We start from the raw sequence: 55127 nt of genomic DNA on the forward strand, positions 1-55127 counted from the left end.
TTTCGACCTCGTAGCTGTTCTCAGCGGTCCGGGTGACGTTCAGCGCGTAGACCGTGCCGCCCTGCGTCGAGACGTAGACCCGGCCGTCGGGCCCGAACTCGATGGCCGTCGGGTTGCCCGCGCTGAAGCCCTCCAGCTTGCTCTTCTGGAAGCTCGGGTCGACCGCGCTCGCGCCCTCGCCCGAGAGGTCCACCGTCAGCGGGGAGTTGGACCCGGAGTGGCTGATCTCGAGCGTCGCGCTCATCGGGTCGACGCTGGACGGCGAGAAGGTCACCGGGACGTCGGCGGACTCGCCGGGCGCGAGCGACGTATCGGACGCCGCTCCAGCCGTGAACTCGTCCGCGTCTGACCCGGTGACCGAGACGTCTGTGATGTCGATGCTCGGGTCGCCGTCACCGCCTAGATTCGTCACGGTGACCGTCTCCTGCTCGGAGTTGTCGACCAGTACCTGACCGAAGTCGACCGAGCCCGGTCCACCGAGCGTATCGGACTGTGGTTCGGCCGAGACAATCTCGATCGCGTTGACCTGGGGATTCTGCGTCACGTGACCGAAGTCAACGTCGATCGTGCCGTCGCTCGTGACGGTGAAGGATTCCATCGCACCCGTGTCGTCGCCGTACGTCTCGATAATGTCGAAGTCGTCGAGGACCGTCTGTCCCTCGACGGCCACGTCGAATACCCGGTCACCGACGCTGCTGGTGCCCGAGTAGCCGTCGTAGAAGTACAGTCGGACCTCGACCTGCTGGCCGCTCGCGACATCGAACTCGTACTGCATCTCTTCTCCGTCGCTCGGGTCCCAGCGTTCGGTCTCCCAGATCTGACTGGGTGTCCCCGCGGGGACCGAACTGTGGATCGTGCTGGGCTGGCCGTGAGAAGAGGTCTCGTCTTCCCCGGCGACCTGGTAGTCCACGAGCGGGTCCCACTGGTTACCGTCCGCAGTGAAGCTTCCGCCCGCGTTCGCGCGGTACAGAACATCGCCAGCGGCTGCGGTCACCGCTGCCGGCTCACCCGAGCCGATACTCGCTGTCGGCTGCGATTCCACTTCCGCTACTGAGCTCGGACTCCCCGCAGCGAATCCTGTTCCGGCGACCGAGAACAGCATCAGCGCGACGAGTACGAGCGCTGTCGCTTGTCGTTGCCTGTTCATCGTCGATTCCTGTCTGGATCTCCCATCTGTTGCATATCGATCACGGGGGCTCTCGCGCCCGTTGGAGACAACCACATACGACAAAACAATAAGTAATCAGACGCTGAGCCAGCTAACGTTGTGTTTGTACAGCTAATACGGTAATAACAGACACAAGGGTCGCATAATAGCCGATCGGTCAGCGTCACTGATCCAAATCGATGGCCGGTCGAGTGTCTACCGCCTGACCCGAGATTATTTGCTGATGGTCGTCGTACTACCTCTTGGAGTGACTCACTATGAGCGCACGCGGTAACCCATTCGAAGAGCTCGAACGCCTGTTCGAGCGGATGAGTAGACAGTTCGACAACTCGTCTCGGATCTGGGAGTCCGAGGGACCGCTCAGCCGATGGTCCACGGAGTTCGAATCGATGGCGCTCGACCTCGTCGAGCACGACGACGAATTCCTCGTCACCGTCGATCTCCCAGGGTTCGAGCGAGACGACGTCAGCCTTCAGGTGACAGATCACACGCTCCGGATCGAAGCCGAGCGCGAATCTGACGTCGAGAAAGAAGAAGAGCAGTACCTCCGGCACGAGCGACGCCAGCAGTCGATGCACCGATCGATCCGACTACCCGACGATATCGACAAGGAGAACGTAAGCGCGCGGATGAAAAACGGCGTGCTGACGGTCACACTCCCGAAACTCGAAATCGAAGAAGCCCGCACGATAGACATCGAAGAAGAGTAGGGAGACGGACCGCAGTTCATAACAGCTTTAGTAGCATTTGCACGTCTTCACGCACCCGCTCGCACGACAGCGTGTGGTCCGGTGTGCAATCGGTTGCAAATGCTACTACAGGACGCCGCTCGTCAGAAACTGGACGCGGAGCCACTTTCTCGTCGAATACGTCGGACGTTTGCAACGGAGTACACAGGCGTCGCACACGCCGTGCAAGCGAGACGAACCGCAGTCGAGCAGTCCGTTATAGTAGCGTTTGCAACTGATTACACAGCCAATCGCACGACTGCGTGCGATTAGGTGAGTGAAGACGTGCAAACGCTACCATAGCCACCGGGCGGTGTCCCGGTGTATGAACACCTTCGAGGACCAAGCCGAAGCACTATAAACGCTTGTTGAACAGTATAACGCGGTACTATGGTTCCGAAGTCAGCGGAGTCGACGGTAGAATTTGGCGACGTCGACGAACAGACGCAGGAGGCACTCACCGCGCTGAGCGATCCGAAGTGTCGAGCGATACTCGCCTCGACGTCCGAGCAGTCGTTGACCGCACGTGAACTGTCCGAACGATTGAATCTTCCACTCTCGACCGTCTATCGCAAACTCGATCAGCTCAGCGCGGTGCCGCTCCTGGAGGAAGCAGTCCAATTTTCCACCGACGGCAAACACCCGCACCAGTACGCGTGTCCGATCGATCAGATACAGGTCACGATTTCCCCACAGGAGACGCGTGCGACCGACGTCGGGGTCTCGTTCAAATGAGTGGGTGAGCCTCGAATGTTCGAAGATCGAGCCGACGCCGGTCGACAGCTCGCCGACGTCCTCGAAACGCGAGGCGTCGATGCGGACATCGTCCTCGCGATCCCGCGCGGTGGCCTGCCCGTCGGACGCGCCGTCGCCGATGCGCTCGGCCTCCCGCTCGACATCGTCGCAGCCCGAAAGCTCGGTGCGCCGCAGAACCCGGAACTGGCGATCGGCGCCGTCGCCAGCGACGGCACCGTCTGGCTGAACGAGTCACTGATCGACGACCTGCGGGTCCCGGACCCCTACGTCGACGAGCGGATCGAACGCGAGCGCGAGGCGGCACAGGAGAAGGTCGAACGCTACCGCGGCGATCGGTCGGCACCCGATCTTCGGGGGAAGACGGTGCTGGTCGTCGACGACGGCGTCGCGACCGGCGCCACGACGACCGCCTGCATCCGGCAAGTCGAGCAGTCGGGGGCCGAACGCGTGATTTTGGCGGTCCCGGTCGCACCGCCCGACACGGCCGAGCGGTTGCGTTCGGAAGCCGACGAAGTGATCTGCGTCGCCGAGCCGTCACACTTCGGGGCCGTCGGGCAGTTCTACGACTCGTTCGTGCAGGTCACCGACGACGAAGCGAGATCGTACCTGTAGTCGAAGCACACAGGGGGCGCCGAGGCGCCCGGCAGTCACTGGATCTCGACGTGCGTCGGTTGGTCCCGTTTCTGCAGCGTGACCCACAGAATCCCGTCGTTGTAGGACGCGGAGACGTGTTTCTCGTCGACCGCTTCGGGGAGATGAATTACGCGCCGGAGCGTCCCCGAGTCACGCTCACGCCGGCGGTACGTGCCGTCCGTCTCCGTCGTGGGTTCGGCGACGATCTGGAGTTTGTTCTTACGGACCGTGACGTCGATCTCTTGAGTTCGTAGGCCCGGGAGTTCGGCCGACACGAGAAAGCGGTCACCGCGGTCGGCCACGTCGACGGGGAACGATCGCGATCGGTCGGTCGCAGGACGACCGCGAGGCTGTGCGCTGGCGAGTGTGGATCGAGTGCGGTCTGGCATACTTCCACCACGTGTACACTCGCCTGCAGGAACTATAAATTCGGACGGTACGAGCAGCTGCGGAGGGACAGCGGCGACGAATCGGGGATCGATGCGAGAACGGCTATTCGTCGTCTGCGAGTTCGGCTTCGGCCTCCTCCGCTTCGTGTTCCTCGCGCCGTTCCTCGGCGGCTTCTTCGTACTCGCGTTCGGTTTCGAGTTCGTGCTCGCGTTGGCGCTGTTCCTCGTCGAGACCTTGTTTATCGCGGCCCTCTTTCGTGTCTCCCATAGTGTGTTCCACGCACCGGTACGTCGAGTCTGGACTCGTCTAGGCGAGCACGACTGCGTGGATACGTCCCGGTGCTGTCGGATGTTTCGTGGGCCGAAACTAAGCTATTGCGCTCGGCAAACGTTTGTTATCCTCCATTGTGAACCGAAGCAGTAGTATGACCCAAGAATCGACGACGGAGAAAGGTGGATCCGGTTTCGAGGGCGTCAGACTCCTGCTCTGTGAGAATCCGCCGCCACCGATCGACGAAGCGATCGACGCCGCGCGTGCAGAACTGCCGCGGAGTAATCACTACACAGAGGCGTACTCGGAACCGCTCCGGGATCGCCTCGCCGACCGCGCGGGCGTTTCGGCGGATCACATCCACGTCAACGCCGGCTCAGAGCTGATTCTGCGACAGTTGTTCGATCGGTTCGGCGAGCAGGTGCACCTGTTGACGCCGACGTACCCGCTGTTTCCCGAAATCGCCGACAGATACACCGAAACGCGACTGCGCCCCGAAGACGACTTTCAGTTCGATCTCCGGGACCTCGAGATCCCAGAGGAAACGACGCTCGCGGTGATCGTCAATCCGAACAATCCGAACGGGAGCGGCTTCGATATGGAAGCCCTCCCCGGGCTACTGGAGCAATACCCCGAGACACGGTTTCTCGTCGACGAGGCGTTCGTCGATTTCGTCGAGAATCCGGTCGCGAATCTCGTCCCGGAGTACGACAATCTGTTCGTGACGCGGACGCTCTCGAAAGCCCACAGCCTGGCGGGATTCCGGATCGGGTACGCGGTGCTCCCCGAGTCAGTCGCCGCCGAGTTGAACGCGAGCAACGACGCCTACCCGCTGGCGCGGCCGAGCCAGGCGGCCGCGATTGCAACGCTCGATCACCACCAGAAGATCGAGCGACGGATCGATCGCCTGCGCTCGTGGGCCGACCAGTTGGCGTCGGAGTTAGAGTCGGTGGGCGTCACGACGTTCCCGAGTCAGACGTACTTCTTCCTCGCCGACGTGAGCCCGCACGACGCAGACGAGGTCGCTGCGAAACTCCGAGAGCGGAAGATCTTCATCAAACCACTCGGCGACGACCGACTCGGCGCTGGATACCTACGCGTGACGACGGCGCGGCCAGAGGACAACGAGCGCGTCGTGGAGGCGTTCCGCGAGATTCTGCAATGTGCTCGGGCCGCTATCCAGTCGCCGTTCGGAGGTGATCCTCGCTCTGGTGGTCCTCGCTCGCTTCAGGTTATTGCTCTTCGTCCATCATTTCGTAGTCCCCGCCGTACTTCAGGAAGAAGTACGCGAGAGCGAGGACGGCGACGAACGCGCCGGTGACCGTCACGAGAAGCGTCTTGGCAGCGTCCGGGACAGTCGGGGCAGCCGGTCCACTCGGGGTGGGAGTGGCACCGCCGGGGACGACGTCGACGGCCGCAATCATCCCGACACTCTCGTGTGGGACACAGAAGTAATCGTAGGTGCCCTCTACCTCGAAGGTGTGCTGATACGACTCGCCGCCGGCGACATCGCCGCTGTCAGGGTCGCCCGCCGAATAGGCCCCTCGGGCGGGTTCCTCCGCGTCGAATCCCCCCGAAGCGAAGTATTCGGCCTCGTCTGGGATGTCGTCCTCGTAGGCGGTGATCGAGTGGCCGATCGTCCCGACGTTCTCCCAGACGATGGTGTCGCCGGGAGCGATCGTTATCGAATCGGGAGCGAAGACCAACTCGTCGGTCATATCTACGGTGTGAGTAGTGCCTTCCTGCGCCGCTGCCCCCCCAGTCGCACCGGCGGCGGCACCGGCCCCGACGGCCGCCCGGAGGAGTCCGCGTCGCGAAATTCCGTTCGCAGTCCGATCCATAGTCGCGCTAGACCCCCTCACAAGATAGTAAGTCGGAGACTTCCACGCCCGGTGCTGTCCGTAATCAGCCATTTCCACCACGGAAAGGGTCTGCGCAGTCGGTCGGTTTAGGCCCCTTCCTGCAGGAACCGGCCCTCCTGTTCGTAGATCGAGACCAGTTCCTCGATGAATTCGGGAATCGTTTCGTCCTCTTCGAGATGGCCGTCGATGCGCTCGGCGAGGTCGTCGCTGATCTCGATTGTTTCGGTCATCGTCCGCACAGACGCACGTCAGGTCAATAAATCCACCCGTGGATCGATCGCACCGAGCGACCGATCACAAGAGATGCGAGCACGTGAACACAAGTAAACTCATCAGCCTCTCGGTCCTACGAGCACCTATGTCGATCCAAGTCAGCACGAGTGAGCGCGTCGCGGTCGTCGACGTGACGGCGAAAGTCGCCCAAGCAGTCCCCGACGACGTGGATCGTGGCGTGTGCACGGCCTTCGTTCCGCACACGACGGCGGGCGTCGTCGTCAACGAAAACGAGACGCGACTTCTGGGCGACGTCGAACGCGCGCTCGACCGAATCGTCCCCCGGGAGGGTGGCTACGAGCACGATACGATCGACGACAACGCCGACGCACACCTCCGGGCGATGCTCCTCGGAGAGAGCGTCTCCGTCCCCGTCGTCGACGGCGAGCTCGACCTCGGCACGTGGCAGTCGGTCCTCTTCGTCGAGTGCGACGGGCCGCGAACGCGCTCGCTAGAGGTGACGACGACACCCGCCTGACCACCGCCTAGGCCTGACCACCGCCTAGTCGTCGGCCGCCGGTGCCATCGCCGAGAGCTCCTCGGGAAGCACCCCGAGCCCCTGTAGTAGACCGAGCGCGTCCCACGTCGACCAGCCCTCGACGACCTGCCCGTCTTCGATACGGTACGTGATGTGGCCGGGGGTCGGAGTGCCCGCTGGCTCACTCCCGCTCGGTGGGATCCCCATAAACTCTCCTTCGTGACTCCCGTCTCCGGTGAACCCGATGGTCACGAGGTCGTCTTCGGCGATCAGGAACTCGATGTCCATCTCGTAGTCCGGGAACCCCTCGAAGACGTCGCTCATAAATGCCTTGAGGGATTCGCGGTCGCTATCCTCACCACCGGGGAGGTACCAGTGCCCGGTGTAGTCTTCGCTGTAGAGTTCGTCGATGACGTCGAGGTCCTGTTCGTTCCACGCTTCGTCGATGATCCGCCGGACGATCACTTTGTTGTCTGTCGCTCCCATAGCGTTCGAACTGACACAACGGAGCTACATTGTTAGCAACGCTATAGTAGTATTTGCAAGTCTTCACGCATCCGAGCACACCCTGTCGTGCGATCGGGTGCGCAATCAGTTGCAAATGCTCTATAGAGTCGCCCAGACCGGGTTGAAAGCAACTGTTACTCACGAGCCCTGTAGAGTAAGCGTTGCTGACGCACCATAGCTGCCGTCGAAGGGAACAGTATATCCGACTTACACGGCAGCACAGATGCTCTCGGTGGTCGCTACTGCGACACACGCGTATCGGCCGCAACTGCGTATCGACCACAGATCACGGCGGCACGTCGCCGCCCATCTCGTGGTACTCCCAGACGTGATCTTTCAGTTCTTCACGGGTCGCGAAGCGTTCGTCGCACATATCGCACTCGAACGGGAGTTCCTCACCTTCGGCTTCGGAGTCGTGTTCACTCATAGCTGTCTGTTCGGCGACGTTCGTATTAATGCTGGCGCGGACCACGAGCGTCGGCCGATCGAACCCCTCCTCGCTATTCGGGCGGCGTCTGATCGCTGAACGTCTCCTCGCTCCAGTGGTCGATCGGCGACTCCTCGTCGCCCCAGTCGAGATACGCGTCCGCGAGGAGTTCGATCACGGTCTGCCCGAGATCGGTCAACTCCGTGGTGGCGTAGGTAGCGAGTTCCTCGTCGGCCAACTCCGGCGGAAGGCTCGGGACCTCGAATCGGAACGTGGCGTCGATCGGGTCCCAGTAGAAGTCCAGTTGTTCGAAGACGCCAGCATCCTGGAGGGACCGAACTTCCGAGTCACTCAGGTCCGTGTACTCGGCCCACTCCTCGAACGCCTCGTTCCACGCCCCGTCGCGGAGCACTTCTTCGAGTTCCGCCCGCCGGAGTTCTTCGGCGTCTTCGAGTTCCTCCGAGTCAAACGTGCTCGGCAGGGGACGGTTCGTCAGATCTGGTGGGGTAGGAGTGTCGATATCGAGCGCCATAGTCTGACGTTCGGCGACCAGTACTATAGTGGTTATCGTACCCGTGCATCGATGCGTGCCATATCGTTCGGCGAGACGCTACGAGGAGGTCCGATACTCACGATCCGTCGTCGGGGGAGGCCTGCTCGCCAGCGACGACTCCCCGGATCAACGGTTCGACGCGCACCGTCGCCGCGTCGCTCGCGATCGTATTGGTGAGGTAGAGCGCGTCGTAGGTGTCGTCCACCCGTTGGATGCCCTCGGGCAGAACGCCGTGAACGGCGGCCGCCTGGACCGTCTCGGCGCCCTGCTCTTTCAGCCGGTGGAACGCCTCGACCATCGTCGTGCCAGTCGCGATGAGGTCGTCGAAGACGAGCACGTTCTGTCCCGCGACGGCGAGTTCGCCGGAGAGTTCCACCTCGACGGCGCTCGCGCGTTCTTTCTCGAAGCCGGCGACGCCGAACCGCTCGACAGCGCCGAGATCCGGCCCGACGACGACGTAGTCGTCCATCTCGACGTGCTGTTCAACGAGCGGGAACGCCCGCAACACCTCCATAGGGACCGCCTGAACCCACTCGCGGTGGCTGAAGTGCGGATCGACCGCGTAGATCCGCTCGACGCCGTAGTGCTCGGTCAACACCCGGAAGATCGACCAGACGTAGTTGACCGTCCCCTCGTAGAACGCCTTGTCCTGCCGACTGTACGGCACGTACGGGAACAGGACCGAGATAGAACACTCGCGTTCTGCGAGCGCCGCGAGCGCACCGTAGAGGAACGCGAGCCCGCGGTTGGGATGAGGCTGGCCGCTGTGAACGAGAAGTACCTCCTCGACGTCGTCGAGATCCCCGAGTTGGACGTACACCTCCGAGTCGGGGAACTGTCGGGTCCGGTTCTGAGGATGCGCCACGAGGTGATGGGCGTCCAAGTCGAGATGCTCCGCGCTCGGCGTGGCGACTAGTTCCACGGCTAGTTCCCCCCGGCACAGGCGACGCGACCGCTGGATATCCGTGACATCGGCGGGGTCACGCGAGATGACTCTCGAACCACTCGGCCGCCAGTTCGGCGACCTCGTCGAGTTCGCCCGACCCCTCGAAGAGATGGCCGGCGCCCTCGACGACCTCTAGTTCTTTCTCGCAGGTGAGTTCGGCCAGCGCGTCGCGGTTGAGTCCGAGCACCTGCGTGTCCGCGCCGCCGACGATGAAGAGCGTCGGCGCCGTGACTGCCGGCAACTGCTCGGACGCGAGGTCGACGCGACCGCCGCGTGAAACGACGGCGTCGACGTCGTCGCCGCGACGAGCCGCCGCACGGAGCGCCGCTGCCGCCCCGGTGCTGGACCCGAAGTAGCCGAGATTCAAGTCTCGGGTCTCCTCGTGCTCCCGAATCCACTCCGTCGCGGCGATGAGGCGCGTCGTCAGGAGGTCGATGTCGAATCGCGTCTCGTACTCGCGGTCCTCTTCTGCGGTGAGCAGGTCGAATAGCAACGTGCCAACGCCGTGGCGGCGCAACACCTCCGCGACGAACGTGTTGCGCGGGCTGTGTCTGCTACTGCCGCTCCCGTGCGCGAACGCGACGAGTCCGGCAGCGTCCTCGGGGACGATCAGTTCTCCGGGGAGTTCGACCCCGTCGGCCGGGATCGACACGAGTGTCTCAGAGTGGTCGGGCATACGCTGACCAACGACGGCATCGACTGTTAACGTTCCCCCAGAAAAAGTCAGTGTCAGAGTTTACGGTGGTCGGCCACTTACTGCTAGATGCGACCGAGGCCAGCAGCGCGAGCCGCAATCCGGAACCGGGGTCGAAATGGGTATTGACGGCGGCGATGAACCAGATGCAGCGGGCGACACCGAACACCAACAGAAAGGAATGACAGAGCCAGAGCAAATCGAACTCGCGGAAGTTGCAACGAACATCTACGAGATACCACGAGACGGCGCGATGCGCGTGCCGGTGCGCGTGTACGGATCGGAGCAACTCGTCGAAGAACTGCAGCGGGGCGACAATCAGACGCTCACGCAGGGGCGGAACGTCGCGACCTTGCCGGGCATTCGGAAGTTCGCGGTCGTCCTCCCGGACGGCCATCAGGGGTACGGCTTCCCGATCGGTGGCGTCGCCGCCGTCAACACGGAAACGGGGGTGATCAGCCCTGGGGGCATCGGGTTTCGACATCAACTGCGGCGTCCGGCTCCTGCGGACCCCGCTGGAATACGACGACGTCGAGGGACGTGAAGAAGAGCTCGTCGAACGACTCTACGAGACGATTCCGTGCGGGCTCGGGAAGGGCGGCTATCTCGACACGGATATGGACGATCTCCGCGGCATCCTCACTCACGGGATGCAGTGGATGCTCGAACACGGGCACGCGGTTCCGGCCGACCTCGAACACTGCGAGGAGAACGGTCGACTGCCGGGGAGCCCGCGGAAGGTCCCTGCAGAGGCGATGAACCGCGGTCACAACCAGGTCGGATCGCTCGGATCGGGGAATCACTTCCTCGAAGTCCAGCGCGTCGCCGAGATCTACGACGACGAGACCGCAGCGGCGTTCGGCCTGCGCCCCGACAACGTCGTCGTGATGATCCACTCGGGGTCGCGCGGCCTCGGCCATCAGGTCTGTAGCGAGTACATCCGCCGGTTCGAGCGGGCGTTCCCCGAGATTGCCGACGAGTTGCCGGACCGCCAGCTGATCTACGCACCGTTGGAGGAGCGGATCGCCGAAGACTACAAGGCCGCGATGTACGCGGCCGCGAACTTCGCGTGGGCGAACCGACAGGCGATGACGCAGGGCGTTCGCGAGGTGTTCGACGACCTGTTCGACGTTACCGACGTCGAGCTCGTCTACGACGTGTGTCACAACATCGCCAAGGAGGAGCGACACCACGTCAACGGGAGCGAAGAAACGGTTCTCGTCCATCGGAAAGGGGCGACGCGCGCGTTCCCGGCAGGCCGGCCCGAGGTCCCGGAGGCGTATCGAGCGGTCGGACAGCCGGTGTTCATCCCCGGGAGTATGGGATCCTCGTCGTACGTGCTGTGCGGGGGCGAGCAGTCACTCGACCGGACGTTCGGGTCGACGGCACACGGTGCCGGTCGGGTGATGTCGCGGACGCAAGCCAAAGCGGAGTACTCCGCGAACGAACTCCAGCGACAGCTCCACGAGCAGGGCATCTACGTGCGAGCGCGGTCGGGCGGGACGCTTGTCGAGGAAGCACCGGGCGCGTACAAGGACGTCGACGAGGTCATCCGCGTCAGCGACGCCCTCGGGATCGGTACCAAGGTCGCCCGGACGTACCCCATCGCCAACATCAAGGGCTGATACGGCCGGACAGACGCCCGCCCGCGACGCCCTTCGGGCCCGGAGACGCACCGACACCGATAATTCGCTTCGGTCATAAGTGTGGTACTGTCACGCACAGGTACACAGATGTCCGCGAGGTATCGTCGTGCTGCACCGTCGCGGTTCGCGTGAGGACAGAAGAATGACAGATACGAACCGATGATAGACACGAGCGACTTCGTACTCCCCAAGAAGCGAGGCGGCGGCGAGACGCTCCGAGAGCGGCTCAGCGAGAACGTTTACGAACGGATTCTGCCGGCGCGGTACCTTCGGACGAACGCCGCCGGTGAGGTAATCGAGACGCCGGCGGAGATGTTCGAACGCGTCGCCGCGAACGTCGCGAGCGCCGAGCGCAAGTACGGGACGGACGCTGACGCGGCCACCTGGGAGCAGCGGTTCTACGAGGCGATGACTGGGCTCGCGTTTATGCCGAACTCGCCGACGCTGATGAACGCCGGAACCGAGATCCAACAGCTCGCGGCGTGTTTCGTGCTCTCGCCGGCGGACTCGCTGGATTCGATCTTCGGCACGCTCGGCCGCGCGGCGAAAGTGATGCAGAGCGGCGGCGGCGTCGGGTACTCCTTCTCGACGCTCAGACCGCGGGGAGACCGCATCAGATCGACGGGTGGCGCCGCCAGCGGCCCGGTCTCGTTTATGAACGTCTACGACACGATGTGCGAGCAGATCCGGCAGGGAGGTCGCCGGCGGGGAGCCCAGATGGGGATCCTTCATGTCACTCACCCCGACGTCGGTCGCTTCTGCACGGTGAAGCGGCAACGGGATCTCTTGACGAACTTCAATCTCTCCGTGGCGATCACTGACGGCTTCTACGACGCCGTCCAGGGGGGTTCGCGGTACACGCTTCAGAATCCGAGCACTGGCGGCCCCCACGAAGTGACCGAAGCCACTGCCCAGTTCTACAGCACGGCCTACGAGTCGGCCCCGCGGACCGAAGTCGAACGGAATCTCTGGCGGGACTACGCCGAAGAAATCCCGCGGATCGACGAGTATCGCGGAGAAACCGACCTGGAGGTCGGTGCCGAGATGACGCTACCGGCGCGGTTCGTCTGGGAACTCATCGTCGACGGGACGTGGCAGAACGGCGAGCCGGGGTTGTTCATGATCGACGAGACGAACCGCCAGCACTCCTTCGACGTCGAACGATATCCGTCCCATCGGATCGACGCGACCAATCCCTGTGCCGAGCAGGGACTAGAAGAGTACGAGGCGTGTACGCTCGGGCACGTGAACCTATCGCTGCTGGTCGACGACGACGCCGTCACGTGGTCCGAGTTCCACAACGAGGAGATTCGAGATCTTCCGGCCGCCGTCGAGACGTTTCTGGAGCAGGCGATCGATTGGAGGCGGCTGAACGACCTCGTATACCTGGGGACACGCTTCCTGGACGACGTACTGACAGTGTCGGAATTTCCGATCGACGAAATCGACGAGACGGTCGGCCGGATGCGAAAGATCGGTCTCGGGATTATGGGTCTCGCCGAGTTGCTAATCCAACTGGGCGTCAGATACGACGCGCCACCCGCACGCGAGATCGCCCGGCAACTGATGGCCGCAATCAATCGCGAATCGACGCAGGCGAGCCACGAACTGGCGATCGAGCGGGGCTCGTTCCCCGACTGGGGCCACTCGAAGTACGCCGCGCCGGCCGACTACCCGGAGTGGTTCGAGCGACACACCGGCGGCGACCCGGAGGAGTGGCCCGACGGGTTCCCGGTCCGGAATCACAACACCACGACCATTGCACCCACCGGGACCACGGGAATGATCGCGAACACCTCGGGTGGCTGTGAGCCGCTGTTCAACGTGCTCTATTTCAAGAACGTGAGCGAGGACGTGCAGGGCGACGCGATGCTCGTCGAGTTCGACGAGTACTTCCTCAGAACGCTGGAAGCGAACGGCATCGATCCCGAGAAGATTCGAGAACGCGCGCTGTCGCTCCTCGAAGACGGCACGTTCGAGCGCCCAGCAGATCTGCCGATCCCGACGGGGCTCGCGGAGTTGTTCGTGACCGCAGGAGAGATCTCCGCCACGGACCACGTCCGGATGCAGGCCGCACTCCAAGCGCACGTCGACAGTGCGATCTCGAAGACGATCAACCTCGCACACGACGCAACCCGCGAGGACATCGCAGACGCGTACGCCCTGGCGATCGAACTCGGGTGCAAGGGCATCACCGCCTACCGCGACCGGTCGCGCCACGAGCAGGTGCTCACAACGCGGCCGTCCGAATCCGAGGACGCCAGCGGCCGACCGTCGGAAGCGAGGTGTTGTCCCAGTTGGCTGCCGTAGGTCGTGCCCGGTCGGAGCAGACGTCGAGCGACCAGCGGACACTCCAGTCAGCCGCGCCGAAAAACCGATGATGGGTCGTGCGGAAGTAGCGGTATGGTCGAAGAAAACTGGGTCGATCTCGAAGCCACGGAGCTACGGTACCGCGACCGGACGTGGGAACTCACCGGCGACGTCGACGTCCGGGAGAACGGCGACCTCCTGGTGGTCGAGGCACGAGAGGCCGACGACGTGCGCCACAGGACTGCGCTGCTGCACTTCGGACGCGGAGCATTGGAGTCGACGCGATCACTAAATCCCGGGGAACTCGGAGAGCACTTCCACGCCCTCGAACGGGACGGCGAGGATCACTTCGTCGTCGTGAAAAAGGCCGGGCGGCGATACCGATACGAACTCCACCGCCTCGAATACGAGTGAGTGCCAGCCCTCCCGACGTCGGTAAAACGTCACTACCGAGATATGAACGAATATACACGTCCTACCGGAGTAACAAAAGTACGGTTGTTAGAGCGGTAACTACTGCATACCACCCGTTGTCGCGGAACCCCCAAAAGAGCGAGTCGACTAGGATATCGACGCGGTCAGGTCGAGCGTGGTGATGATCCCGACGACCTCCTCGCCGTCGACGACTGGAACGTGGTGAATCAGATGCTCGATCATCGTGTCGGCGACGTCGCTGATGGGAGTCTGTCGCGTCGTCGTGATCACGTCGGTTCGCATCCACTCCGCGACGGTCGCCTCAGCCGCGGGCGCTTCCTCCCTGGCGAGCGCGACGAAGTCTGTCGCCGTGAGGAGGCCCACGAACTGGTCCATATCGTTCACCACGACGACCGCGCCGATGTCGTGTTCGATCAACGTCGCTGCGGCTTCGGCGAGTGGCGTGTCCGGAGTGACAGTCTCGACTGGTCGTGACAGAAACTGATCGACGTAGCGCTCCTCCATACATCACCATTCCGCCGCGGTACCAAAGAAGTTCGCTCCGTCCCGCCTACGATTCGAGCTTTTCGATGATCTTCTGCGCGTCGGAGCGGGCGGTCGTTTTCCCTGCGGCTTCGGGGATCAACACCGACTGGACGACCCACTCGTCGCTGCCTTTTCTGTGACCCGTTCGGACTTTACTGCCCGTCGAGACCTCCGCAGCCGCCTCCTGTACCCACTCGGGCGTCCGGATCTCGCTGAATTCGTCCGGGTCACGGAACCGGACGTGGTAGTACTCGCCCTCGAGTTCGACCAGCTTCGGCTTGGGTATGCGTGGCATAGAAACGAGTGCACCGCGAGTCGTATTATGCGTTACCCGGGCCTCCAGGCTCGGAACGTTTCCGAGCCGGTCACACCTCCAGCACCGCCTCGATGGTCCAGCCGTCGTCGTCCTGTTCGATCCGCATCTGGCTGTACGTCGGGGCTTTGACGTCGAGCAGCGGCCGGTCCGGTTCGATGGGCGTCGCGTAAATCGTTGCCGACAGGTGATAGCCCATATCGGTCTCGTGGATTTCGACGTCGCCAGCGTGGGAGACCACTGCGTTTTCGATATCCTGACACAGAACCAGCTTGTTCAGAAAATCGAAGAGCAAGGCTTCGAGGTCACGCGCCGTGAGGTCGACCTTCTCGATCATCGGATCCGCCTGCGGCTGCGTCGGGCCCCCGACGAGTTCGGAGAGCGCGTCGACCATCTCGGCGAACGCCAGTTCGAGCGAACCGGCCTTCGCCCGGAGTTTGACGTCGACGGCGTGTTCTGAGAGTTCGTAGGTCATTGCTGTCGTGGGGGGCCGGCGAGCCACCAGCCGTAGAGTCTGGACCGTTCCTCGTCGCTCGGGTGTTTCTTCGTCCGCCCGTACTCTTTCCCTTCGAGGATCTGCCGCTCGACCACGTTCCGCGCTAGGTGGAGCGCGTGTCGCGCGCCGTAGCCCTCGCCCGTCCCGACGAAGTGTCCCCGGTCGGTGAAGAGCCGAATCCGGGCCATAATCAGCGGCGTGCCGCGGAGCGTCTCGTCGTGTTCTTGGAGGTAGACGTTCGCTTCGAGCACGGTCAGGTCGCCGTACTTGCGCGTGGACTCCTCGATCATATCGGCGACGTCCGGGCGCGAGATGTCGTCTAAGAGGTCGACGTTCGTGATCTGAACAGGGAGGTGCGTCTCCGCGCCCCAGGTGAGCGACCGCAGGACGTCGGTGTCGGTGACGATGCCGACCGGCCGGTCCTCGCTGGTCACGACGAGCGAGGAGACCCCGGCCTCCAGCATCTGATCGACGGCATCGTCGAGCGACTGGTCGGGCGTCGTGGTCTCGACCGGTTCGGTCATCACGTTCCCCGCCGGCAGGTCGAGCATCCGTTCGAGGTCGCCCGCGCGCTCGCCGAAACCACCACGGGAGCTACCGCCGCCGGGTTGCGTTCCCGCACCGGGCGAACCGCCCTGTCGTCGCCCCATCTCGCGGGCGGTGAAGTCCAAGACGTCGTGAATGCTGATGACGCCGACGGCGTCGTCGTCTTCGACCACCGGCAGGTGTGTGATTCGCTGGTCCCGAAGCGTGTGCAGTACTTCTCCGAGGGTCGCATCGCGCGGGACAGTGACGAGGTCTTCGGTGTATACGTCCTCGACAGTGAGCACGCCGAGGAACTCCTGGACGGCCGCGAGCAGGTCGCGGGCGGTGACGACGCCGTAGAGGTCCTCTCCCTCGAACACCGGGAGGGTCTTCGCGCTGCTGCCGACCATCAACCGGGCGACGGTCCGCACGTCCGCGTCGACGCCGACCCGGCCGACGTTCCAGATCAGGCTCCGCGCTTTGGCGTCGGGGTTCTGGTGGGTGGAATTGAGTTGCCGGCGCGTGACGAGCCCCTCGTAGTCGCCGTCCGAAGTGACGACCACCGCGTCGACGCCACGCTCTTGAAACGTTCCCACGAGCTTTGAGACGCGGGCGTCTTCGTCGAACGATTCGTACTCGGTCGTAGCAATCTCTCTGATGTTCATAGGCTTCTCCCGACGGCACGCTACGCGGGGGGGGACATTCAATGTTCGTCCGGGAGGCGTAACCCCCGTCGAGAAGGCGTAACGTCCGGGAGACGCCGCCTGCGACTGGGCGGGGCCATATCGGTCCAAGCAACCATTACAGAGGACGTCGTATCCACACGTATGCCGTCGAAGCGTCATCACCGATGCAACCTCTGTGGCAAAGATTTCGAGACGGGCGAAGCGCTGGAAGAGCACATCGAGCGGCGACATCCGAAAGAGGACCTCCACTGGTGGGTCGTCGCCGAAGAACCCGATCGAACGCTCAAGTTCGAACGGTAACTCCGGCTGCTACGCCGGTTTTACCCGATACTCCGTTGGAAGAAACGCAGTTATAACGGAGGTTCCGTTTATGTTGAGGTGCCGATTTTGAGCAATCTGTGAGATTATTTCGACGCGGAGCGAGAAAAACCGATGGCTATTCGCAGGATTACAGTCGTCTTTCTGATTTCTCCCTCACTACGGATCGGGTAAAACGGGAGTACGTTGTCAGTCCGACGTCTCGGCCCGCGAGATGACGGACGGTGCATAGAACGGCGGGGGCCAATTCGCGGAACGATACCATCATTAAACGACAGTGAGTCGTAGCCACATAGCAATGACGTCGCAGACACTGACGGAGAAAGTACTGTCCGACCACCTCGTCGGCGGCGAACTCACCCCCGGCGAATCGATCGATCTCGACATCGACCAAGTGTTGCTGCAAGACATTCTGGGCCCACTAGTCTGGATGGAGTTCGAAGCGCTGGAGTTCGAGACGGTCGAGACCGACGTGGCTGTCACCTACTGCGACCACCAGGTGTATCAGTTCGACAGCGCAGACACGGACACCCACCGATACCTTCGGACGGCCTCGCAGGCGTACGGCGGACACTTCTCGAAACCCGGAAACGGGATCTGTCACCAGGTACACCGCGAGCGGTTCATCGAACCGGGCGCGACGCTTCTGGGCAGTGACTCGCACTCGACCACGATGGGCGGGTTCGGCGCGATCGGTATCGGCGCGGGCGGCCTCGACGTGGCGACCGCGATGGGCGGCGGCGCCTACACCGTCGAGATGCCCGAGATCGTCGAAGTCCACCTGACTGGGGAACTCGGGGAGTGGACCTCCGCGAAGGACGTCATCTTAGAGATGCTCCGTCGCCACTCCGTCAAGGGCGGCGTGGGCAAACTGTTCGAGTTCACCGGACCGGGCGTGGAGACGCTGAGCGTCCCCGAGCGGTGTACGATCACCAATATGACGACCGAGCTGGGCGCAACGACAGCGATCTTCCCGAGCGACGAGCGAACGCGCCGGCATCTGACGCGACTCGGCCGCGAGGACGCCTTCCGGGAACTGAGCGCCGACGCCGACGCGACGTACGACGACCGTCTCGAAGTCGACCTCTCGGAGATCGAGCCGCTGATCGCGATGCCGTCGATGCCGGACAACGTCGTCCCCGTCTCGGAAGCCGCCGGCACGCCCGTCGATCAGTGTCTGGTCGGCACCTGCACGAACGGCTCGTACTTCGACATCGCGACCGCGGCCGCAGTCGTGAAGGGCGAGACCGTCGCGCCGGAGACGGAGTTCGTGATCGCGCCTGCATCGAAACGGTCCGCCGAGGTGCTCGCCCGCGAAGGTCGCACCGAGGACCTGTACGCCGCCGGCGTGAACCTCTCGGAGTCGACGTGTGGGGCCTGCATCGGCCAGGGGCACGTGCCCGCTCCGGACTCGGTCAGCCTCCGCGCGTTCAACCGGAACTTCAAGGGCCGTTCGGGCCTTCCCGACGACAGCGTCTACCTCGCCTCGCCGGAGGTCGTCGCGGCCAGCGCGATCGCGGGCGAGATCACGGATCCGCGCGATATGGACCGCGACGCACCGTCGATCGCACTGCCCGACGATATGACCCGAACGGACGCTGAAATCCTCGGCCCCGAGCCGACGGCCGAGGTGCGGAAGGGCGACACGATCGGGTCGGTGCCGCTGAAGGACCCGCTGGCCGAGCATATCGCCGGGACGGTCATCACGAAAGCCGGCGACAACATCACGACGGACCACATCGTCCCCGCGAACGCCGAAGTGATGACGCTGTGGTCCGACCCACAGGCGTGCGCGGACTACACGCTCGTCCGCGTCGACGAGGACTTCCCCGAAAAGGCCCGCGCGGCCGACGGCGGCTGGGTCGTCGCCGGCGAGAACTACGGGCAAGGTTCCTCGCGGGAGAACGCCGCGCTCGAACTCGCGGTGCTCGGCGTCGACGGCGTGATCGCCCAGAGCTTCGCGCGGATCCACTTTGCGAACCTCGTCAACTTCGGCGTGGTGCCGCTGACGTTCGCTGACGCCGAGGCGTACGACGACGTCGACGAAGGCGACACCCTCGAAGTCGTCGGCGATCTCGCCTCGCAGATCCGGGCGGGCGACGAGCAGGTGACGGTGGACGTCAACGGCGAGTGGACCTTCGAGGCCAACGTGACACTCACGCCCAAAGAGCGCGAGACGCTGCTGGCGGGTGGGAAGCTCTCGCTGCTCAAGAACGAGGCCTGAGCGACGAGGTCTGAGCGGTCCCACTCGAGGGCGACCATACGCTCGTCCGCGACGAGGCGGCCCGTCGGGCCGGTCGAGTTGACGACGCACTCGGCAGTCGGACCGACCCACAGTCATATATGCTAATGTAAGGTAGCTAACGGTATGCAGGAGCGGACAGCGTCGACGCTCCGAAACGGGGTGCTCGGCGGCGTCGTCGGCAGCGCACTCGGATTCGTCCCGTTGGTACTGTTGGTCGCGCCGCTGCTCGGTGGCGGCGTCGCCGGCTACCTCGAACGCGAGGGGCCGAAGCGCGGCGCGCTCGCCGGTGCGGTCGCCGGCATCGTGATGGCGGCGGTGAGCACACTGATCACGGGCGTCGTCCTGGCCCTTCGCTTTGGAGAGTTCCCGGTTGGCGGCGGCCCACTGCGATCGTTGGGCATCGCCGCGCTCCTCTCGCTCGCAGCGACCCTCGGACAGATACTCGTCGCCGGCGTCGGTGGCGCACTCGGAGCGCTCCTCGCCGACGGCCGCGCGTCGGCCCCCAGTGGCAGTCACACAGTAGCCGGAGCAGACGGCGCGCGGCCTCCTTCCTGGAGGGCGATCCTCGGCGGCTTGGTGGCGGGGCTCGCCGCCTTCCTCGCAGTCACAATATCGCTCACGGTCGTTTTGGATCCGCTCGTCTGGCCTTCGCTGCTCGTCGCGCTCCCGATCGGGGCGGTCGCCGGCGCCTCGGCCGCCGTACTCGGTTACCGGTATCTGGCTCGCGGCCCCGAGGAGACGATTAACTGGCGCGCGATCGGAATCGGGGTTCTCGTGGTCGTACTCGTCTTCGGACTCTTGCTCTTCGGCCTCTCGGTCCTCGGCCAGCAGCGCGTCGAGCAGTCCTCCGAAAGCACCTACGAGTACCGCGTCACGCTCTCGACGGATCGATCGCTCGAAAACGCGACGGTGTACGTCCCGATGCCGACAGACGACGGCGACACAGAGCTCGCAGCACAGTTCCTCCAGAGCGTACGCTACGAGCGGGACGTTCCGGCGCTCCGGGGCTACGACCCCGACCCGACGCCGGTGAACTTCACATACGAGCGCGTCGAGACCGAGCACGGGCCGATGATCGCGATTTCGGCCGACCGGATCGACGTCTCTCGCGTCTACTACCGAGTCGTCGAAAACGAGACGATGGGTTGGCGCGAGCGGATCAGCCCCGACGAATACGACCCCACGGACCCGGCGATGGGCGTCCGCGACGACGGGTCGTTTACGTTCACGGTGACGCTCAGAAGCGAGGAGCGGATCGAGACGGCCGACCCGCTGGGAACGGCTCCGATCCTCACGCCGCAGTACGACCGGACCGCCGTCGAGTGTCGCTTTGGAACGGACGCAGAGCGGCACCGATGCTACGAGTACGACAGTCGCGTGTACGCCACATACGACACCACACCGAACGCGACAGTCTACGTCTCGACGGAGCTTTCCGGGCGGAACGAGTGGTTCTCCGGCGGCTGGACGGGCAACGAGTACCGCGACCGGACGAGCGTGGAACTGCTCGGTCCGGGCCGGGGCTGGTACGTGACGTCGGGCGAACTCGAAGTCGGGCGCGGGAACTACAGAGACTAAGACGTCAACGGACGAGACTGCTGGTCAAGCTCAGTCCAGCACCTCCACCCCACCGAACAATACGAGTCCTGTAACGACGAGGTCCGGTTCGCCAGTTTCGTCGGCTTCGTCCGCGGACTTCGCCCGGCGGGGGCGGCTATCGGACGCGTCTCCGAACAGCGCCAACACGTCGAGGCGGACCTCCCAGTCCTCGGGAACGCGGATTTCGGAGCCGCCAAAGAGGCAGACAGTCTCGACGACGGCAGGCGGGGTCGGAATCGAGACGTCGCGGAGGTCGAGGTCGACGCCGCCGAAGACGGCAACGATCTCGGCGCCGGTGAACGCGTCCGTCGAGAGCCGTCGGTCGCCGCCGCCGAACACGCCGACGGCGGTGAGTTCGCCGTCCGCGTCGACACTAGCGTGTTGAAGCCGGCGTTGACGGCGGGAACGGTTCACGACGATGAGAACACCGAAGAGGACGAGAAACAGCGGCCACCACGTTCCGATAGCCGCGTCGGGGACGAGTCCGAGATTCCGCAGGAGGAAGGTACCCGCGATGGCGACGACCATTACGGGGCCTGTGAGATTACGGAAGTCGCTTCTGAGGATCGCCCAGACGCCGAGCAGGACGAACAGGGCCGGAACCCAATCCCAGAGCGTGTCCGTCTCGGCGATTCCCGTCGTGCTCAAGAGAAGTAAAACGCCGATCAGTATGACGAGGCCACCAGTGAGCAGTCGGCCGGAGAGGGTGCGCGCCATACCGACAGATATGTTGAGAGAACAGAAAATACTACCTCGAAGCTGCGTGAGCTGAAAAGTGGTATCTAAATCTGGATTAAACGAATTGTGATTTATTTTACGAGTATTTATTCTGTGAAGTCTTGTGCGGATGACTCGATGAGGTTCTTCACGCCGCGCCGAACGCGGCCGCTCGCAGCAGTTGTCGAAATTCCGAACGAATCGGCGATCTCTTCGAGGGTCGTCTCTCGTGGTTCTTCGAAATAACCGTTCTCGTAGGCGTAAATGAGCGCGGTTCGTTGCTTGTCGGTTAGCCCGCTCGTGTCGGTCTGGTTGCTCTCCGAAATCTGATGGATTTCTCGAATGTCGAACTCGAACGACTGATCGTTCGCGTACTCCCAGACCGACTGGAGTGACTCTCTGTTTGGAAGCTGCCAGCGTTCAATCCATCCGTTGTTGTATCGGTAGGCGTTGAGCGCGAATCCGTCCTGTTCGGTGACGACCGAACCGAGGAGCAGCGTATCGGGCGCGAACTCGATGCTGTAGACGGGGCGATCCTCGTAGCTCGACACCCGGTGCGCGTGTTCGACGGTGTGGTCGGCGTCCAGTTCGCGTTCGAGTTTCTCGGTCTCGTCGGTCTCGACGACGAAGAACGACTGGTCGCTAACGGGGTCTGTGCTCACTTCCTGCAGCACGCGAATGTCAGTGTCTGGAAGTGACGAAATGACATTTGCTAAGGCCATATTCGGATGCGAAAAGTAGACTTTTGCGATGATGGTCATACGTGTGGTGTTGCTTGTAACTAGGACATCAACAAATGTAGCGTCTCGGGTCGACCCGCAGGACATACTGATGCAACGTCAACCTCAGATCGGTGTTAGTTTGGCGTGCTAGACGGCAAATGCGGAGAGCCACTGCAGAACCCCGCTCACCTTTATGTTCGCTTCAGCCGCAATTCGACGCGAGCCGATGGCTCTCGAGACAGTCGGGAGATGGGTCAACCACGACGACGTCGTCGTTCGGTTCGTCGCCCTCTGGAGCGTCGTCGCGGTCGTATTCACGGCTGCCTGGGTTGGGAGTTACTACGTCCTCCCGGCCGGGATGCTCCGTGGCTCGAATCCGGGGGCATCTATCCCTTACGCTGGGAGCGTCTGGCGGGAGTTTCTGACACTCTTCGCGTGGAACGTCGGTGTCACTCTGGTCGCCATCGGCGCGAATACGTTCCGCTCGGTGAACACGCCACTCGGATACGTCGTGGTGGTCGTTCAGGCACCACAGTACGGGGTCGTCTGGGGTACCGGGTCGTTAGCCGTTGGCAGCGGCGCACGGATCGCGCCGTCGTTGTCAGTCCTCGTCAACCGGAGCGGTCCGATGGAGATCACCGCCGTGATCGCTATCGTAGTCGCGACGCGCGGCGTGATGCTGTGGCACCAACAGTCCGGGCCGCGATGGCGTGAGGAGTTCGAGCGGATCCGATCGCCAGGCGATTGGACGTTGACCCGCCGCGAGTGGGCCGTCCTCACGGGAGGGTACCTCCTCCTCGCCATCGCAAACTATCGGGAAGCGATCGCCATTTCGCAGGTCGTTGGCTGACGTCTCGCTATAGGTATTGATTTCGCGCCGCCCACTATCTGTTAGAGAAGCAGGACAGCGAGCCCGACTCCGAGAGCGATTACCCCGATCGAAACGCCAGCAACGGCTGTTTTCGCCATCCGAAAGACCGTTGCTGTGGGAGTCGTATCCGAGACGACCAGCGGGTCGATACCGTCATCGTCGTCAGTGACGCGGCCGACGACCGTAAGAGTCGCCTCGGGAACGGCTCGCTGCTCAGTGTAGCGGCGCGTCCCCAACGAGAGAGTGGCTACGAGCGGACGCAGGAGCGACGGCGGATCGCGCCAGAAAGTCGCCTCGGGAAGCGCGGCGGTCGTTTCCTCGAAGCGCGCGATACGGTCGGGGAGATCGCCGTCTATCGGAACCGTCGCGACGACGTCCCGATCGAGGACGACCGTGTGAGCAGGTGCGACGACGTCGACGACCGTCTCCGGCGTTCGAACCCGAAACGCATCCGAGCCGGCCGCTTCGTGAAGCGTGACGAACCAGGGGAGCAACCCCGGGCTGAGGCGACGTTCTTCGACAGCGTAGCGGAGGGCAAGACAGTCGCGCCCGCTGAATGGGGCCGTCAGTAGGTCACTGGCCTGTTTCGCCCTCCCCGACACGCGGACGAGTGTGCCGGGTGGCGTATCGGCCAGCGACGACACGTCGCACGCTCTACGAATCGCCGTGGCACGCCAGACGTATCTGGCGCTGAACGCGAACACGAGACCGCCAAGCAAAGCGAGGACGCTACCGAACAGGACGCTGCCGGAGGGCGCAGAGACCATACGTACAGTCATCGGGACCGGCACAAGATTCTGTCGACGGGTCGTTCCGTATCGCGGTTAATGGTTTACTACCATCCAGTAAGATCTACTTAATGAAAAAAAGACGCTAGCGAGCGACAGTCGGCACGGGAGTACTAACTACCGATCGAGGTCGAGAAGACCGCCGTCGTCGGCCGCGCCGGCGTCCGCGTCCGATCCGGCGTCGGACCTCGAGGCAGGGTCGATCTCGGATTCTGCCGTGTCGCCGTCCTCGTCGTCCGGATCCGACGGCGTTTCCACGTGACACGTGATCGTGACGTCCTCACCCCGGTGTGACGTCTGTACTGCCCACATCTGCCCGCACCCGAGAAGGGTTCGCCAGTCGTCACCGACCTGCTGGTCGACCGAGACGAGTATCTCGTCCGTTTCGGCGTCGCGACCGGCGTATTCGATCCGTAGCAACTCACCGAAAACGTTCACTCCCGACGGGGTGTCGAGTCGGACCGGCGTGGTTCCAGTGCGTCCGTTCGGCCCTTCGACGACGACGTCCGCGACCGGAACGTCTTCGTCTGGCGTCTGAAACGTCACTTCGAGGGCGTTACCGTCCACTTCGACGCCCGTGACGTCGATGAACGACGCCGAGCGGCCGGTGGCGTCTGCCACCTGTCGACGAAGCGGTTCGAGCGGAAGCCGGGCGGTGTCGGAGCCTCGTGCCATCTCTTCGAGGGCCTACATCGGGGAGACGTATGACTTCTCCGGCGTCTGGACGTCGGCTGGGCGGTCTCGATGGGACAGAGACGACACAGAAGGACGTATCAGCCTCCGTTGGATCGTCGAATTGGGAGACCGTCGACTCGTGGCCGTGTGTGCCACCGGAGAAAGCCGCGATCTCCGTGCGCAGGTGGTTCGAAGCACGTCGATTTCGGCTGATAGAGCAAATTTGTAATATATCTGTTTATTCTTGTTGTGTAGATGTCCCGGGCAGACAACTATACAACACAGTCTTCGAGGCGTGGCCGCCCACGAACTGATAAATTATATATCGCTATATTAAATTGTTGAACTGCAGTTGCGAATCCCGGTAATTTGCTGAACGGGATTTCCGTTTCGGCTGCGAACCAACAGGTGTCACGCTACGAACCGGAAGGCGAGGAGAACAGCACCGAGAACGCCGGTCAGCAGACCGAACACCAACCCCCCGCCACCAGTTGACACCCCATCGAATGGTAGTTCCGAGAGATACAGGGTAGACTCGTTCGTGCGCGTCAGCACGAGATCTTCAGGGTGAGTCGTTGACTCCACCCCATCACGCCGGGGTTGAGCGTAGCCGAGGATACTGACTGTGTCTCCCGGTGCGAGTGTCTGTTCTGCGTACTTCCGTTTGCTTGCATCAACGACGTACTCTCCAGCGGGGGTCGTCATCGGGTCTACTGACAACCCGTCAGTGTCATCTAAGAACTCCGTCACCCGGCTTGGCGGGGATTCATCGTAATCAGTTTCCAAATGGACATCGAATGCTTCGAACTCGCACTGAAGTCCTTCGACAGAAACGCCGTCTGCCGAAAGCAGGGTTTCCGGTGTGAACACATCATCTGTGTTGTTCCCAACGACTACGTCGTCAATGTCGACGAGTATCTCCCCACCGTCGTTCGAGAGAAAGAACGGGACTGTTTTGATGCCCCACGCGGCTCTCTCCCACGACTTCGTCTTCGGAGTATCGTATTGTTCTTTGATCTCCCACGCCGATAGAACACAGCTCTCGTCTCCTTTAATCGGAGATGTGAACGTATCTTGGTCGACTTGTGGAATGATTTCGCCCCGGATCCGAATCACTCCAGGTGATCGTACTTCAGCGATCGGTTTCCGGGGGGTTTCAGCGATAACTTCGGCTCGTTTTCGTTCGTTCCATCCCACATAGAACGAGAGGCCGCTGGCAAGCAGTAGGAGTACACCAGCCCATAGGGCGATCTCCCGTGCAATCGAATCGACGAACGAGACACTAGATGCCAGCATACGTAGAATAAAGATGGGTTAGTAGTAAATGATTAATCTCACTGCGAAACCCGTACAGCAATCTTGGCGTTCGCAACTACAGGTTGGAGGATCGAGATCGGATCGAAAGACGGTGGTCCGAGACAAACGAGCGGGAGGTGGGACGTGCCCGGTTCGATCCGCTTTTCTCACCGGGACAGATCGAGCACTAACTCGTCACCGTCCAATTCGAAGGTGGTTCCGAACGGGGACGAGAGGTCACGCATCCGTCGGCGACTCCACTCGGCCGCCTCCTGGCTGGCTTCGTGTACCGAGCAGTCGGATATCTCGGTCGGACGCAACCGCAGTTCCGAAAGTTCGCCCGTCTGCGACACCAAAAGTTCGAACAGGAAGCCCCGATCGTTCCGGAGGCGGGAGTCGACGGCGTAATCGTCGACGAAATCACCGGTGTCGTATAGAATCGGTCGTCCCTGATACACCTCGATTCCTTGGAAGACGTGCGCGCTGTGGCCGTGGACGACGTCGACGCCCTCGTCGACGAGCCAGTGAGCGAACTCGCGGAAGGACTCGGGTGGCCGTTCGACCATATTCGGCCCCCAGTGGAGAGAGACTATCAACAGGTCCGGTGAGTGAACCCGAGCACGCTCTAACGTCTCCTGAACGGTCGCCCGGCTCTTCTCGTCGTCAGCATCGATCACGACGTAAGCCGTTCCCGGCGACGATTCGGTCGCGGCGTACTCGGGCGTGTTGTCGGTGAGCGAAATGAACGCGACTTCGAGATCGTGTATCGACACTAGTGCTGGCTCGAAGGCTTCCTCGCGCGTCCGCCCAGCGCCGGCGTGGGCAATATGTTGGTCGTCGAGGTGATCGAGCGTATCGCGAAGGGCCGCCTCCTCGAAGTCGAGAATGTGGTTGTTGGCGAGAGCACAGCAGTCGACGCCAGCGCGATCCAGGGCGGGGGCGGCCCAGTCCGGATCGGCCCGAAAACGGAACGTTCGCGGCGTTCGTCGCCAGGGTTCACCGCGGATCGAGAGGGCACATTCGAGGTTGATGAAGAGCCCATCGAGGTCGCAGAGCGTATCCAGTAGATCGCCCCAGACGGCAGCCACCGGGCGTGTCCACTGTCGCTCGTCGACGAGTCGGCCGAGCATTACGTCTCCCGTCAGCCCGATCCGGAGGGACATCACACAGACTAGTCGGATCGAAGGTGTATAACTGCTGACGACCGCGAAACGAGGCAGCGACGCTACCCAGGGCGGTCGAGTGGCCGGAACTAGCGGTTCCGCGTGGAGAGACGGCAGACGGAGGGGGGAAACAGTATGCGGGACGCGACCGAAGCAGTGGGTGAGGGAGTGACTCGAATGGAGATCACCGTTCTGTACGACAACGAACGAGCACGGACGGGCGTGCATACCGGCTGGGGGTTCTCGGCACTCGTCGGCGACGACGTCCTGTTCGATACCGGCGACGACGCGGCCGCGTTGGGCGAGAATATGGCTGCGCTCGACGTGACACCGACCGACATCGACACGGTAGTGCTCTCGCACGGCCACGACGATCACGTCGGCGGACTCCCCGCAGTCGTCGAGCAGAATCCGGAAGTCGACGTGGTCGTCCCCACGGAATCGCTCGCAACGACGGTTTCGCAGTCCGTTCCGGAAACCGTCGACGTGATCGCTGCCGGGGAGTCGACGCAGGTACGAGAGGGCGTGGTCACGACGGGCGCCGTCGGCGAGGAGATCCGTGAGCAGGGATTGGTCTGTCGGTTCCAACGCGGGGCGGTACTCCTGACCGGGTGCGCACATCCTGGGCTGGAATCCCTGCTCGGCGCCGCTCGCGACACTGCAGCGGTCGTGGGCGTGATGGGCGGCTTTCACGATTTCGCAAGACTGGAAGCCCTCCGCAGACTCGACTTCGTCTCGCCCTGCCACTGCACACAGAAGAAACAAGAGATCACGGAGCGGTTTCCCGACACGACCGTCAGATGCGGCACGGGACTCGTCGTCGGCGAAGACGGCGTGGGATCAGGGGCCGAGAATTGATTTGAACTTTTCCTCAATCTGTTTCAATCCAAAATGGCCCGATTACCCCACTCTATGTAGACCAAATAGATCTATTGACCGCGTTGGGATTTCGAAGGGGAAGAACTAATTGAGTATTCTCTCAATTGGAGTGCAATGGCACAAGCAACAGAACGGCTTCGGCGATACCTCGACGACGAACTCGGGGAGTGTCGGAGCGAAGACGTCGACGCGCGGCTCGACGAACTGGGGACCCTCGAGGCGGCGCTGGGCGAGGCGCGCGTCGATGCTGAGCTCAGTATCGTCTCCGCGCTCGCGAACGAGACGCGGTTCACGCTCGTGCGGACGCTCGTCGCCGCAGAGGAGGAACTCTGTGTCTGTGAGTTGAACGCCGTCACAGACGTCACCGAGAGCGGTCTGAGTCACGCGCTCTCGAAACTCGTCGACGCTGGCCTCGTCTCTGATCGGCAGGACGGCCGCTGGAAGAAGTACCGCGCGACGAACCGCGCGATCGCGCTCGTGACAGTCCTCGAAGGGTGCGTGAACGATGAGTAACGCCCACGAGCACGGCCCCAACTGCGACTGTGAGAGCTGTGGCGATCCGCGGTCAATGGACTTTCTCGACAAGTATCTCACCGTCTGGATCTTCGGCGCGATGGCGATCGGCGTCGGTCTCGGATACGTCGCACCGGGCGTCACGCAGCCGATCCAGGACTTCCACCTCGTCGAGATCGGCCTGATTCTGATGATGTACCCGCCGCTGGCGAAAGCGGACTACTCACGGCTGCCCACCGTGTTCAGCAACTGGCGGGTGCTGGGGCTGAGTCTCGTGCAGAACTGGCTCATCGGCCCGACGCTGATGTTCGGGCTGGCGGTCGTCTTCTTCAGCGGCCTCGTCCCCGGGCTGCCGGCGCGGCCGGAGTACTTCCTCGGGCTCGTGTTCATCGGGATGGCGCGCTGCATCGCGATGGTGCTCGTCTGGAACGAGTTGGCCGAGGGGTCGACCGAGTACGTGACTGGACTCGTCGCGTTCAACAGCCTCTTTCAGATCGTTACCTACGGCGTCTACGTCTGGTTCTTCGCGCTGTTTCTGCCGCCGCTGCTCGGAATGGAGTCGCTCGTCGCCGGCATCACGACGTTCGACGTCACGCCGATGCAGGTGGTCGAAGCCATCGTCGTCTTCCTCGGGATCCCGTTCGTCGGCGGGTTCCTCACGCGCTACGTCGGAACGCGGGCGAAGGGTCGCGAGTGGTACGAAGAGTCGTTCGTCCCGTTGATCGACCCGCTGACGCTCGTCGCGCTGCTGTTTACCGTGATCGTGATGTTCGCCACGCAGGGCGGGAACATCGTCGCTGCGCCCGGCGACGTCCTGCTGATCGCCGTGCCGCTGACGATCTACTTCGTCGTGATGTTCCTCGTGAGTTTCGGGATGGGCCGCGGAATCGGCGCGGACTACTCGACGACGACGGCGATCGGCTTCACGGCCGCCTCGAACAACTTCGAACTCGCCATCGCCGTCGCCGTCGCGGTGTTCGGCGTCGGCTCCGGCGTCGCGTTCGCGACGGTCGTCGGGCCGCTCATCGAGGTCCCGGTTCTGCTCGCGCTGGTCAACGTCGCGCTGTACTTCCAGCGTCGGTTCGACTGGGACGGATTCGAGACCGGAAGCCTGAGCGCGCCGACCACCGGGGCGCCCTCCGAGAACGACTGACAGTGAAAAAAGAGACGACACACAGCCAATGACCCAGCAATCCAATTCCGAAACGCCTGCGGGATCGAGAGACGGAACAGAAGCGAGAGGAGAAACTGAAGCTACACAGATCGCGTTCGTCTGCGTGCAGAACGCGGGGCGCTCCCAGATGGCCTACGCGTTCGGCCAGCGCGAGATCGAAAACAGAGGGCTCGATGGAGAAGTCGAAGTCATAACCGGCGGGACGCGACCCGCCGAACACGTCCACGACGAGGTCGTTCGGGCGATGGACGCAATCGACGTCGACGTCGCCGGGCGAACGCCTCGGGAGATCACGTTCGAGGAGACCCAGGGGAGCGACTACGTGATCACGATGGGTTGTTCCGCAGACGACGTCTGCCCGGCCGGCTGGGCGGGCGAGAACAGGGACTGGGACCTCGACGACCCGGACGGAAAGCCAGCCGAGGAGGTCGCGACGATCCGCGACGAGATCGAGGCGCGGGTGTCCGAGCTGTTCGGCGAGATCCAGAGACGGGTCTGAGAGCGTCTGTGCAGCGGTTTTACCAGCCAGTCGCTTCGAGTCCGCGCAACAGTCGATCGACGTCCGCAGTCGTGTTGTAGACGTGGAGCGACGCCCGAACCGCGCCGTCGGGGTCGGGCAGCGATCGGATCACGACGTCGTACTCCTCGCGGAGGCGCTCGACCGTCGATTCCGGGTCGTCGACGCGCACCGTCACCAGCCCGGATTCGGGGTCGCGGGGGCTGATGAGTCGGTCTTCGGGAACGCCCTCGACGAAACGCGTCGCGAGATCCTCGATGTGCGATTCGATCGTGTCGAGACCGACATCGGTCAGCAGATCGATCGAGGCCGAGAGTGCGGCGTACGGCGCGGGGCTGGTGGTTCCGATCTCGAACCGCGGCGCGCCGCGTTTCAGTTCGTACGCGGGCGCGCTGGCGTCCTCGACGCTCCGATAGCCGATCTGTCCCGGGTGGAGATCCTCGGCGACGTCCCCGTCGACGTAGAGGAAGCCGGCGCCCCAGAGGCCGAGCATCCACTTGTGGCTCGCCATCGCGACGGCGTCGGCACCCCACTCGGTCACGTCGAGTTGGCACTGGCCGGGGACCTGCACGGCGTCGACGAGGACGCGCGCGCCGGCGTCGTGGGCTTCCTCGACCAACTCCGAGACGGGGAGATGCGTCCCGTAGTTCCACGTCAGCGCGCTCAGACAGACGAGTTTCGCGTCCGAAACGGCGTCGCGGTAGGCGTCGCGGTCGATGCGGCCCGCAGTGGTCGGCGCGACGCGGACCTCACAGCCGCGGCGTTCGAGACGCTGCCAGGGGAGAATTCCCGCAGGGTGTTCGAGATCGGTCCGAACGACGACATCGCCAGGGTCCCACTCGATCGCCGACGCGATGCGGGTGATGCCGTCAGTGGTGCTCTGGGTCAGCGCGATTTCGTGGTCTTCGGCACCGAGAAAGTCCGCGACGTCGGCGCGGGTGTCTTCGTACAGGCCGAAGGCGTGGGGGTAGGGACCCGGATCGTCCGCAGCGTCCCACTCGTGGGTCTCGATCGCCCGCTGTGCAGCCTCTACGATCGGACGCGGACTGGGACCGCTCGCGCCGGTATTGAGATATCGAACGTCGTCGAAGACCGGAACGGACGCGCGAACGTCGGCGGGCGTCGTCATCGCCGGAACGTCGGCAGGCGTAGTCATCGCCGCGACGTTCACACCCGCCGCACTTAGAGGATTGGTCGTCACTCGCCGCCGAGAGTGCAGCGGCCGCCCCTTCGGCGGCGTTGGTAGTGTATCGTTACCAGTCGACGAGACCAGCGAGACGCTTATGCTTCGCGGCCGCCGAGGTTCGAACGTGTTTGTCGGCCACGCGCTGCTCGCGTTCGCCCTCGCGGTGCTGTTCGCCGAGTGGCGAGGCTGGTCGACACGGCAGGCACTGCTGTTGGGCGCGGCGACGGGCGCGTTCGCGGCGCTCCCGGACGTTGACGTCGTGTACGCGGTCGTCGCTCTCGACGGAGGGCAACTGTTCGGCAGCGGCGTGAATCCGACAGCCTTCTGGGACGCCGCGAACAGCGTGCACCGGTCGATGACGCACTCGGTGCTCGTCGCGCTCGTCGCAGGGCCGGCGTTCGGCCTCTGGGCCGTGCGGGCGCGGACGGCGGACGGCGCCACGAATCGACGGCGAGCGTGGGGTTCGCGGGTCGCGAGCGCCGTGTTGCTCGTCGCGCTCGTCGCCGTCTCGATCGTCGCAAGCGGCGCACTCGGCGCCGTCGTGATGGGCGCCTTCGTCGTCGCCGGCGTCGCGATCACGGCGCTGAGTCGCCGGAAGACGGACCTCTCACCGCGGGTGCTCGGGCTCGCGGCGACCGCCGGACTCCTCACGCATCCGTGGGGAGATCTCGTGACCGGCCAGCCACCGCAGTTCCTGTACCCGTTCGGGGTTGGCGTCATCGAGAGCCGCGTCGTCTTACATCCCGATCCGACGATGCACTTGCTGGGGGCGTTCGCGATCGAACTCGCGGCCGTGTGGCTGGCCGCGCTCGCGATCGTGCGGGTGACCGACCGATCACTCGGGACGTTCTACGACCGGAGTGCAGTGCTCGGAGCGGGCTACGGCGCGCTCGCGCTGGTTTTGGCCCCGCCGACACTTGCGGTGTCGTATCACTTCGTGTTCTCGATTCTGGCAGTCGGAGTCGTCTGTAGCGGACTCTCGTGGTACCGGTCGACGCCGGTCGCATCGCTGCGTCGGCGGCCGACCGCAGGCGACGTCCGTGCCGGGTTCGCGTTCGGGGCGACCGGGCTCTCGGGGACGACGATGGCGCTGATCGGATACGTCGTCGTCTACGTGTCGCTCTGGCTGTGAGACGCGCCGCTGTTCGAGTTAGGTCCGAAAAATGTCCATCGGGATGACGGTCGACGTTCGCCCAAGTACCCCTACCCGCGCGCCCGTCGAGGCGTCGTCCCGTGACCGTATTTGAGAATTTAGCGAAACGAGTAAAAGTCTTGTGTATACTGTCGCCCTCAGTACACCAGAATTTGGGATGAGAAGTATTCGCACATAGAGGCCACGGCCCGGCGATTCGAGGCCAGTCGACCGCGAATCCGACCCGATGCGATTCTATAGTAGCGTTTGCAAGTCTTCACGCACCGAATCGCACGCAGTCGTGTGATTGGCTGTGTAATCAGTTGCAAACGCTACTATAGCCAGCCGCGATACGATCCGAGTTAAAGAGTCGCTGCGTGCGGGCAGCCTCGCTACCGCCCACAAGCAGCGTATGGATGCCTCTCAGGCCATCGTGTCCTGGGCGACGACGAGGTCGAACGGAGTGTCGGCGGGTTCGTCGTCCGGGGAGAGATACCCCGCCGCGAACGCGGTGTACACCTGGCCGCCGCTCAGACTCACGTCGTATTCGGCCACGACGTCGCCGTCGTTGCTGTCGGTGTCACCACGGATCTGTGTCGTGTAGTCGCCAGCGGGAACCTCGACGTAACCGGATCCACCGTAGGCGACGCCGTCGAACAGTACGTCACCGGCCGCGACAGTGACGTCGACGGCGGGGGCGTCGGGTGAGGCGTGGACGACCCTGAGCCGGGCCATCCCGCTGTCCGGGGCGCTGTTGTCGTCTTGGAGGACCAGCGGCTCGAACATCTGGTCTGCGCCGTCGCCGGTCTCACCGATTGCCGCGATCGTGTACGGTTGTCCGGATTCGACGCCCACGTCGCCCGCGAAGACCGACGCATCAGGATCGCCGGCCGCGGTGATCTCGACCGTTCGCGTCCCGGCGGGAACGTCGAGATAGCCACTGACGGCACCGAACGGGACGTCTTCGAGCGCGGCCGAGCCGTCGACGTAGACGTCTACATTCGGCGCGTTCGGCGAGAGGTGCGCGACGCGGACCATCGCTGAGTCGTCCATCCCATCGCTCATTGTCCCGCTCTCGGTGTCCTGTGCGACGAGGAGGTCGAACGGAGTGTCTGCGGGTTCGTCGTCCGGGGAGAGATACCCCGCCGCGAACGCAGTGTACACCTGGCCGCCGGCGAGGTCGACATCGAAGCTCGCGACCACGTCGCCGTCGTTACCGTCGGTGTCGCCGCGGATCTGGAGGGTATATTCGCCAGCAGGGACCTCGACGTAGCCGGACTGCCCGTAGGCGACGCCGTCGTAGAGCGCGTCGCCGCTCGATGCCACGGTGACGTCGACAGCGGGGGCGTCGGGCGAGGCGTGGACCACGCGGACCCGAGCGGTGTCGCCGCCGGGATCCGAGTTGTCGTCTTGGAGGATCAGCGGCTCGAACATCCGGTCTGCACTGTCGCCGATTTCGCCGATCGCCGCGACGGTATAGGCCGTCCCATCCTCGACGGTGACTGGGCCCGAGAACACCGAGGTGTCGGGGTCGCCAGCCGCGGTGATCTCGACTTGGCGCTCACCGGCTGGAACGTCCAGATACTCGCTGACGGCTCCGAAGGGAACGTCTTCGAGCACAGCCGACTCGTCGACGTAGACGTCCACGTTCGGTGCGTTCGGTGAGAGATGCGCGACGCGGACCATCGCGGAACCCATCGGCGTCTCCTCGGGTGCATCTGTGGCCGTCTCAGTCGGCATCGGCGTCTCCGTCGGGGTGGACGTCGCCGTCTCGGTCCCGCCCTGATCGCTGTTACCGCTACAGCCGGCGAGGCCGACGGTGGCTCCGGTACCGATGCCGAGCAAGACGCGTCTCCGGGTGGTGCGTGGGGTGTCTGATGACATCCAACTCAACCGACGGATGACAGTAAAATAACCTCTTTCGCAACTCAGACTAAAATCTCACTCATATCCCTCTAAAATCGGTTCAGAAAGCCTAATTCGACAGTATAGTTTTCACACCCGAAAGAATTTTATGCGCTATACTCGGATATATGAAATGTGTGGGGCCCGCCGGATCGGTGGGTTCAGAACGGAAATCAAATGGGTATCAATCTGTACACCGCCGGAGGATTCATAATCGCGCACGGAGAATCACCCGGAGAATGGATACGGTCCTCTGGCAGACGCTCGCCGGTACACGTGGCGGGCCGAACCGTGCCCGTATCCTGCGCGCTTTGGACCGACGGCCACGGAACGCCAATCAGCTCGCCCAGGAGTTCGATCTGGCATACAACACCATCAGACACCACCTCGACGTCCTCGAGGACAACGGGATCATCACGAGCAGCGACGCGAGTTACGGCACCGTCTATCTCCCGAGCGAGCGGGCGGAACAGCACTGGGACACCGTCGAGAAAATTATCACACAGATCGATGAGTAAGACGACCCACAGACGAACCCATCGACGCGCGGATACACCCGAGAGCGGTCGAGGAGTGGCACTATGACGCTAATGTTGGACGCGGCCCGCCTCGCGGCAGCACTCAACATCCTCCTCCTACTGGTGGTTATCGGCGTGTGGGTCAACACGTATCGAGAGATCCGCGCTCCCTTCACGCTGGCGTCGATCGTCTTCGCGGGCTTTCTCTTGGCCGAGAACGTGGTCGCACTGTACTTCTACTTCACCGCCCCCGCGATGCCGACGATCGCCGTCCAGGTGATGATGATCCTCCAGATCCTCGAAACGGCCGGGATTAGCGTCCTCGCGTACGTCACCTGGCAATAGCGAGACGGGGATATCGAGCGGTGGGCTCGCCGGATCACTTACGTCGATTCCGACCGTTCACCCGCCGTGACACTTCGAAACGCGAGCGGCACGTTCGACATCGGTGGCGAGTTGACTGTGCACCGGCTGGGATTCGGTGCGATGCGAATCACCGGCGACGACGTGCTCGGCGACCCTGAGGACGTCCAGAACGCGAAACGAGTGCTCCAGACGGCCGTCAACCTCGGCATCGACTTCATCGACACCGCAGACTCCTACGGACCGGGGACCAGCGAGCGACTGATCGCCGAGGCGCTCGCGCCGTATCCCGAAGACCTCGTCGTCGCCACCAAAGGTGGGCTGCTCCGAAATCGCGACGGAGACTGGCTCACTCACGGCGATCCGGACTACCTCCGAAACGCGCACCTCTGTAGCCTCGACCGACTCCGAACGGACTGCATCGACCTGTATCAGTACCATCGCCCGGATCCCGACGTCGACTTCGAGGGGTCGGTCACGGCGCTCGCAGAACTGAAAGACGAGGGCGTGATCGGACACGTCGGCCTCAGCAACGTGAGCGTCGAACAGTTGGAGACGGCACGCGACATCGTCAAGATCGCGACCGTCCAGAATCGATACAACCTCGGGAACCGCGAGAACGAGGCCGTACTCGACGTCTGTGAGTCGAACGAGATCGGCTTCATCCCGTGGTTCCCGCTCGGAGCGGGCGATCTCGGCGACGAGAAGGCAGCGGTCCTGACGGACGTCGCCGACGCCAACGACGCCTCGGAGTACCAGGTCGCGCTAGCGTGGCTACTACAACGTTCACCCGTCGTCCTCCCCATCCCGGGGACGTCGTCGGTTCCGCATCTTCGAGAGAACGTCGCCGCCTCGCACCTCGAACTGACCGACGAAGAGATGCGACGCCTGGGTGCGTGAGGGTGGTGATCCCGAGACGACAGACTCGCTCAACGGCAGCGAGCGTGCGCTCGTATGGCTACAAACGAATCCTCGGCGGTCTTACCCGACGGTTCCGGGATCATCAGCGGTCAGTGTCCGAGCAGCCACGGGCAGTGCCACGGGGTGCGGCCGTCTCGGAAGTACGCTCCGGCCGTCAGTTGATCGACCGATCCCGGCCCTCCCAGTAGGGATCTCGGAGCGCGGCTTTGTCCACTTTCCCGTGTGACGTCGTTGGGAGTGAGTCCACGAAGCTGAGTGATTTCGGCTGTTCGTAATCAGCGAGATGCTCACTGACGTGGCGTTGCAGTTCCCGTTCGGTGAGGGAGGCAGACGCCGGGACGACGACGGCGTGAACCGCTTCGCCCCACGTCTCGTCTGGAATGCCGAACACGACCGCCTGATCGACGTCAGGGTGGGCAGTCAACGCATTCTCGACGGTGTAGCTGTAGACGTTGAGCCCGCCCGAGACGATCACGTCGTGTTTTCGGTCGAGGAGGTAGAGATACCCGTCGTCGTCGAGGCGGCCGATGTCCCCCGTCGATACCCAGCCGTCTTCGAGCGTGTCTTCGGTTGCCTCCGGTCGGTTGTGGTAATGCTCGAACGCATACGGAGCGGTCGCCAGAACCTCACCGACCTCCCCAGCGTCCAGCTCTGCGCCGGTGTCCGGATCGACGATGCGGACCTCGGCCATCAGACAGGGGTGGCCAGCGGACTCCAGTCGCTCGGGCGCGCGACCGGCAGCGGCCATCGCGTGTTCTTTTCGGCCGAGCACGCTGATCAGGTTCGGAACTTCCGTCTGTCCGTAGAACTGACAGAATATCGGGCCGAAGGCGTCGATTCCTTCTTCGAGTTTGTCGGAACGGATGGGTGCAGCGCCGTAGAGCATCCGTTCGAGAGAGGAGCAATCGTACGAATCGTAGGGCGCTTCCAGAAGCCGGTAGATCATCGTCGGGACGACGAACGTCCACGTGACGCCGTAGCGCTCGACAGCATCGAGGAGACTCTCCGGAGTGAAGTCCTGCTGGACGACCGTTCGTCCGCCACCGAGGAGGTTCGCCCACAGAAACGTCCCGGCGGAGTGCGACAGGGGGGTGACGACGAGACCCGTATCGCGTCCGTCGAATCCGAACTCGGCGAGGTGCGCGTAGAGACTCGCGACGAGACTGTGCTGTGAGTACACGACGCCTTTCGGCTTCCCTGTCGTCCCGCCGGTGTAGAAGAGGCCGGCCGGATCGTCGGGGGCGATATCGAGGTCGCGAGAGGACACATCGACGGACGTGTCGTCGGCGGCCATCTCGCGGTAGTCTCGAACGGTCGTCCCGGCGATGTCGTCCGGCGGATCGTCCGAGACGACGACGACGGTTTCCGGCGCAGCCGTCGCAGTAGCCTGTTCGGCGACGGGATCGGAGTACTCCGGTTCGCAGACGACCGCCCGGGCCCCGGAGTCCGAGAGGATATATTGGATCTCCTCCGACGAGAGCATCGGATTGAGGGGCACGCGAACGGCACCCATCTTGATGATCGCGAGATCGACCAGAACAGATTCGGGGCGGTTCGACAGCAACACCGCGACTTTATCGCCCGGTTCGAGGCCCGAGTCGATGAACGCCGCCGCCAACGCCGACGAACGGGAATCGAGTGTCTCGTAACTGAGGGTGCGGTCCGCCGTAACGAGGGCAGTCCGGTCCCGGTATCGTTGAAGAGCGTTCTCGAAGAGCGTCCGCAACGTCTGGTTGGCCGGTGCGTTCATACGTGTGTCTCAGGTGATGCGCGGAGGGCGACCGTGTTATTTGCTTCGCTGTGCGCTGACAGGTGACGGAGGCACGACGGCGAGTGTCGCGTACGAACCGGTCACGCCGTCACGCAGTGTGTTCGACGATGGCGTCTTCGATGGCGTCGACCGTCCGCACCAGTTGGTCACGGGAGATCGTCAGCGGCGGCTGGAACCGCAGGACGTTCTTGTAGAAGCCGCCGGTACCGATGATGATCCCGTTGTCTCGGAGGTGGGTGCCGATCTGGCCCGTTAGCTTCGGATCGGGTGCGGGCGCGACGTCCATCGGCCCGAGTTCGTCGGGGGTGACGATCTCGATGCCCTGCATCAGTCCGAGTCCGCGCGTGTCGCCGACGACGTCGTACTCGGCTTCGAGTTCTGCGAGCCTGTCTCCGAGCCACTGACCCTGCTCTCGCGTGTTCTCTATGATGCCGTCCTGAAGTTGGTTGATCGTCTCCAGCGCGGCCGCACACGTCACCGGATTCCCGCCGAACGTCGACAGGTGATCGCCCGACTCGAAGGCGTCGGCAATTTCGGGCTTGGCGGTGAATGCACCCAGCGGAAGCCCGTTGGCGATCCCCTTCGCCTGTGGCATAATATCCGGGACGACGTCGAAATGATCGGACGCCCACATCTCGCCGGTGCGTCCGTAGCCGGACTGGACTTCGTCGACGATCAACAGTGCGCCGTGCTCGTGTGCGATCTCTTGGACCTCTTCCAACCACCCTGATGGAGGGACGATGATCCCACCCTCTCCCATCACTGGCTCGACGACAACCGCAGCGAGATCACCGGTCGTGTGCGAGTCGATGACGCGTTCGACGTCGGTCGCGCAGCCACCCGAACAGGGGCCGCCGTCGCACATCTGACAGCGGTAGGCGTACGGCGGGGCGACGTGCGAGACGTCGTTGAGGGTCGGGCCCATCTCGGATTTGTAGCCTTTGTTCCCCGTCAGCGCGAGCGACCCCATCGTCCGGCCGTGGAAGGACATCTCGAGGGCCAGCACTTCCTTCGACCCGGTGTATTTCCGCGCGAGTTTGATCGCGCCTTCGACGGCTTCCGTTCCGGAGTTACAGAAGAACGATTTCTGGAGGTCCCCCGGGGTGATCTCTGCGAGCTTCTCGCCCAGTTCCGCCGCAGGCTCGTGCGGATGGACGTAGGTGCAACCGTGGACGAACTCGTCCAGTTGCTCTTTCGCCGCAGAAACGACCGCATCGTTCGTGTGACCGACGTTCGTGACCGAGATACCCGAGAAGACGTCGAGATACTCGTTCTCCTCGAAGTCTTCGACGGTGCACCCGGACGCACGCTTGATCGGTGTGTTCAGCTCTTTCCAGATCGGCATCAGGTACCGATCGTAACGCTCCTCGACGGCAGCGTTAGAACGGTCTGTGGTGTGTTCCTGCGACATTGGCTCTGAGCTATGTGTATGAACACAGTACCATTAATCTGGTGATTGTTGGAATTTATCCGGGTAAATATCGTGTACACAGATGGAGTGCGACAAAACAGATATATAATCGGATAAAGTGTTTCAGTCTCTCGTCCGCGAAATTGAGGACGTTTCAATCGGTCGGATAGGTAGGCCCGGCAGAAATCGAAGCATCCCGAGAAGACGCCAAGTGCGAGCGAGGCAGTCGCGACGGCGAGGCGTTGCCGTCTCCGGTCCTCATACTGTCGGCCAGTAGTGTATCAGAGGTTTTCGATCGCTTCTAAGAGCGTCTCGCTCTCCAGATCGTTGATCGGACGTGGTTCGTTCTTGACCGTAGTGATGACGAACTTCGAGCTCGTCCGCTGGATCTCGTCGATCGATTCGTAGCTCGCGATCAGCGATTCGACTTTCTCCCGCTTGGTCACGTGCGCGATTACGATGAAGTCGGTGTCACCCATCGTGAAGTACACTTGTGAAACCGACTCCAGGTCGGCCAGTTTCTCGCCGACGACCTCGTGATAGCCCTCGTCGAACTTCGCGTTCACCTCGCTGATGACGGTCAGCGTCACCCCCATCTTGGAGAGGTCCATATCGTAGAGGTCGTTCTCGATGATGCCGTCCTCTCGGAGCTGTTTCAGCCGGTAGTGTACTGTCGACTTCGGGATTCCCGTTTCGGCTTCGATCTGTTCTGGACCGCTCGTCTTTTCGCGAGCGAGCGTCTTCAGAATCCGAATGTCTTTCTCGTCCATAGTGTGGTGTGTCTTGCTCGCCGTCGACCCGATCGCGGCGGGGTCGACGGCCGTTTTACGGTATGATGTTTTAAAATGCGCCGTAATATTAAATCTGGTTCAATCGGTAGGGGGTGCCGACGAAGCGTGACCGCCCGAGTTACAGTCCGAGTTCGTCAGCGACGTCCGCCAGTGTCGCGTCCATCCGATCGACGATCTCGTCGGCGTCCGCCTCGTCGATCGTCAGCGGCGGCGTGAGTAACGTGAGGTCGCCTTTCGAGGCGTCCACGTGGCCGCCGGTCGGGTACGTGATGATGCTGTTGTCGAGTCCGCTCTCGAACAGTTCGTTCTGGAAGCGCTCGCCGGTATCTTCGAGCGGCGCTTTCGTTTCGCGGTCGCCGACGAATTCGATCCCGAGCATCAGCCCCTTGCCGCGGATGTCGCCGACGAAGTCGTACTTATAGAGCCGCTGTAACTCCTCGTGGAGATGCGCGCCGACCTGCCGTGAATTGGCCACGAGATCGCGGGCCTGCATATATTCGAGTACGGCCTTGCCGATGGCTGCCGAAGCGGGGTTGAAGCAGTAGGTGTGGCCGTGCTGGAAGCCGTTTTCGAGGTCTTCGAACACCTCCACGACGCGTCGGTGCGGCATCGTCCCGCCGACGGGCGTGTAGCCGCCGGTCATCCCCTTCGCGCTCGTGATGATGTCCGGCGTGACGTCCCAGTGTTCGATCCCGAAGTTCTCCCCCGTTCGACCGAACCCGGCCATCACCTCGTCGACGATCATCAGGACGTTGTACTCGTCGCAGATCTCGCGGACGCGCTCGAAGTAGCCGTCGTGCGGATACGCCCCCGCGTTGGCTGCCCCGGTCACCGGTTCGGTGATGAACGCCGCGACCGATTCTGCGCCCTCGTCCTGGATGATCCGCTCCAGTTCGTTCGCACGCTCGATCCCGCACTCGCGGCCACCGTCTCCGTCGCAGTACGGACAGCGGTACGGGGTCGCGCTCGGCGCTTTCGGGAAGTTCTGGAACAACGGCTCCATCTTGTCCTTTCGGGCCGGGAACCCCGACACGGCCATCGCACCCGCGGTGTTCCCGTGGTAGCTTCGCCGGCGGCCGATGACCTTGTACTTTCGCTCGTCGCCGCGCTCGAAGTGGTACTGTCGAGCCATCTTGATCGCGCTCTCGTTGGCTTCCGAACCGCTCCCAACGAGCCACGTGTGCTCGAAGCCGTCCGGCGTGAACTCCGCGATCTTCGCGGTGTACTCCATCGCCGGTTCGTTCGCGAACAGCATACTCGAGGTGTACTCGAGCGTCTCGATCTGTTCTTTGGCGGCCGCGGCAATCTCCTCTCGTCCGTGTCCGATATTGACGTTCTGATTGCCGGAAATCGCGTCGAGATATCGATTGTCGTCGGCGTCCCACACGTAGTGGCCCTGCCCGCGCGTGATCGTCACGTACTCCGTGTCGAACACGCGGGGGAACATCCCGCCGAGTTCCGTTCCTGGCGTCGTCGTTCGCTGTTGGTGACTCATTTGTCCTCTTCGATCTGCATCAGTCGCTTCCAGTTCCGTTCCATCGTATCGGCCCACTCGTCGAATCCGATCTCGTAGATGCGGTCGGTGTCGCGTAAGACGGTGTCTGTGGGATCGATCGTCCGGAGCATCGCTACCTCCCGTCGGGTCGGAACGGGTGTCGTTCCGACGTCGTCGTCGACGTTCAGGTCCCACTGCACCATCTCGCGGACCTCCTCGACGTCGATCCCGGGATGCGTCGAACGCAGGTACATCTCTTTGGTCTCCTCGTCGAAGCCGAACACCGCCATATCAGTGATCACGGTCTCGGGGCCGCCGCCGGGGAAGCCGAACTCCTCGCGTGCGCCCGGCCCGTCGAGATACCCCGGGGCCGTGACGTAATCCAGTTCGGACGTGAACGCCCGGGCCCGCTGTCGCATCATCACGATCGTCCGGCCGCAGGAGGTCATAATGTCGTTGCTCCCTCCCGAACCAGGGAGCCGTACCTTGGGGTTCTCGTAGGATCCCTCGGCCCCCGTGACGACGGTCGAGTTCGTGTTCCCGTACTTGTCGATCTGTCCGGCGCCGATGATGCCCACGTCGAACAGGCCGCGCTGATTGTCGACGAAGATCTGCATTTGGTCCGTCGCGACGAGCGAGTCCACGCCGAGCACGCTGTCGGAGATGGACTGCACGACGCCCGGTGGCCGCGACCCGACGTATCCGGACTCCGTGACCAGTTGGCAGCGAGGTGCGTGCGTGTACTTCGCCAGCACGCCCGAGATCAGCGACATTCCGACGCCGATGAACGCCATTTCGCCGTCGTCGATCTCGCGGGCCGCAGTGACGGCCAGCAGTTCAGTCAGCGAGTAATCGTCGGCCGGTTCGTCTGGATTCGCTACGTCGAGCGGCGACCCATTCGTCGCGCCACTGTCTCCCTCGGGATCTGTCTCACCAGTCATATTTTGCCACCGTTGATCGTCTGTTCGAGTTCTTCGAGACGAGCGAGTCGGTCGGCGCCGACCTTTTCGAGATACTCCTCGTGCGGTACGATCCACTCGTCGAGCCAGTCTTGGAACTCGTCGTAGTCCTGAGACCGCAGACCGTATTCCCGGTAGAACGGGAGATCCGCGTAATAGTGTCCGTAGCAGTGCCACGGGTGACTCCCAAAGGGCACCTCGACGACTGAATCGACCGTGTAGAAGGGGATCTTCGTGAGTTCGGGCGACTCCGCGATCGTCTCACTCGGGACGATCTCCTCGCAGGTGATGATCGTGGTGTCGGCCGCTCTGACTTTGAGGTGGTCGTTGACCGTGTTCCCGTAGATATGGGCGTTGCCGTGGCGGTCTGCCTGCTGGACGTGAATGATCGCGACGTCCGGCGTCGCGGCCGGCACGGCAGCGAGCGGCTCGCCCGAGCCGAACGGGTCGTCGATGACCTCGATATCGTCGTTGTGTTCGGCGATGTCCGTCCCGAGCATCGACCGCGTCGGGACGAACGGGACGTTCATCGCGCCCGCGAAGAACATCAGCGAGGAACCGAAGTTCGAGACGTCCTGCATCGTCAGGTCCTTCGGGACGCCCTCTTCGACCGCTCGGCGGACGTTGTGTCCCTGTGAGATGAGGCTGGTCCCGACCCACGAGCCGACGTACTCGTCGACGCAGCCGGCACCGACCATCGCGTCGAACAGCGTCGTTCGGGCGTCGTCGACAACGCGCAGGCCGGTCTTTTCCTGTCGGATGATTTCCCGCGCCGCCGCTTCCGGGTCGCGGCCACCCATCCCACCGAACGCGATGCTTGCGCCGTCCGGGACGTGATCAGAAATCGCTGTCTGCAGCGTCTGTGTCTTGTCGTGTGTGTCGCTCATTATTTCGGTCTAAACGGATCGTACTCGTGATCTTCGACGGTTCGAGCGTGGTGGTCGTCGATTTCGCGGATCGGGTGATCGCGGTACTCATCGAGGACCGAGTGCAGTCCCTCGACCGCAGCGTCGAGGAACGCCTCACCCTTTTCAGCACTTGCCTCGGTCGCATCGCCCATCGTTCCGGTCTCGGAGACAGTCGACCACCACTCCATCATCGCGACCGGCGTCGACTCCTCCTCGCGCGTTTCGCCGGCCAGGTCCAGGTTGTTGAAGTGCTTCGATTCGGGGTAGGAGACGTCGTCGGCCAGTTCGTCAGTGCGAACGTCGTCTGGGTGCAGCGCGAGATACATCGACGTCTCCATTTCACCGGCGTGCGCGGAGCCCTGCGGACCCGCGTCGCGGTGGGTGCGTGCCGCCTCACGCACCTCTTCGATTTGCCACCACGACAGGTTCCCGCAGTGGACGTCGGGATACTGGAGGATCACCTGCCGGGCGACCTGTTGGAGCAGGTGGTCGTTCGAGCCGTGGCCGTTGACGAGGAGAATCTTCTCGAATCCGTGGTGCGCGAGCGAGACGCAGATGTCGATGGTGTGCTTTACGAACGTCTCCCAGTCGATCGTGATCCCGCCGGGATAGTCCATATGGTGCGGGAGGTAACCGTGATCGACGGTCGGAAACAGGAGAGTGTCGTCTCGGTCGCGGGCCGTTCGCTCGCAGATGGCCGAAACGAGTTCGCGGTCGACGTCGAGCGGGAGGTGATGGCCGTGGTCCTCGGTGGCGCCGACCGGGACAAGTACCATCTTCTCGTCTTCGACGGCCTCGTTTACCTCCGGCCAGGTGAGCTTGTCGTACCGATACTCGTCGCTCATTCGTCCTCCTCGTACCCGCACCACTCCATCGCCAGCAGTGCGTACGCCTTCGTGATCCGTTCGAGTTCGTCGACCGGGAGGAACTCGTCGGTGCCGTGGATGTTGTGCGCGCCCGGGCCGAAACAGATCGCCGGGGTGTCCGCGTAGTTCACGAAGAAGCGCGAATCGATCCCGCCGGGGAACCCTTTGGGCTGGCTCTCGCCGTTCATTGTCCCCATCACGTCCTGCACGGCGTGGATGATGGGCTCGTCAGTGCCGATCTTCGCAGAACTCCCGCGCCAGCCGAACCACTCGACCGTCGGGGGATGCTCGTCGAACCACGGATCGTCGGCGGCCTCGCGGACGGTTTCTTCGACGACCGTGTGGATGTGCTCGCGCGTCTCCGCGGGGGCGTGCGAGATGCGCGCCTCCAGCGTGGCTTCGTCGGGGACGCTCGACGGCCACTCGCCGGCGTGAATCGACCCGAGGTTGAGAGAGACAGTCTGATCGTACCACTGCTCGAAGAGCGGGTCGTGAACGCTCGTCTTCCGCTCGTCGTGCAGTTCGGAGAGCGCCTGGAAGATCGGATAGAGCTTCGCGGCCGCGTTCACGCCGTCGTCCGTTCGTGCGGCGTGGGCGCTTTTCCCCTCGACGGTGACTCTGAAGTACGAGACCCCGTCGTTGGCGATCCACATATCGAAGTCCGTGGGTTCGGGAATGACGACCGCGTCGTACGCGCCGCCGGCCGCGGGCCCAGCGAGTGCGGTCGCGAGTGAGCCGCCGAATCCGCCGGCTTCCTCTTCGATCACGGTTTCGATCGCGAGATCACCCTGTAGCGTGACGCCCGCGCGATCGAGCGCGGCGAGCGCGAAGATCATCGCGCCGACGCCGCCTTTCATATCCGACGCGCCGCGTCCGAGGATCCGGCCGTCTTCGACCGCGCCGGAGAAGGGGTCGAACGACCACTTTTCGCGGTCGTTCTCGGGGACCACGTCTACGTGACCGTTGAACACGAGCGACCGTCCCTCGCCAGTGCCCGAGCGTTCGGCCACGAGATTCGAGCGCGATTCGTAGGAGTGGCCGGTGTCGGAAAACTCCGGATGATCGCGGATTCCGTCGACATCGTCGGCGTTGAGCTCGCGAACCGACAGGTCGAGCGCTTCGAGCCGGTCGCGGACGACGGCCTGGGCGCCTGCTTCGTCCCCCAAAACGCTCCGCTCTGCGACGAGGTCGCCGACGAACTCCTGCAGTTCCGGAAGGAGTTCTTCGACAGCTGTCAGTACGTTTTCACGGTCCGTATCGTCGATGCTAGTCATCGGTAACCTCGAAGTAGTAACGCGTTCCGGGCGCTATGCACCACTCTCTCATACACGTTCGAATTCCATCCTATATGTTTTAATAGTTTCGTGTATATTCGTACGATGTTCCGTTATTATCTTTAGAATAGAACGTCAGTCAACGACACCACCAACCTTTAAATATTTGGAGGCGCGTGTCAACCTTGTACACGATGAACAAGGAGTCTCCGGTCGAACGTTCAGGGGCAAAGACGGGTACGCAAAAGCGGCGGACGATACTCAAAACGCTCGGTAGCGGTGCTGCAGTCGGTCTCACTGGCCTCGCCGGCTGTACTGGCGGCGGTGGCGGTGACGGCGGGAGTGAGAGCACCGGTACGACCACGGGTTCGGCGTCGTCGACGGCGGCTTCGGACGAGATGGCGGACTCGCTCGTCGTACAGGTTCCCGGTGGGAGTTACATCGACGCCTACCAGTCGCAGGTGTTCGATAAATTCGAGTCCGAGTACGGGGTCACGATCGAATCGAGCCTCGTCAGCAATCAGTTCGACGCCTACTCGAAGATCAAGGCCGGTCAGTCGGACACCGACCTCACGATCACGTCTGCCTCGACGCTCTACAACGGGGCGAGCGAAGACGTCTGGGCGGAGATCGAATCGGACAGCATCTCGAACTACGGCAACTTGTTGAACACGTTCCAGAATCCGATCTACGACCCCGGAGAGATGCTGCACGCCGTCCCCGCGACGTACGGCACGGTCGGGATGGCGTACAACAAAGACGAACTCGGTGAACTCGATTCGTGGGCCGCCGCTTGGGAGACCGCGAACAAAGGCCGCGTGACGATGGAAGGCTTCGGGTTCGTTCGGGTCTTCACGACCGCCCTGTATCTCGGGATGGACCCGAACAACATCCAGGTGGACGGCTCCTACGAGGACGGCATCCAGAAGATCTGGGACTCGGTTCGAGAACAGAAAGACCTCGTCGTCAAGTACTGGACGAGCGGCGACGAACTCGTTCGACTCTTCAGTCAGAACACGGCGTCTGTCGGAGAGGCGTGGGGCGGACGTATCTACAGCGCGGTCAACGACGGGTACGACCATCTCGACTACGTCGTGCCGAAAGAGGGCGCCTACGGGTGGTCGGACAACTGGGTGATGGTCCAGGGCCTCAGCGAGGAGAAACGAAACGCCGCGCTCGCGTTCCTCGACTTCGTGCTCGAAGACGACGTCATCACGGGCCTCGCAGAGAACATCGGATACCCGCCGGCGACCGGAGCCACCTCGGACAAGATCGAAGGCCTCTACGACTACGATCCCTCCGGTGGTGAACGCCTGACGTTCCTGAACCCGAGCTACAAAAACGAACACAACGACCAGTGGTCTAAGACCTGGGAGAAGGTCCAGAAGAGCTAGCGCTAGCAAGTGTTTGACGCCAGTACGCCACGTACACAACACCCAAAATCACCATCCATATGTCATTCTTAGAGATAGATAATTTACGAAAGGAGTTTGGTGGCTTGACCGCCGTCGACGGGATTTCGCTCACCGTCGAGGAGGGAGAGTTCATCACTGTTGTCGGCCCGTCCGGGTGCGGAAAGTCGACGACGCTTCTCAACGTCGCCGGGCTCCAGACACCCACTGCAGGCACGATCCGCCTGCGTGGGCAAGACCTGACAGATCTTCCTGCCTACGAGCGCGACATCGGCGTCGTGTTTCAGGACTACGCGCTGTTCCCACACAAGACGGTCGGCGAGAACATCGGCTTCGGACTGAAGATGCGGGGCGTCGACTCGGAACAACGGAAACGCCGGGTCGAGGAGATGCTCGAGATCATCTCGCTTGAGGGGTACGCCGAGATGTACCCCCACGAGTGTTCGGGCGGCGAGCAACAGCGGGTAGCAGTCGCCCGCGCACTCGCGTTCGATCCCGACCTCGTGTTGATGGACGAACCGCTCTCGAATCTGGACAAAGAGCTTCGGCACTCGATGCGGAACGAACTGAAGCGCATCCAGCGCGAGACGGGCGTCACGACGATTTACGTGACGCACAATCAGACCGAGGCGCTCTCGATGGGCGACCGGCTGGCGGTTCTAAATGATGGCCAAGTCGAGCAGTTCGGCGATCCGAAGAACGCGTATCAGAACCCCGAAACGCCCTTCGTAGCCGGGTTCCTCGGTCAGTCCTCACGGCTCGATGGTGTCTACAGCGACAGTCCGACACCACAGATCGAAACCGCCAGCGGGGTGACGTTCGACGTGACGCCACAAGGACAGGTCGGCGATGGCGACGACGTCGCGCTATTCCTCCGGAACGAACTCGTCGGATTCGCCACGGGCGACGCCGACCCGGCAAACACCTTCGAGGGAGTCGTCGGCGAAGTCGATTACCAGGGCCGCGACGTCGTGTACCTCGTCGACGTGCCGGAACTCGACTCGGTCGTCGAGGTCAGTGGCAAACGCAAGCACGGCGGCACCGACGTACTCGAAAAAGGGGCGTCGGTGTCCATTTCGATCGCGCCGGAGGACGTCATCTACACGCCACTCGAAGGGCAGGTACGTACCGCGGAGGCCGCCCCCGTATGAGCGCGGAACCGCCGGTCGGGCATCGGGAGACGCGCCAGTACGAACGCGACGAGTACTTCCGAATCCTGGAGTCTGTCGCGCGTGAGAACATCGAGAAGGTACAGGGGCTGATGGCCGACGAGGGAGTGGACGCGCTCGTCCTCAACCGCACGGACAACACGCGGTACCTCGTCGGCATCGGCCCGTACGACAGCTTCTCGTTGTCGGCCGAACACGGTGCCGTCATTCCCCGCGACGGCGAGCCGACGTTCCTCGCTGCCCCACGACTCGCCGAAGACCTGGCCGACCGCCACTGGCTGGAGGACGTCCGTTCGTTCTCGACCGGGAAAGAGGATGCTGTAGACGCGTTCGCCTCGGTGCTCGCCGACCACGGTGCCGCCGATGGGACCGTCGGGCTGGACCCGCATATGGAGTTCCAGTTCGCACGACAGTTCGGCGACGCACTCCCGCGGGCCGACGTCGTCGACGCCGGCGATCTGCTCTATCGCGCGCGAGCGGTAAAGAGCCCGAAAGAGATCGCGCTCATCGACGAAGGGCTCGAGATCGCCGAGATCGGGATCGAAGCCGGGATCGAGGCCGTCGACGTCGGTGTGCGGGAATGTGACGTTTCGGGGACGATTATGAAGGCGATGCTCGACGCCGGTGCGGCGGGTGCGTACGCGCTGCCGGCCATCGTTTCCTCGGGCGTGCGCTGGTCGCGCTGTCAGGAGTTCCCGTCGCAGAAACGCATCCGGCGGAACGAGTTCGTCCAACTCGACGAGGGGCCGATGTACAAGGGATACTACAGCGAACTCGCGCGGATGCTGTTCCTCGGCACACCCTCGGACGCACAGCGCGATATGTACCAGGCGACGTTCCAGGCCCATCAAGCGGCGATCGACGCCATCGAGCCCGGCGTCTCCGGACAGGAGGTCTACGAGGCCTCTCGGGAGATCTTCGCAGAGTACGGCTACGAGGACTCGTTCACGATGGGGTACATCGGACACGGCATCGGGACCGTCGCCCACGAACCGCCCTACATTGGCCCGACAGCGAATCCGACGCTCGAAGAGAATATGATCGTGATGATCGAACCGGGGCTGTTCAACAGGGGAGTCGCGGGAGTCCGCTTCGAGGATATGGTGTTAGTCACCGATTCCGGTTCGAAGGTCCTGTCACGGACGGCCCACCCACACCACGACAAGTTCGTCTGATATGATGGAGAGACAATCTACGAAGGAGGCCGAAGATGGCCAGTGAGTCGGTTCCCGAATCGGCATCGAAGAGTTACACCGCTGGACTCAAAGAACAGTTGATGGAGAACCGGCGCGTCCGGTTCCTCGTCTCTCCGGGTTCCGGGCTCTTCTGGATCCTGCTGTTCCTGGTCGCGCCGCTGACGATTATCGTCGCGTTCAGTTTCTTCAAACCCGGTGAGGCCGGCAGCATCGTCTACGAACTCACGCTCGCGAACTACCGTGAGTTCGTGAGTTCGTCGGTGTACCACACCGTCATTTGGGACTCGATCAAGATCGGTATCATCACGACCCTGATCGTGCTCCCACTGGGGTACACGCTCGGCTACTTCCTCGGTCGGACCGAGAGCAGGTGGACACCGGTACTGCTCGGCCTCGTCGTCGTGCAGTTCTGGGTCCCGCTCATCATCCGTACGTACGCCTGGATTACGGTACTCGGGCGCAACGGCGTGATCAACAAGTTCCTGACGGCGATCGGTGTCATTGGCGAACCGGTACAGCTACTCTACACGACGAACGGGATGATCCTCGGATTAGTTGTGAGTATTCTGCCATTTATGGTGCTTCCCGTATACTCGGCTGTCTCGACGATCCAAGAAGACGTGATTCAAGCGGCCAAAACGCTCGGAGCGAGCGACGCCAGAGCGTTCTTCGAGGTGACGCTCCCGCTGTCGTGGCCGGGCGTCGTCTCGGGAATCTTGTTCACGTTCATCCTCTCTGCGGGATCGTTCGTCGCGCCCGCGTTGCTCGGTGGCCCTGAAGACCGCCTCATCGCACCCGTGATCGCGACCATCTTCACGAACGACTTCAACTGGCCGTTCGCGGCCGCGCTCTCGTTAGTCTACATCCTCTTTCTCGCCGTCCTACTGTATCTCTTCACGCGGAAAGCGGACCTCGAAGAAGCACTGGAGGGGACCCAGATATGAGTGGCTCAAGTCGCTGGAACTGGCCGGCAGTGAAGGGCGCGTCGTTACTCATCTATCTGAGTATGCTCCTGCCGCTCGCGGTCGTCGTCATCAACTCGTTCAACGCCGCACGCATCCCGAGTTTCCCACCCTCGGAGTATAGCTTGCGATGGTACGGGGCGTTCCTGCAGGACGACACCTTCATGGCGGCGATCTGGAACAGTCTCAAGGTCGGGGTCGCCGCCGCAGTGCTCTCAGGAGCGATCGGCACCGCGACTGCGATGGGGTTCGTTCGGAAGCAGTTCCCGTTCAAGAAGTCGCTCGCGATCGCGATGCTCACGCCGATGCTCGTACCCCCGGTCATCATCGGCGTCTCGTCGACGATCCTCTTCGTGCAGATCGGCTGGGACCGCTCGATCCTTTGGCTCGTCGTGATGCACACGCTCGTCGCGCTCCCGTATGCGTTCCTCGTCATCCGGAGCCGGCTCTACCTGTTCGACGAGTCGCTGGAGGACGCGGCGATGACGCTTGGCGCGGATCGGCTCACGACGTTCCGGGAGGTCACCTTCCCGATCGTCGCCCCGTCGATCCTGACCGCGATGGTCCTCTCGTTCGTCATCTCGTTCGGAGAGTTCACCGCCTCCCAGTTCTGGGTCGATCGGACCACGACGACGGTACCCGTCGTGATTTACTCGATGGTTCGGACGCTCATCACGCCGAAGGTCAACGTCCTGGCGACGCTCGTGCTCGTGGTGACGACAGCGATTCCCATCCTGGGAATCGTCGTCCAGCGGTTCGTGCTCTCGAACGCGCAGTCGCAGTAGCGGCCGCTATTCGAACAAATTTTTTCGTATCAGACCCGCTCTGAGAGCGGACCCTCGATCAGAACCCGGGTGGGGCCTGTGTACTTATCATCGAGCAGCGTGTCGTAACGAATATGCTCCGCAGTCTATGGGACGTGTTCCTCGCACTCGTTGGGAACACGGACGAGGAGCGCGAAACCGACAGCGACAGTCGGTTCGTCCCGTCGCCACTGGATCTGTCCGTTCGCGTCGGACACGGAGGACGAGACGACGAAGTGGTGCGCGAACTCTCGAAGGTTAGCGAGCGCGCACGCGAGTTGGAAGAGCGCCGACGTGATCAGTGAGAACGGAGCGCCGACGTGGTGAAACGGCCTCCAGTACCCGCTAGTCGACGGTGAACTCGATAGCCATCCCCTGACCGTGGCCGACACATTCGGTCGCGAGGCCACGAGATGCACCCCGGCGACGCATTTCGTGAATGAGCGTCACCGGAAGGCGCGCTCCGGTAGCCCCGAGCGGATGTCCGAGGGCGATCGCGCCGCCGTTGACGTTGAATATCTCCTCGTCGATCCCGAGTTCGCGCCGACAGTGGATCGTCTGGGAGGCGAACGCCTCGTTGAGTTCGACGAGATCGTACGCCGAGACGGAGCGTTCGGTCCGTTCGGTGAGTTTTCGGACCGCGTAGATCGGACCGACGCCCATAATCGTCGGATCGACGCCGGCGACCGAGTGATCGCCCACTTCGGCCAGCACGTCGAGGCCGTGTTCCGCAGCGAAGTCACGGCTCGTTAGCAACATCGCGGCCGCGCCGTCGCTGATCTGAGAGGCGTTCCCCGGCGTAACGGTTCCGTCGTCTTTGAACACAGTTGGGAGTTCGGAGAGCGCGTCCAGAGACGTGTCCGGCCGAATACATTCGTCGGTCGTAACGACGCCGTCGTCGGTCTCGACGGGAACGATCTCGTCCTCGAAGCGCCCGGTTTCGGTGGCTTCGGCGGCCCGCTCGTGGCTGCGGAGAGCGTACCTGTCCTGGGCGTCACGAGACACGTCGAACCGCTCGGCGACTTTCTCCGCGGTCGTCCCCATCGTGAGCGCATCGAGGTCGTACCGGTCGGCTAACCCTGGATGGACGTTGTCGACGTTGCCCTCGATGCCGACCTGGCTCATGTTCTCGACGCCGCCGACGAGGAGACAGCGGCGCTGCCCGTTCGCGATGGCGTCGGCCGCTCTGGCGACGGCGGCCGCGGAGGACGCACACCAGCGGTTGATCGTCGCTCCGGGGACGGACTCCAACCCGGCGAGCAACGTGATAACGCGTGCCAAGTTGTTCCCCTGTACGTCGCGCTGCTGAGCGACGCCCCACAGGAGGTCGTCGACGTGGGCCTCTCCGAGCCCCGTCCGTTGGAGAATCGTCTCGACGAGGGGCAGTGAGAGGTCCTCACTACGCGTCTCCGCGAATGCCCCGTCTCGGCGGCCTTGCGGCGTCCGAACGGCTTCGACGACGACGGGTGTCGTGTCTTCCATAACGGATTGGCTGTTGTTCGATCAGAGTATTATATTTTGGATTCTGTTTTATTTTAGATCCGATCCGAGGGATCTATTCGAGAGAACCGGATGATACACACGGCGGCGACACTGAATGTCGTATTGGCCCCAGTTTTGTTTTCCACGTTTTTTCTGAACGTGGTTTGATTATTCTGATATTAATCAGATTTATATTAATAGAATGAGTCAGAGTGAACTGGAATCCAATTAGATATGGGAAGATTGGAATCAGTTAATCCCGCGACGGGCGAACAGGTGAATTCGTACGAATATGCGGACGAAGACGAGGTTGAAGCGGTCTTAGACCGCGCCTCCGACGTGTTCGAGTCGTGGTCGAACCAACCGCTGCGGAAGCGCGAGCGATTGCTCGCGGACGTCGCAGACGTGCTGCGAGAGCGAAAGCGAACGTACGCCGAGCAGATGACCGTCGAGATGGGAAAGCCCATCTCGCAGGCCATCGCGGAGGTCGAAAAGTGCGCCTGGGTCTGCGACCACTACGCTGAACACGCGGGGACGTATCTGGCGGACGAACACTTCCCGAGTCCCCCCGGAACGACGGCGAAGACGTCGTACGAACCCCTCGGGACGATCCTCGCAGTTATGCCCTGGAACTACCCGTTTTGGCAGGTGTTCCGCTACGCGGCACCGTACATCACGGCCGGAAACGTCGGCGTGCTCAAGCACGCGTCGTCGGTCCCGGGGTGTGCCCTCGCGATCGAAGACGTCTTCGAGCGAGCGGGGTATCCGGAAGGCGTCTTCCAGTCCGTGTTGGCACCCAGCGACCTGGTCAACGAGATGATCAGCGACGACAGAGTGAAGGCGGCGACGCTGACGGGCAGTGGCCCCGCAGGCCGCGCGGTCGCGTCGACTGCGGGTGAACACCTCAAGAAGACCGTGCTCGAACTCGGCGGCAGCGACCCGTTTATCGTCCTCAACGACGCCGACATCGAGCGGGCGGCGGAGCGCGGCGCGTGGGCGCGAAATCAAAATGGCGGGCAATCGTGCATCGCAGCCAAGCGGTTCGTCGTCCACGACGCCGTGTACGACGAGTTCACGGACGAACTCATAGACGCGATAGACGAGCTAACGGTCGGTGACCCGATGGACGAACAGACGGATATCGGCCCGCAATCGGCACCGCACTTCCTCGAAGAACTGCACGAGCAAGTCACCGCGAGTGTCGAGGCCGGTGCGGAAGTTCTCGTCGGGGGTGAACCGCTCGATCGCGACGGCGCATACTATCCACCGACCGTCCTCACCGACGTGCCTCGCGGCTGTCCCGCCAGCACCGAGGAGCTGTTCGGTCCGGTCGCCACGGTAGAGCGCGTCCAGAGCGAGGACGAAGCCGTCGCGGTCGCCAACCGGACGCGATTCGGACTCGGTGCCAGCGTGTGGACGGCCGACCGCGACCGGGGTACGGCGCTTGCCAGCGAGATCGAGGCCGGTTGCGTGTACGTAAACCAACTCGTGAAATCCGATCCGCGGGTGCCGTTCGGCGGCATCGAGGACTCGGGATACGGTCGCGAGCTATCGGAGATCGGAATGCAGGAGTTCGTCAACCGAAAGACGATCTGGGTCGAGTGAAGCGTCCCGAGAGATAGTAGCGTTTGCAACCGATCGCACGAGTGCGCGCGGTTGGATGCGTGAAAACGTTCAACTGAGGCGGTAGCGCGGAGTCCCCTTCCTCCAAGAACGAGCGGAGCGAGTGAGTAGGGAGGGGAGGAGCGCGTTCGTATAAATCACAACCGCCTAATTATAAGTAGTCATCTTACTACATTGAAATTGTGGCAGACGACTACGTGCGTCGGACGGCAATCACTCGTCTCGAAGTTACGGACGAGCAACGCGCCCTCCTTGAAGAAACCATCTCCGAGTGGAAGCGTGGCTGCCAACTCGCCACGGATATGGCGTGGGGCACGTGCAACGCCAAAAGCGACGTCCAGCCCCTCGCCTACGACGACGTGCGCAAACACACCGACCTCGGCAGTCAGCACGCGATTCTCGCCACCCACCAAGCCGCCCAAGCCATCACCGGTTGTCTCGAACGCCGCTCCAAAGGCAAGAGGGTGAGCAAGCCTACCTTCACCGCACCCACAGTGAAGTACGATACGCGGACTATGACGCTGTTCGACGACGATACGGTGTCGCTCTCCACCACGGAGAGTCGCGTCCGGTGTGACCTTGCGCTGCCCGACGCCGATGATGGCTACCAACGGCAGTACCTCGACTCCGACGAATGGAGCGTCACAGAAAGTACGCTCACCGCCCGTGACGGCGAGTACTTTTTGCATATCGGCTTCCGCCGATCGAAGAACGACACCGAGCGGAACACTGCCGAGGACGGAACGGTCCTCGGGGTTGACCTCGGGATCGAAAACCTCGCCGTCACCAGTACGGCGTACTTCTTCAGCGGGCGAGAGCTAGCTCACGACCTCCGTGAATTCGAGAAGGTGCGTGCCGGACTCCAACAGACCGGGACGCGAA

At 62.8% G+C, this 55127-nt stretch carries 58 protein-coding genes and 1 pseudogene (2 of these 59 cut by a window edge); 28 read left to right on the top strand and 31 right to left on the bottom strand.

Translation table 11 applies throughout. The annotated features are described in order from the left end of the window. Window positions 1–1147: the beginning of a malectin domain-containing carbohydrate-binding protein gene (locus RBH22_RS08180; RefSeq protein ID WP_306677161.1), read on the bottom strand. Its footprint begins 5846 nt before the window's first position; 1147 of the gene's 6993 nt are visible here — the first part of the coding sequence; the start codon lies at window positions 1145–1147; its stop codon lies off the left edge, out of view. 278 nt (window positions 1148–1425) lie between these two features. Between RBH22_RS08180 and RBH22_RS08185 the strand changes: the two genes are divergently transcribed. From RBH22_RS08185 to RBH22_RS08195, 3 genes are all read left to right on the top strand, one after another. Beyond that, entirely contained in the window at window positions 1426–1878 is a 453-nt protein-coding gene (locus RBH22_RS08185) for an Hsp20/alpha crystallin family protein (RefSeq protein ID WP_306677162.1), read from the top strand. Between the two features lie 408 nt (window positions 1879–2286). Beyond that, window positions 2287–2631 (top strand): helix-turn-helix domain-containing protein, encoded by a 345-nt coding sequence (locus RBH22_RS08190; RefSeq protein WP_121569717.1) that lies wholly within the window; start codon window positions 2287–2289, stop codon window positions 2629–2631. Window positions 2632–2646: 15 nt separating this feature from the next. Further along, window positions 2647–3264: a phosphoribosyltransferase gene (locus RBH22_RS08195; protein ID WP_306677163.1), complete on the top strand. Its 618-nt coding sequence runs from the start codon at window positions 2647–2649 to the stop codon at window positions 3262–3264. Window positions 3265–3299: 35 nt separating this feature from the next. Here RBH22_RS08195 and RBH22_RS08200 read toward each other — a convergent pair whose 3' ends face one another. Next, window positions 3300–3674 carry an Hsp20/alpha crystallin family protein gene (locus RBH22_RS08200; RefSeq protein WP_256290022.1) on the bottom strand — a complete coding sequence of 125 codons (375 nt, stop codon included), beginning with the start codon at window positions 3672–3674 and terminating at the stop codon, window positions 3300–3302. Between the two features lie 103 nt (window positions 3675–3777). Continuing rightward, on the bottom strand, window positions 3778–3942 hold the full coding sequence (locus RBH22_RS08205) for a hypothetical protein (RefSeq protein WP_199723051.1): 165 nt from the start codon (window positions 3940–3942) through the stop codon (window positions 3778–3780). 157 nt (window positions 3943–4099) lie between these two features. Here RBH22_RS08205 and RBH22_RS08210 point away from each other — a divergent pair, with 157 nt between their 5' ends. Continuing rightward, a complete protein-coding gene (locus tag RBH22_RS08210) occupies window positions 4100–5266 on the top strand; it encodes a histidinol-phosphate transaminase (RefSeq protein ID WP_306677164.1) in 1167 nt (388 codons plus the stop codon). Here RBH22_RS08210 and RBH22_RS08215 read toward each other — a convergent pair. After that, window positions 5178–5786 carry a plastocyanin/azurin family copper-binding protein gene (locus RBH22_RS08215; RefSeq protein WP_256290017.1) on the bottom strand — a complete coding sequence of 203 codons (609 nt, stop codon included), beginning with the start codon at window positions 5784–5786 and terminating at the stop codon, window positions 5178–5180. The genes RBH22_RS08210 and RBH22_RS08215 overlap by 89 nt on opposite strands. Before the next feature lie 107 nt (window positions 5787–5893). Continuing rightward, window positions 5894–6037, bottom strand: coding sequence for a hypothetical protein (locus tag RBH22_RS08220; protein ID WP_256290016.1), 144 nt, complete (start codon window positions 6035–6037; stop codon window positions 5894–5896). A 128-nt stretch (window positions 6038–6165) separates the two neighbouring features. Between RBH22_RS08220 and RBH22_RS08225 the strand changes: the two genes are divergently transcribed. Then, window positions 6166–6558, top strand: a complete 393-nt coding sequence (locus RBH22_RS08225) for a secondary thiamine-phosphate synthase enzyme YjbQ (protein WP_306677165.1) — start codon at window positions 6166–6168, stop codon at window positions 6556–6558. A gap of 24 nt (window positions 6559–6582) precedes the next feature. Here RBH22_RS08225 and RBH22_RS08230 read toward each other — a convergent pair whose 3' ends face one another. From RBH22_RS08230 to RBH22_RS08250, 5 genes are all read right to left on the bottom strand, one after another. Continuing rightward, window positions 6583–7044, bottom strand: a complete 462-nt coding sequence (locus RBH22_RS08230; RefSeq protein WP_306677166.1) for an ester cyclase — start codon at window positions 7042–7044, stop codon at window positions 6583–6585. A gap of 307 nt (window positions 7045–7351) precedes the next feature. Continuing rightward, window positions 7352–7492, bottom strand: coding sequence for a C2H2-type zinc finger protein (locus tag RBH22_RS08235; protein ID WP_121569724.1), 141 nt, complete (start codon window positions 7490–7492; stop codon window positions 7352–7354). A gap of 73 nt (window positions 7493–7565) precedes the next feature. Further along, window positions 7566–8024 (bottom strand): hypothetical protein, encoded by a 459-nt coding sequence (locus RBH22_RS08240; protein WP_306677167.1) that lies wholly within the window; start codon window positions 8022–8024, stop codon window positions 7566–7568. A gap of 97 nt (window positions 8025–8121) precedes the next feature. Continuing rightward, on the bottom strand, window positions 8122–8967 hold the full coding sequence (gene prs, locus RBH22_RS08245) for a ribose-phosphate diphosphokinase (RefSeq protein ID WP_306677169.1): 846 nt from the start codon (window positions 8965–8967) through the stop codon (window positions 8122–8124). A gap of 58 nt (window positions 8968–9025) precedes the next feature. Next, a complete protein-coding gene (locus RBH22_RS08250; protein WP_306677170.1) occupies window positions 9026–9667 on the bottom strand; it encodes an alpha/beta family hydrolase in 642 nt (213 codons plus the stop codon). A gap of 199 nt (window positions 9668–9866) precedes the next feature. Here RBH22_RS08250 and RBH22_RS08255 point away from each other — a divergent pair. The 3 genes and pseudogenes from RBH22_RS08255 (at window position 9867) to RBH22_RS08265 (ending at window position 14055) form a co-directional block, all read left to right on the top strand. Then, a pseudogene (locus RBH22_RS08255) lies at window positions 9867–11310 on the top strand (RtcB family protein). 180 nt (window positions 11311–11490) lie between these two features. Further along, window positions 11491–13641, top strand: coding sequence for an adenosylcobalamin-dependent ribonucleoside-diphosphate reductase (locus RBH22_RS08260; RefSeq protein WP_306677171.1), 2151 nt, complete (start codon window positions 11491–11493; stop codon window positions 13639–13641). A gap of 93 nt (window positions 13642–13734) precedes the next feature. After that, complete coding sequence (locus RBH22_RS08265; RefSeq protein ID WP_256290009.1) at window positions 13735–14055, top strand: hypothetical protein; 321 nt, start codon at window positions 13735–13737, stop codon at window positions 14053–14055. A gap of 147 nt (window positions 14056–14202) precedes the next feature. On the opposite strand, the gene RBH22_RS08270 is transcribed toward RBH22_RS08265, so the two are convergent. From RBH22_RS08270 to RBH22_RS08285, 4 genes are all read right to left on the bottom strand, one after another. Next, the gene (locus RBH22_RS08270) at window positions 14203–14580 is read right to left on the bottom strand and encodes a CBS domain-containing protein (RefSeq protein ID WP_121569729.1); all 378 of its coding nucleotides are present in this window, start codon (window positions 14578–14580) and stop codon (window positions 14203–14205) included. Between the two features lie 46 nt (window positions 14581–14626). Then, window positions 14627–14896 carry a hypothetical protein gene (locus RBH22_RS08275; RefSeq protein WP_306677172.1) on the bottom strand — a complete coding sequence of 90 codons (270 nt, stop codon included), beginning with the start codon at window positions 14894–14896 and terminating at the stop codon, window positions 14627–14629. A gap of 70 nt (window positions 14897–14966) precedes the next feature. Beyond that, window positions 14967–15389: an archease gene (locus tag RBH22_RS08280; RefSeq protein WP_306677173.1), complete on the bottom strand. Its 423-nt coding sequence runs from the start codon at window positions 15387–15389 to the stop codon at window positions 14967–14969. Further along, on the bottom strand, window positions 15386–16600 hold the full coding sequence (locus tag RBH22_RS08285; protein ID WP_306677175.1) for a CBS domain-containing protein: 1215 nt from the start codon (window positions 16598–16600) through the stop codon (window positions 15386–15388). Before RBH22_RS08285 ends, RBH22_RS08280 begins: the two co-directional genes overlap by 4 nt. A 162-nt stretch (window positions 16601–16762) precedes the next feature. Between RBH22_RS08285 and RBH22_RS08290 the strand changes: the two genes are divergently transcribed. The 3 genes from RBH22_RS08290 (at window position 16763) to RBH22_RS08300 (ending at window position 20762) form a co-directional block, all read left to right on the top strand. Further along, window positions 16763–16921: a C2H2-type zinc finger protein gene (locus RBH22_RS08290; protein ID WP_121569733.1), complete on the top strand. Its 159-nt coding sequence runs from the start codon at window positions 16763–16765 to the stop codon at window positions 16919–16921. A 316-nt stretch (window positions 16922–17237) separates the two neighbouring features. Then, complete coding sequence (locus tag RBH22_RS08295) at window positions 17238–19163, top strand: aconitate hydratase (protein ID WP_306677176.1); 1926 nt, start codon at window positions 17238–17240, stop codon at window positions 19161–19163. Between the two features lie 144 nt (window positions 19164–19307). Continuing rightward, window positions 19308–20762 carry a DUF5518 domain-containing protein gene (locus RBH22_RS08300; protein ID WP_306677177.1) on the top strand — a complete coding sequence of 485 codons (1455 nt, stop codon included), beginning with the start codon at window positions 19308–19310 and terminating at the stop codon, window positions 20760–20762. Window positions 20763–20792: 30 nt separating this feature from the next. On the opposite strand, the gene RBH22_RS08305 is transcribed toward RBH22_RS08300, so the two are convergent. Continuing rightward, window positions 20793–21500 (bottom strand): DUF5668 domain-containing protein, encoded by a 708-nt coding sequence (locus RBH22_RS08305; protein WP_306677179.1) that lies wholly within the window; start codon window positions 21498–21500, stop codon window positions 20793–20795. A gap of 107 nt (window positions 21501–21607) precedes the next feature. Continuing rightward, complete coding sequence (locus tag RBH22_RS08310) at window positions 21608–22261, bottom strand: helix-turn-helix domain-containing protein (RefSeq protein ID WP_306677181.1); 654 nt, start codon at window positions 22259–22261, stop codon at window positions 21608–21610. Between the two features lie 187 nt (window positions 22262–22448). Here RBH22_RS08310 and RBH22_RS08315 point away from each other — a divergent pair, with 187 nt between their 5' ends. After that, window positions 22449–23072, top strand: coding sequence for a hypothetical protein (locus tag RBH22_RS08315; protein ID WP_306677182.1), 624 nt, complete (start codon window positions 22449–22451; stop codon window positions 23070–23072). A gap of 41 nt (window positions 23073–23113) precedes the next feature. On the opposite strand, the gene RBH22_RS08320 is transcribed toward RBH22_RS08315, so the two are convergent. The 4 genes from RBH22_RS08320 to RBH22_RS08335 form a co-directional block, all read right to left on the bottom strand. Further along, window positions 23114–23860 (bottom strand): hypothetical protein, encoded by a 747-nt coding sequence (locus RBH22_RS08320; RefSeq protein WP_306677183.1) that lies wholly within the window; start codon window positions 23858–23860, stop codon window positions 23114–23116. Window positions 23861–23998: 138 nt separating this feature from the next. Then, window positions 23999–24556 carry a hypothetical protein gene (locus tag RBH22_RS08325; protein ID WP_306677184.1) on the bottom strand — a complete coding sequence of 186 codons (558 nt, stop codon included), beginning with the start codon at window positions 24554–24556 and terminating at the stop codon, window positions 23999–24001. 411 nt (window positions 24557–24967) lie between these two features. Continuing rightward, on the bottom strand, window positions 24968–25852 hold the full coding sequence (locus tag RBH22_RS08330; protein ID WP_306677185.1) for a hypothetical protein: 885 nt from the start codon (window positions 25850–25852) through the stop codon (window positions 24968–24970). 167 nt (window positions 25853–26019) lie between these two features. Continuing rightward, a complete protein-coding gene (locus RBH22_RS08335; protein WP_306677186.1) occupies window positions 26020–27015 on the bottom strand; it encodes a CapA family protein in 996 nt (331 codons plus the stop codon). 135 nt (window positions 27016–27150) lie between these two features. On the opposite strand from RBH22_RS08335, the gene RBH22_RS08340 reads away from it, so the two are divergent. The 4 genes from RBH22_RS08340 to RBH22_RS08355 all read left to right on the top strand — a co-directional run bounded on the left by RBH22_RS08340 (window position 27151) and on the right by RBH22_RS08355 (window position 30080). Continuing rightward, complete coding sequence (locus RBH22_RS08340) at window positions 27151–27873, top strand: MBL fold metallo-hydrolase (protein ID WP_306677187.1); 723 nt, start codon at window positions 27151–27153, stop codon at window positions 27871–27873. Between the two features lie 135 nt (window positions 27874–28008). After that, window positions 28009–28407 (top strand): metalloregulator ArsR/SmtB family transcription factor, encoded by a 399-nt coding sequence (locus RBH22_RS08345; RefSeq protein ID WP_121569755.1) that lies wholly within the window; start codon window positions 28009–28011, stop codon window positions 28405–28407. A 55-nt stretch (window positions 28408–28462) separates the two neighbouring features. Continuing rightward, entirely contained in the window at window positions 28463–29560 is a 1098-nt protein-coding gene (gene arsB, locus RBH22_RS08350) for an ACR3 family arsenite efflux transporter (RefSeq protein WP_343218155.1), read from the top strand. Between the two features lie 28 nt (window positions 29561–29588). Then, window positions 29589–30080, top strand: a complete 492-nt coding sequence (locus RBH22_RS08355; RefSeq protein ID WP_306677189.1) for a low molecular weight phosphatase family protein — start codon at window positions 29589–29591, stop codon at window positions 30078–30080. A gap of 19 nt (window positions 30081–30099) precedes the next feature. Here the strand turns inward: RBH22_RS08355 and RBH22_RS08360 are convergent, their stop codons facing one another. Then, window positions 30100–31254, bottom strand: coding sequence for an aminotransferase class V-fold PLP-dependent enzyme (locus RBH22_RS08360; RefSeq protein ID WP_306677192.1), 1155 nt, complete (start codon window positions 31252–31254; stop codon window positions 30100–30102). 154 nt (window positions 31255–31408) lie between these two features. Between RBH22_RS08360 and RBH22_RS08365 the strand changes: the two genes are divergently transcribed. After that, window positions 31409–32416 (top strand): metal-dependent hydrolase, encoded by a 1008-nt coding sequence (locus RBH22_RS08365; RefSeq protein WP_306677194.1) that lies wholly within the window; start codon window positions 31409–31411, stop codon window positions 32414–32416. Between the two features lie 423 nt (window positions 32417–32839). Here RBH22_RS08365 and RBH22_RS08370 read toward each other — a convergent pair whose 3' ends face one another. Continuing rightward, on the bottom strand, window positions 32840–34300 hold the full coding sequence (locus RBH22_RS08370) for a DUF4397 domain-containing protein (RefSeq protein WP_306677196.1): 1461 nt from the start codon (window positions 34298–34300) through the stop codon (window positions 32840–32842). 260 nt (window positions 34301–34560) lie between these two features. Between RBH22_RS08370 and RBH22_RS08375 the strand changes: the two genes are divergently transcribed. From RBH22_RS08375 to RBH22_RS08385, 3 genes are all read left to right on the top strand, one after another. After that, the gene (locus RBH22_RS08375) at window positions 34561–34839 is read left to right on the top strand and encodes a winged helix-turn-helix domain-containing protein (protein ID WP_121569759.1); all 279 of its coding nucleotides are present in this window, start codon (window positions 34561–34563) and stop codon (window positions 34837–34839) included. Window positions 34840–34902: 63 nt separating this feature from the next. Further along, window positions 34903–35184, top strand: a complete 282-nt coding sequence (locus RBH22_RS08380; protein WP_121569760.1) for a hypothetical protein — start codon at window positions 34903–34905, stop codon at window positions 35182–35184. A 66-nt stretch (window positions 35185–35250) separates the two neighbouring features. After that, window positions 35251–36102, top strand: a complete 852-nt coding sequence (locus tag RBH22_RS08385; protein ID WP_306677198.1) for an aldo/keto reductase — start codon at window positions 35251–35253, stop codon at window positions 36100–36102. Window positions 36103–36277: 175 nt separating this feature from the next. Here the strand turns inward: RBH22_RS08385 and RBH22_RS08390 are convergent, their stop codons facing one another. The 8 genes from RBH22_RS08390 to RBH22_RS08425 all read right to left on the bottom strand — a co-directional run bounded on the left by RBH22_RS08390 (window position 36278) and on the right by RBH22_RS08425 (window position 45598). Then, the gene (locus tag RBH22_RS08390) at window positions 36278–37873 is read right to left on the bottom strand and encodes an AMP-binding protein (protein WP_306677199.1); all 1596 of its coding nucleotides are present in this window, start codon (window positions 37871–37873) and stop codon (window positions 36278–36280) included. Window positions 37874–37982: 109 nt separating this feature from the next. After that, entirely contained in the window at window positions 37983–39305 is a 1323-nt protein-coding gene (locus RBH22_RS08395) for an aspartate aminotransferase family protein (protein ID WP_306677201.1), read from the bottom strand. Window positions 39306–39586: 281 nt separating this feature from the next. Continuing rightward, on the bottom strand, window positions 39587–40075 hold the full coding sequence (locus RBH22_RS08400) for an Lrp/AsnC family transcriptional regulator (protein ID WP_306677202.1): 489 nt from the start codon (window positions 40073–40075) through the stop codon (window positions 39587–39589). A gap of 139 nt (window positions 40076–40214) precedes the next feature. Beyond that, window positions 40215–41591, bottom strand: a complete 1377-nt coding sequence (locus RBH22_RS08405; protein ID WP_306677203.1) for an aspartate aminotransferase family protein — start codon at window positions 41589–41591, stop codon at window positions 40215–40217. Next, window positions 41588–42532, bottom strand: coding sequence for a CoA-transferase (locus tag RBH22_RS08410; protein ID WP_306677204.1), 945 nt, complete (start codon window positions 42530–42532; stop codon window positions 41588–41590). Before RBH22_RS08410 ends, RBH22_RS08405 begins: the two co-directional genes overlap by 4 nt. Further along, window positions 42529–43437 carry a CoA-transferase gene (locus RBH22_RS08415; RefSeq protein WP_256289979.1) on the bottom strand — a complete coding sequence of 303 codons (909 nt, stop codon included), beginning with the start codon at window positions 43435–43437 and terminating at the stop codon, window positions 42529–42531. The genes RBH22_RS08410 and RBH22_RS08415 overlap by 4 nt, the downstream gene beginning before the upstream one ends. Further along, a complete protein-coding gene (locus tag RBH22_RS08420; protein ID WP_306677206.1) occupies window positions 43437–44303 on the bottom strand; it encodes a creatininase family protein in 867 nt (288 codons plus the stop codon). Before RBH22_RS08420 ends, RBH22_RS08415 begins: the two co-directional genes overlap by 1 nt. Next, window positions 44300–45598 carry an ArgE/DapE family deacylase gene (locus RBH22_RS08425; RefSeq protein ID WP_306677208.1) on the bottom strand — a complete coding sequence of 433 codons (1299 nt, stop codon included), beginning with the start codon at window positions 45596–45598 and terminating at the stop codon, window positions 44300–44302. Before RBH22_RS08425 ends, RBH22_RS08420 begins: the two co-directional genes overlap by 4 nt. A 194-nt stretch (window positions 45599–45792) precedes the next feature. On the opposite strand from RBH22_RS08425, the gene RBH22_RS08430 reads away from it, so the two are divergent. The 6 genes from RBH22_RS08430 (at window position 45793) to RBH22_RS08455 (ending at window position 51445) form a co-directional block, all read left to right on the top strand. Continuing rightward, window positions 45793–46992 carry a PotD/PotF family extracellular solute-binding protein gene (locus tag RBH22_RS08430; protein WP_306677209.1) on the top strand — a complete coding sequence of 400 codons (1200 nt, stop codon included), beginning with the start codon at window positions 45793–45795 and terminating at the stop codon, window positions 46990–46992. A 104-nt stretch (window positions 46993–47096) separates the two neighbouring features. Continuing rightward, window positions 47097–48161: an ABC transporter ATP-binding protein gene (locus RBH22_RS08435; RefSeq protein WP_306677210.1), complete on the top strand. Its 1065-nt coding sequence runs from the start codon at window positions 47097–47099 to the stop codon at window positions 48159–48161. After that, window positions 48158–49354 (top strand): Xaa-Pro peptidase family protein, encoded by a 1197-nt coding sequence (locus RBH22_RS08440; protein WP_306677211.1) that lies wholly within the window; start codon window positions 48158–48160, stop codon window positions 49352–49354. The genes RBH22_RS08435 and RBH22_RS08440 overlap by 4 nt, the downstream gene beginning before the upstream one ends. Before the next feature lie 35 nt (window positions 49355–49389). Beyond that, complete coding sequence (locus RBH22_RS08445; protein ID WP_306677212.1) at window positions 49390–50319, top strand: ABC transporter permease; 930 nt, start codon at window positions 49390–49392, stop codon at window positions 50317–50319. Next, window positions 50316–51122, top strand: a complete 807-nt coding sequence (locus RBH22_RS08450; RefSeq protein ID WP_256289972.1) for an ABC transporter permease — start codon at window positions 50316–50318, stop codon at window positions 51120–51122. Before RBH22_RS08445 ends, RBH22_RS08450 begins: the two co-directional genes overlap by 4 nt. A 113-nt stretch (window positions 51123–51235) precedes the next feature. Next, window positions 51236–51445 (top strand): hypothetical protein, encoded by a 210-nt coding sequence (locus RBH22_RS08455; protein WP_256289971.1) that lies wholly within the window; start codon window positions 51236–51238, stop codon window positions 51443–51445. 40 nt (window positions 51446–51485) lie between these two features. Here RBH22_RS08455 and RBH22_RS08460 read toward each other — a convergent pair whose 3' ends face one another. Continuing rightward, complete coding sequence (locus tag RBH22_RS08460; protein ID WP_306677213.1) at window positions 51486–52622, bottom strand: thiolase family protein; 1137 nt, start codon at window positions 52620–52622, stop codon at window positions 51486–51488. Window positions 52623–52865: 243 nt separating this feature from the next. Here RBH22_RS08460 and RBH22_RS08465 point away from each other — a divergent pair, with 243 nt between their 5' ends. Together RBH22_RS08465 and RBH22_RS08470 are read left to right on the top strand one after the other, a co-directional pair. Then, window positions 52866–54227 (top strand): NAD-dependent succinate-semialdehyde dehydrogenase, encoded by a 1362-nt coding sequence (locus RBH22_RS08465; RefSeq protein ID WP_306677232.1) that lies wholly within the window; start codon window positions 52866–52868, stop codon window positions 54225–54227. Between the two features lie 200 nt (window positions 54228–54427). After that, window positions 54428–55127 carry the 5' portion of a transposase gene (locus tag RBH22_RS08470; RefSeq protein ID WP_306677214.1) on the top strand. It continues 557 nt past the right edge of the window, so 700 of the gene's 1257 nt are visible here — the first part of the coding sequence; it begins with the start codon at window positions 54428–54430; the stop codon falls past the right edge of the window.

Origin of the sequence: Halobellus sp. H-GB7 (assembly GCF_030848585.1) — an archaeon.
Taxonomy (GTDB): domain Archaea; phylum Halobacteriota; class Halobacteria; order Halobacteriales; family Haloferacaceae; genus Haloquadratum; species Haloquadratum inordinatus.

Excerpts from the sequence above, each read along its gene's own strand:
- RBH22_RS08185 (WP_306677162.1), top strand. The coding sequence starts at position 1,426 with ATGAGCGCACGCGGTAACCCATTCGAAGAGCTCGAACGCCTGTTCGAG.
- RBH22_RS08190 (WP_121569717.1), top strand. The coding sequence starts at position 2,287 with ATGGTTCCGAAGTCAGCGGAGTCGACGGTAGAATTTGGCGACGTCGAC.
- RBH22_RS08195 (WP_306677163.1), top strand. The coding sequence starts at position 2,647 with ATGTTCGAAGATCGAGCCGACGCCGGTCGACAGCTCGCCGACGTCCTC.
- RBH22_RS08200 (WP_256290022.1), bottom strand. The coding sequence starts at position 3,674 with ATGCCAGACCGCACTCGATCCACACTCGCCAGCGCACAGCCTCGCGGT.
- RBH22_RS08205 (WP_199723051.1), bottom strand. The coding sequence starts at position 3,942 with ATGGGAGACACGAAAGAGGGCCGCGATAAACAAGGTCTCGACGAGGAA.
- RBH22_RS08210 (WP_306677164.1), top strand. The coding sequence starts at position 4,100 with ATGACCCAAGAATCGACGACGGAGAAAGGTGGATCCGGTTTCGAGGGC.
- RBH22_RS08215 (WP_256290017.1), bottom strand. The coding sequence starts at position 5,786 with ATGGATCGGACTGCGAACGGAATTTCGCGACGCGGACTCCTCCGGGCG.
- RBH22_RS08220 (WP_256290016.1), bottom strand. The coding sequence starts at position 6,037 with ATGACCGAAACAATCGAGATCAGCGACGACCTCGCCGAGCGCATCGAC.
- RBH22_RS08225 (WP_306677165.1), top strand. The coding sequence starts at position 6,166 with ATGTCGATCCAAGTCAGCACGAGTGAGCGCGTCGCGGTCGTCGACGTG.
- RBH22_RS08230 (WP_306677166.1), bottom strand. The coding sequence starts at position 7,044 with ATGGGAGCGACAGACAACAAAGTGATCGTCCGGCGGATCATCGACGAA.
- RBH22_RS08235 (WP_121569724.1), bottom strand. The coding sequence starts at position 7,492 with ATGAGTGAACACGACTCCGAAGCCGAAGGTGAGGAACTCCCGTTCGAG.
- RBH22_RS08240 (WP_306677167.1), bottom strand. The coding sequence starts at position 8,024 with ATGGCGCTCGATATCGACACTCCTACCCCACCAGATCTGACGAACCGT.
- RBH22_RS08250 (WP_306677170.1), bottom strand. The coding sequence starts at position 9,667 with ATGCCCGACCACTCTGAGACACTCGTGTCGATCCCGGCCGACGGGGTC.
- RBH22_RS08260 (WP_306677171.1), top strand. The coding sequence starts at position 11,491 with ATGATAGACACGAGCGACTTCGTACTCCCCAAGAAGCGAGGCGGCGGC.
- RBH22_RS08265 (WP_256290009.1), top strand. The coding sequence starts at position 13,735 with ATGGTCGAAGAAAACTGGGTCGATCTCGAAGCCACGGAGCTACGGTAC.
- RBH22_RS08270 (WP_121569729.1), bottom strand. The coding sequence starts at position 14,580 with ATGGAGGAGCGCTACGTCGATCAGTTTCTGTCACGACCAGTCGAGACT.
- RBH22_RS08275 (WP_306677172.1), bottom strand. The coding sequence starts at position 14,896 with ATGCCACGCATACCCAAGCCGAAGCTGGTCGAACTCGAGGGCGAGTAC.
- RBH22_RS08280 (WP_306677173.1), bottom strand. The coding sequence starts at position 15,389 with ATGACCTACGAACTCTCAGAACACGCCGTCGACGTCAAACTCCGGGCG.
- RBH22_RS08285 (WP_306677175.1), bottom strand. The coding sequence starts at position 16,600 with ATGAACATCAGAGAGATTGCTACGACCGAGTACGAATCGTTCGACGAA.
- RBH22_RS08290 (WP_121569733.1), top strand. The coding sequence starts at position 16,763 with ATGCCGTCGAAGCGTCATCACCGATGCAACCTCTGTGGCAAAGATTTC.
- RBH22_RS08295 (WP_306677176.1), top strand. The coding sequence starts at position 17,238 with ATGACGTCGCAGACACTGACGGAGAAAGTACTGTCCGACCACCTCGTC.
- RBH22_RS08300 (WP_306677177.1), top strand. The coding sequence starts at position 19,308 with ATGCAGGAGCGGACAGCGTCGACGCTCCGAAACGGGGTGCTCGGCGGC.
- RBH22_RS08305 (WP_306677179.1), bottom strand. The coding sequence starts at position 21,500 with ATGGCGCGCACCCTCTCCGGCCGACTGCTCACTGGTGGCCTCGTCATA.
- RBH22_RS08310 (WP_306677181.1), bottom strand. The coding sequence starts at position 22,261 with ATGACCATCATCGCAAAAGTCTACTTTTCGCATCCGAATATGGCCTTA.
- RBH22_RS08315 (WP_306677182.1), top strand. The coding sequence starts at position 22,449 with ATGGCTCTCGAGACAGTCGGGAGATGGGTCAACCACGACGACGTCGTC.
- RBH22_RS08320 (WP_306677183.1), bottom strand. The coding sequence starts at position 23,860 with ATGGTCTCTGCGCCCTCCGGCAGCGTCCTGTTCGGTAGCGTCCTCGCT.
- RBH22_RS08325 (WP_306677184.1), bottom strand. The coding sequence starts at position 24,556 with ATGGCACGAGGCTCCGACACCGCCCGGCTTCCGCTCGAACCGCTTCGT.
- RBH22_RS08330 (WP_306677185.1), bottom strand. The coding sequence starts at position 25,852 with ATGCTGGCATCTAGTGTCTCGTTCGTCGATTCGATTGCACGGGAGATC.
- RBH22_RS08335 (WP_306677186.1), bottom strand. The coding sequence starts at position 27,015 with ATGTCCCTCCGGATCGGGCTGACGGGAGACGTAATGCTCGGCCGACTC.
- RBH22_RS08340 (WP_306677187.1), top strand. The coding sequence starts at position 27,151 with ATGCGGGACGCGACCGAAGCAGTGGGTGAGGGAGTGACTCGAATGGAG.
- RBH22_RS08345 (WP_121569755.1), top strand. The coding sequence starts at position 28,009 with ATGGCACAAGCAACAGAACGGCTTCGGCGATACCTCGACGACGAACTC.
- arsB (WP_343218155.1), top strand. The coding sequence starts at position 28,463 with ATGGACTTTCTCGACAAGTATCTCACCGTCTGGATCTTCGGCGCGATG.
- RBH22_RS08355 (WP_306677189.1), top strand. The coding sequence starts at position 29,589 with ATGACCCAGCAATCCAATTCCGAAACGCCTGCGGGATCGAGAGACGGA.
- RBH22_RS08360 (WP_306677192.1), bottom strand. The coding sequence starts at position 31,254 with ATGACTACGCCTGCCGACGTTCCGGCGATGACGACGCCCGCCGACGTT.
- RBH22_RS08370 (WP_306677196.1), bottom strand. The coding sequence starts at position 34,300 with ATGTCATCAGACACCCCACGCACCACCCGGAGACGCGTCTTGCTCGGC.
- RBH22_RS08375 (WP_121569759.1), top strand. The coding sequence starts at position 34,561 with ATGGATACGGTCCTCTGGCAGACGCTCGCCGGTACACGTGGCGGGCCG.
- RBH22_RS08380 (WP_121569760.1), top strand. The coding sequence starts at position 34,903 with ATGACGCTAATGTTGGACGCGGCCCGCCTCGCGGCAGCACTCAACATC.
- RBH22_RS08390 (WP_306677199.1), bottom strand. The coding sequence starts at position 37,873 with ATGAACGCACCGGCCAACCAGACGTTGCGGACGCTCTTCGAGAACGCT.
- RBH22_RS08395 (WP_306677201.1), bottom strand. The coding sequence starts at position 39,305 with ATGTCGCAGGAACACACCACAGACCGTTCTAACGCTGCCGTCGAGGAG.
- RBH22_RS08400 (WP_306677202.1), bottom strand. The coding sequence starts at position 40,075 with ATGGACGAGAAAGACATTCGGATTCTGAAGACGCTCGCTCGCGAAAAG.
- RBH22_RS08405 (WP_306677203.1), bottom strand. The coding sequence starts at position 41,591 with ATGAGTCACCAACAGCGAACGACGACGCCAGGAACGGAACTCGGCGGG.
- RBH22_RS08410 (WP_306677204.1), bottom strand. The coding sequence starts at position 42,532 with ATGACTGGTGAGACAGATCCCGAGGGAGACAGTGGCGCGACGAATGGG.
- RBH22_RS08415 (WP_256289979.1), bottom strand. The coding sequence starts at position 43,437 with ATGAGCGACACACACGACAAGACACAGACGCTGCAGACAGCGATTTCT.
- RBH22_RS08420 (WP_306677206.1), bottom strand. The coding sequence starts at position 44,303 with ATGAGCGACGAGTATCGGTACGACAAGCTCACCTGGCCGGAGGTAAAC.
- RBH22_RS08425 (WP_306677208.1), bottom strand. The coding sequence starts at position 45,598 with ATGACTAGCATCGACGATACGGACCGTGAAAACGTACTGACAGCTGTC.
- RBH22_RS08430 (WP_306677209.1), top strand. The coding sequence starts at position 45,793 with ATGAACAAGGAGTCTCCGGTCGAACGTTCAGGGGCAAAGACGGGTACG.
- RBH22_RS08440 (WP_306677211.1), top strand. The coding sequence starts at position 48,158 with ATGAGCGCGGAACCGCCGGTCGGGCATCGGGAGACGCGCCAGTACGAA.
- RBH22_RS08445 (WP_306677212.1), top strand. The coding sequence starts at position 49,390 with ATGGCCAGTGAGTCGGTTCCCGAATCGGCATCGAAGAGTTACACCGCT.
- RBH22_RS08450 (WP_256289972.1), top strand. The coding sequence starts at position 50,316 with ATGAGTGGCTCAAGTCGCTGGAACTGGCCGGCAGTGAAGGGCGCGTCG.
- RBH22_RS08455 (WP_256289971.1), top strand. The coding sequence starts at position 51,236 with ATGCTCCGCAGTCTATGGGACGTGTTCCTCGCACTCGTTGGGAACACG.
- RBH22_RS08460 (WP_306677213.1), bottom strand. The coding sequence starts at position 52,622 with ATGGAAGACACGACACCCGTCGTCGTCGAAGCCGTTCGGACGCCGCAA.